The organism is Comamonas testosteroni ATCC 11996 (assembly GCF_000241525.1).
GTDB lineage: Bacteria > Pseudomonadota > Gammaproteobacteria > Burkholderiales > Burkholderiaceae_C > Comamonas > Comamonas testosteroni.
This window is the reverse complement of record NZ_AHIL01000020.1, coordinates 54,198-111,154: the sequence shown is the minus strand read 5'-3', so window position 1 is coordinate 111,154 and position 56,957 is coordinate 54,198. Positions and strand designations below refer to the sequence as shown.

The following is a 56,957-nucleotide window of genomic DNA, read 5'->3' as shown; positions in this document are numbered from 1 at the left end:
GTTGAGAAAAGCAAAAGCGGGGGCTGGCTGTGCAGCCATGATGTGGGGGCTCTGCACCCAGGCCGGCGGCCTTGATAGAACTGGCCAGGATCTCGGACCTCTATTTGAGAACGGCCGCTATCTTTCCGTAGAGACCTATACGGTTCGGCCCCGGATCCAGGGCCTGGATGCCCTGGGCAAGTCCACCGGACAGGTGGCTGACGATTACACCCAATGGGGCTTTGCATACAAGCAGGATGTGAATCCACGCACCTCGTTGCTGCTGATGTTGAGCAAGCCTTTTGGCCTTGACATCGCTTACAGCCCGCTGCAATCGCCTCTTTTTGGCGGCACGCAGACCCGCGTGAGCAGCCATGAGCTCATGGGAGCGCTACGTTACCGCTGGGATGAGCACTGGGCCGTGCATGGCGGTCTGCGCCTGCAACGCACCGAAGGACATGTCGCCCTGGGGGGCATGGTATTTGGAGCGCTCAATGGGTACCAGGTGGATTTCAGACCCAGTACCGAGCCAGGCTACTTGCTGGGCATGAGCTATGAGCGCCCGGATATGGCTTTGCGCGTCGCTGCAACCTATTACTCGGCAATCAAGCACAAGATCGCGACCCGTGAAAACCTATGGCCGGGCGAAACGAGGACGGCATCGACTGCCCCGCAAAGCTTGAACCTGGATATCCAGACAGGTATCACGCCAGGCACCCTGCTCTTTGGACAGGTTCGCTGGACCAACTGGTCGCAATTCAGGCTGTATCCGCAGACCCTGGCGGCGGTACTACCTGGCCGCAGCCTGGCGGACATGGAGGACACCACCACCTACACGCTGGGTCTTGGGCAGAAGCTGGCGGCGAACTGGTCCGGCTTCGTCGCCGTGGCTTATGACAAGCGCAGCGACAAGGCTGCATTGTCGCCATTGCGCCCCACCGATGGCCGTCTCGGCTACACGGTGGGGGTGAGCTATCAGCAAGGACAGTTCAAGCTCACGCCCTGGCTGAGCTACCAGCGTCTGGGTTCGGTAAATATCTCCAGCGGCGGCACGACCCTGGCGGCATTTGATGCCGAGTCCGCCACGGCTTTCGGGATCAGGCTCGGCTATCAGTTCTGAGAACAATCGCAGCTATTACGCTGCTGCAATCTGGCTGCCGGTGCCAGAAGCACTCAGCCCAGCGCCGCAATCACGTCGGCCGGAGCCTGCACCAGCTCGATCAGCACGCCCTCGCCGGCAATCGGAAACTCGTCATTGCTCTTGGGGTGCAGAAAAGTGATGTCATAGCCTGCCGCTCCCTTGCGGATACCGCCGGGAGCAAATCGCACGCCATTGGCGGTCAGCCATTCCACGGCCTTGGGCAAGTCGTCGATCCACAGGCCGATGTGGTTCAGCGGCGTGGCGTGCACGGCGGGCTTTTTCTCGATGTCCATGGGCTGCATGATGTCCACTTCCACCTTCATCGCGCCCCGCCCCATGGCCAGGATGTCCTCATCCACGTTTTCGCGCTCGCTCTGGAAGGTGCCGGTCTGCTCCAGACCCAGCATGTCCACCCACAGCTTTTTCATGCGCTGTTTGTCGGTGCCACCGATGGCGACTTGCTGAATGCCCAGAACCTTGAAAGGACGATTGCTCATGAATGACTCCTTGATTGATAGCTTAAGGCGCAATACTGGTAAGCGCCAGAGCCGGTTTTTATTGAAATATCAGACCTCGCCCAGCAACCAGCTGCTGGCCATGGCAAAGTATTCGCGCAGCCAGGAATTGAAACGCGTGGTCAAAGGGGTCGGAGCAGCCACGGGATAGACCTGAGGCAGATCCTGCCGCTTTGCAATGTTCATGGCACGCATCAGGTGAAAGTCGCTGCTGACCATGGCCATGGGTGCATCTGCGGCCACGCCGCGCTCGGCCAGCAAGGGCCGGCTGAGTTTGAGGTTCAGCTCGGTACTGGTACTGAGCTTTTCCAGCACCAGCCGCTGTGCAGCAATACCGTGACGCTGCTGCAGATAGCGAGCCATGACCTCGGCCTCAGACTCTTTTTCACCCCAATCGACACCGCCGCAGACAGCGACCAAGGCCTGGGGCTGCAGCTTGGCCAGTTCTGCTGCCGTATCCAGTCGCGCAGCCAGAACCGGCCTGGGGTGACCATCGAGCGTGCCGCTGCCCAGCACCACAATGGATTGCACGGGCGGCACTTGCTGCGGCGCAAGGCCCAGACCGAAAAGGTGGCTCCAGAACCAGAAAAGGCTGATCAGCCACAGCGCCAGGCCGGCCCAGGCAAGTGACCAGAGCCTTGCATGCAGGGCCCTGGCTGCACGCCAGTGCTGCACGGCCTGCCATTTCCAGCTCAGCCCCAAGGCCGCAGCGCCCAAGCCGGCGGGCAACACCACGCCGACATTGAAATGCCCCATGCCCATCAGTACCAGAGCATCGACAAGCAGCAGCGTCCCCAACAGAGCCAGCAGCGTACGCGTCAATCTGCCAGGGCGGGAAATCGTTGTATCTGCTTTCAATGTCATAGCTACTAGCTGAATCTGGATAAAGGATAGAGCCGATCTTATTGAAAATTGGAAAGCCCGCAGAGCCAAAGCCGTGCGGGCTTTTGCTTCGGGGCCTCATGCTCAGACCATATCGGCTCTGACCAGAGGCCCCGAAAAGCTCTCATCACTCGAATTCCAGAATGATGTCGTCCACCGCCAGCGAGTCGCCCTTGGCGGCGCTGATCTTGCTGACCACACCATCCTGCGCTGCGAACAAGATGTTCTCCATCTTCATGGCTTCGATGACGGCCAGCTTCTCCCCGGCCTGCACCTTCTGGCCGGGCTGCACTGCCACGTCGACCAACAGGCCGGGCATGGGCGAGAGCAGGAATTTGGACAGGTCGGGCGGGGCCTTGTAAGGCATGAGCTTGTGCATCTCTGCGCCCTTGGGAGAGAGCACCAGCACATCGGCTTGCGTGCCGTTGTGGATGACGCGCAGTGCCAGCGGGTTCTTGCCGTTGCCGCGTTCGATCTGGCAGGTGAAAGCGTTGCCGTTGCACACGCCACGCACCACCAGGTCGCGAATATCGGCATTGCTGCGGAACTCGTAGGCCTTCTCGCCGATCACGACCTTGCAGACGCGCGCCTGGGCGTCGAAGTCGGTCACCTCGCCAGTCACATACTGGTTCTGGCCTTCAGCACCCAGAACCACGGCAGTGTACTTCTCGCCCACCTGCACCTGGTGGCCCTGCATCTGGCCGGTGATGGTCGATGCACGTGCACGGTAGCGGCGATTGCGGAACAGGGCCAAAGCCACCAGGAAATCGGGATCATCGTGGGGCACGTCCTCGGCATGGAAGCCATCGGCATAGTGCTGGGCGATGAAGCCGGTGTTGAACTTGCCCGAGACAAAGTCCGGGTGTGCCAGCAGAGCTGCCTGGAATGGAATGTTGGAGCTGATGCCGCGGATGGCAAAGCCGTTGAGCGCTTCGCGGGCCTTGGCGATGGCGTCGTTGCGATCCTTGCCGTGCACGATGAGCTTGGCGATCATCGAGTCGTAGTACATGGGGATCTCGCCGCCGTCGTAGACGCCGGTATCCACACGCACGCCGTTCAGGTGCTCGGTATCGGACTGCCACATGGTCTGCTCGGGAGGTGCAAAGCGAACCAGGCGGCCGGTCGACGGCAGGAAGTTGCGGAACGGGTCTTCGGCGTTGATACGGCACTCGATGGCCCAACCGTCGCGTTTCACATCGGCCTGTGCAAAGGACAGTTTTTCGCCGGCGGCCACACGAATCATCTGCTCGACCAGATCGAGTCCGGTGATGCATTCGGTCACCGGGTGCTCGACCTGCAGACGGGTGTTCATCTCGAGGAAGTAGAAGTCCTGGTCCTTGCCGACCACAAACTCCACGGTACCAGCGCTCTGGTACTTGACGGCCTTGGCCAGGGCCACGGCCTGCTCGCCCATGGCCTTGCGGGTGGCATCGCTGATGAAGGGCGAAGGCGCTTCCTCGATCACCTTCTGGTGACGGCGCTGTATCGAGCACTCGCGCTCGTTCAGGTAAACCACATTGCCGTGGCTGTCGCCCAGAATCTGGATTTCGATGTGGCGGGGCTCCTGCACGAACTTCTCGATGAAGATGCGGTCATCGCCAAAGCTGTTGCGCGCTTCGTTCTGGCACGAGGCAAAACCTTCAAAGGCTTCCTTGTCGTTGAAGGCCACGCGCAAACCCTTGCCGCCGCCACCGGCCGAGGCCTTGATCATCACCGGGTAGCCAATGCCCTTGGCGATTTCCACGGCCTGCTCGGGGCCGGCGATGGCATCGTTGTAGCCGGGGATGGTGTTGACCTGGGCTTCGCCAGCCAGCTTCTTGGACGCGATCTTGTCGCCCATGGCTGCGATGGAATGCGACTTGGGGCCGATGAAGGCAATGCCCTCTTCTTCGCAGCGCCTGGCAAAGCCCTCGTTCTCCGAGAGAAAGCCGTAGCCAGGGTGCACCGCCTGTGCGCCGGTCTGCTTGCAGGCTTCAATGATTTTCTCGCCCAGCAGATAGGACTCACGGCTGGGTGCGGGGCCCAGGCGCACGGCCTCGTCGGCCAGCTTGACATGGCGCGCGTCCTTGTCGGCGTCGGAATAGACCGCCACGGTCTGGATGCCCATCTTGCGGGCGGTGGCGATGACTCGGCAGGCGATCTCGCCGCGGTTGGCAATCAGAATCTTGGTAAACATGGATATATCTCCTGGTTCTTCTTGTTCTTACAGGGGGATGTTCCCGTGCTTGCGCCAGGGGTTGTCCAGCTGCTTGTTCTTGAGCATCTCCAGCGAGCGGCAGATGCGCTTGCGCGTTTCGTGCGGCTGGATCACATCGTCGATAAAGCCACGGGCGCCAGCCACAAAGGGGTTGGCAAAGCGTTCCTTGTACTCCGCTTCGCGTGCAGCCAGCTTGACGGGATCGTTCTTGTCCTCACGGAAGATGATCTCCACCGCGCCCTTGGCGCCCATCACGGCAATTTCGGCGTGGGGCCAGGCCAGGTTCACGTCACCACGCAAATGCTTGGAGGCCATCACGTCGTACGCACCGCCATAGGCCTTGCGCGTGATGACGGTGATCTTCGGCACCGTGGCTTCGGCATATGCATACAGCAGCTTGGCCCCGTGCTTGATGATGCCGCCGTACTCCTGGGAAGTGCCGGGCATGAAACCGGGTACGTCCACGAAGGTGACCACAGGGATGTTGAAGGCATCGCAAAAGCGCACGAAGCGCGCCGCCTTGATGGAGGACTTGATGTCCAGGCAGCCGGCCAGCACCAGGGGCTGATTGGCCACGACGCCCACGGTCTGACCGGCCATGCGGGCAAAACCGATGATGATGTTCTTGGCATACTCGGGCTGCAGCTCGAAGAAATCGCCATCGTCCACGGTCTTGAGAATCAGCTCCTTCATGTCGTAGGGCTTGTTGGCGTTTTCAGGCACCAGCGTATCCAGCGACATGTCGGCGCGGCCCACGGGGTCTGTGGTTTCGCGCACGGGAGCCTTTTCCTTGTTGTTCAAGGGCAGGTAGTTATAGAGGCGACGCAGCATCATCAGTGCTTCCACGTCGTTGTCGAAAGCCATGTCCGCCACGCCGCTCTTGGTGGTGTGGGTGATGGCCCCGCCCAGTTCTTCGGCCGTGACTTCCTCGTGGGTCACGGTCTTCACGACTTCGGGCCCGGTCACGAACATATAGGAGCTGTCCTTGACCATGAAGATGAAGTCGGTCATGGCCGGCGAGTACACGGCGCCGCCGGCACTGGGGCCCATGATCATGGAGATCTGGGGCACCACGCCCGAGGCCAGCACATTCTTCTGGAACACATCGGCATAGCCGCCCAGAGAGGCAACGCCTTCCTGGATACGAGCACCACCCGAATCGTTGAGGCCAATGACGGGAGCGCCGACCTTCATGGCCTGGTCCATCACCTTGCAGATCTTCTCGGCATGGGTTTCGGACAGTGCGCCGCCGAACACCGTGAAGTCCTGGCTGAACACAAAGACCAGACGGCCGTTGATCATGCCGTAGCCGGTGACCACGCCGTCGCCGGGGATCTTGGTGTTTTCCATGCCGAAGTCCGTGCAGCGGTGCTCCACGAACATGTCCCATTCTTCAAAAGTGCCGTCGTCCAGCAGCAGCTCGATACGCTCGCGTGCGGTCAGCTTGCCTTTCTTGTGCTGCGCATCAATGCGCTTTTGTCCCCCACCCAACCGAGCGAGTTCTCGCTTGGCTTCCAGCTGCTTCAGGATATCGTCTTGCATGCTTGTCCTCTAACGTGATTTGGGTTGCTTGTCTCGCAATGGTGATGCTGCGATGCTATGGTAATAAGAGCTGCTAGCGCCTACTGCATTTGGGCTAGAAGCAGATTTCTTGCTGCCGTACTGGCGGCGATGCGACCCGAGGCCACATCGTCCTGAAGGATGGGGAGCAGGGCCTTGACCTGCGGGTGCTGGCGAAACGCCTGCTTGAGGCCGAAGTCGATGCGCTCCCACATCCAGGCCAGGGCCTGCTTCTCGCGGCGCAGGGCCAGGCGGCCGTTGGCGGTCTGCAGCTCCCTGAAGTTGCTGACTGCAGCCCAGAAGCCCTCCACCCCCTGCCCCAGCAAGGCACTGATCTGCAGCACACGCGGCTGCCACAGCGCGCCGGTGTTGGCGTGATCGGGGTTGCCGTGCATGCCAAGCAGGCGCAGGCTCGATGTGATCTGGGCCTGTGCACGCGTGGCGGCATGAGGGTCGATGTCGGCCTTGTTGATGACCACGAGGTCGGCCAGCTCCATCACGCCCTTTTTGATAGCCTGCAGGTCGTCGCCAGCATTGGGCAGCTGGAGCACGCAGAACATGTCCGTCATGCCGTGCACGGCGATCTCGCTCTGGCCAACGCCCACGGTTTCGACGATGACCACGTCATAACCGGCGGCTTCGCAGACCAGCATGGCCTCGCGCGTCTTTTCGGCCACGCCGCCCAGCGTGCCGCTACTGGGGCTGGGGCGGATATAGGCCTCCAGCCGCATGGACAGTTGCTCCATGCGGGTCTTGTCGCCGAGGATGGAGCCGCCCGAGACGGTGCTGGACGGATCGATCGCCAGCACGGCCACACGCAGACCCTTCTCTATTAGGTACAGGCCCAGGGCTTCGATGAAGGTGGATTTGCCAACGCCCGGCACGCCGCTGATGCCAAGGCGAAACGCCTTGCCCGTGTGCGGCAGCAGAGCGGTGAGCAGGCCGTCGGCCTGTTCACGATGGTCGGCCCGGGAGGATTCAAGCAAGGTAATGGCCTTGGCCATGGCCCGGCGCTGCACGGCAGGGTTGCCGCGCAGGATGCCGTCTTGCATTTGCTCAGGTGTCACGTCGCGATCGCCTTTGCTATCGATGCTTGCCGGCCGATCAGAGACCGTTGGCCTTCTTGATCTGCTCCAGCACATCCTTGGCGCTGGCAGGAATGGGGGTGCCGGGGCCGTATACGCCCTTGACGCCCGCGTTGTAGAGGAAATCATAGTCCTGAGCGGGGATCACTCCGCCTACGAAGACGATGATGTCGTCCGCGCCCTGCTTCTTGAGCTCCTCAATGATGGCCGGCACCAGGGTCTTGTGACCGGCTGCCAGAGTGGAGACCCCCACAGCGTGCACATCGTTCTCGATGGCCTGGCGAGCGCATTCTTCGGGTGTCTGGAACAGCGGCCCCATGTCCACATCGAAACCCAGGTCCGCAAAGGCGGTTGCGACCACCTTGGCGCCGCGGTCGTGGCCGTCCTGACCCAGCTTGGCGATCATCACGCGGGGGCGGCGGCCCATGGCCTGCGAAGCGGTGTTGATCTCTTCCTTGAGCTTGTCCCAGCCTTCGGCCGAGTCATAAGCGGCAGCGTACACACCAGTCACCTTCTGGGTATCGGCGCGATGGCGCCCAAACGCCTTTTCCATCGCGTCGGAAACTTCACCTACCGTGGCACGCAGGCGCACGGCCTTGATGGACAGGTCCAGCAGGTTGCCCTCGCCAGATTCTGCAGCAGCAGTGATGGCAGCCAGCGCTGCTTCGACCTGGGCTGCATCGCGCTTCGCCTTGATATTCTTGAGGCGCGCGATCTGGCTGTCACGCACCTTGACATTGTCCACTTCCAGAATGTCGACCGGGTCTTCCTTGGCCAGCTTGTACTTGTTGACGCCGACGATGACTTCCTTGCCCGAGTCGATACGCGCCTGCTTCTCGGCGGCGGCGGCTTCGATCTTGAGCTTGGCCCAGCCGCTGTCCACGGCCGCAGTCATGCCGCCCATGGCATCGACTTCCTCGATGATGGCCCAGGCCTTGTCGGCCATTTCCTGGGTCAGCTTTTCCATCATGTAGGAACCAGCCCAGGGGTCGATCACGTTGGTGATATGGGTCTCTTCCTGAATGATCAGCTGTGTGTTGCGGGCAATGCGGGCCGAGAATTCCGTGGGCAGTGCAATGGCCTCGTCCAGTGCATTGGTGTGCAGGGACTGGGTGCCGCCAAACACGGCTGCCATGGCTTCGATGGTGGTGCGAACCACGTTGTTGTAGGGGTCCTGCTCGGTCAGCGACCAGCCTGACGTCTGGCTGTGCGTGCGCAGCATCAGGCTCTTGGGGTTCTTTGCGTCAAATCCCTTCATGATGCGGCACCACAGCAGGCGCGCGGCACGCATCTTGGCCACTTCCAGGTAGAAATTCATGCCCACGGCCCAGAAGAAGGACAGACGGCCCGCGAAAGCATCCACGTCCATGCCCTTGGCAATGGCTGTCTTCACATATTCCTTGCCGTCGGCCAGCGTGAAAGCCATTTCCAGCGCCTGGTTGGCGCCGGCTTCCTGCATGTGGTAGCCCGAGATCGAGATCGAGTTGAACTTTGGCATGTTCTGGCTCGTGTACTCGATGATGTCGCCAATGATCTTCATCGACGGCTTGGGCGGATAGATATAGGTGTTGCGCACCATGAACTCTTTCAGAATGTCGTTCTGAATCGTTCCGGCGAGCTGGTCCTGCGAGACGCCCTGCTCTTCTGCGGCTACCACATAGCCAGCCAACACGGGCAGCACGGCGCCGTTCATGGTCATGGAAACGGACACCTTGTCCAGGGGTATCTCGTTGAAGAGGATCTTCATGTCCTCGACGGAATCAATCGCCACACCGGCCTTGCCCACATCTCCCGTCACACGCGGATGGTCGGAATCGTAGCCACGGTGCGTAGCGAGGTCAAAAGCAACAGAAACGCCTTGACCGCCGGCAGCCAGCGCCTTGCGATAGAAGGCGTTGGACTCTTCGGCGGTGGAGAAACCTGCGTACTGGCGAATGGTCCATGGCCGGCCTGCATACATGGTGGCCTGGGGGCCGCGGATATAAGGGGCGAATCCAGGCAGCGTGTTGGTGAATGGCAGATCTTGCGTGTCTTCGGCCGTATACAGTGGCTTGACCGTGATGCCGTCCGGCGTGACCCAGTTCAGGTTGTTGATGTCACCACCGGGGGCCGCCTTGTTGGCGGCCTTGTTCCAGGCTTGCAGATCAGCGGGTGCAAATTCTTGTGGGTCCTGTGCCGGATTCTCTTGGCTCATGTTGTCTCTCGTATGCGGTGCGCGCAGTGAAGTTTGGAATTGCGGTGAACTACCTAGATGCGACTAGTGTACATGATTCATAATTATGAATTCAAAATACTTGCAGCATATAATCTCGCGTAATGACAAGCAAAACACTTACTCCTCTTGCGCTATATGAGCAGGTCGCCGAGCAGTTGCGTCAACGCATCTTCCGGCGAGAGCTTGAGCCCGGAGCCTGGATCGACGAACTCAAGATTGCCGAGGAATACGGCATCAGCCGCACGCCCCTGCGCGAGGCACTGAAGGTGCTGGCCGCCGAAGGCCTGGTGACCATGAAGCTGCGCCGGGGCGCCTACGTGACAGAGGTCTCACGCAAGGACATCTCCGACGTCTATCGCTTGCTGAGTCTGCTGGAGGCAGATGCTGCGGCCGAGGTTGCCGGCAAAGCCACGGACGAGCAACTGCAGCGTCTGCAGCAGACCCACGAGGAGCTGAAGCGGCACACAGCCGACGCCGAGCGTTTTTTTGCGCTCAACGAGAGCTTTCACATGCAGATCCTCGATATTGCCGATAACCGCTGGCGTAACCAGTTAGTGGCCGATTTGCGCAAGGTCATGAAGCTCAACCGTCACAAATCGCTGTTCAAGCAAGGCCGTATTGAAGACTCCCTGGCAGAGCACGAAGCCATCATGCAAGCACTGCTGAAGCGAGATCCGAAAATTGCCATGAGCGCAGTGCAGCAGCATTTCGCAAATGGACTCGAAGCTGCGATCTAAAAGATCGACGTTCGATCCGTTCCAGTGTTTATCCTACATATTTGAAATATTGGCCTACCCACTTCATGAGAAGCTTGCCAGGTAACTGAATGTGCTTTCAGTGTTACAGGATCATGATTCATGCTGGCGCAATTTTTCTGGAGCCCGTCTGCCGACGCTCACGTGCTCAAGGGTGAATATGACCCCTTCCTCGTGACCTTATCGCTGGCAGTTTGCTGGATTGCCTCTGGCCAAGCTTTGCGCCATGCAGCTTTTGCCAGATTGGCCACATCAAGGCAGTTGCGCAACTGGTCCATTGTGAGCGGCTCGCTGTCACTGGGCATAGGCATCTGGGCCATGCATTTCATCGGCATGCTCGCCTATTCGATGCATGCTGCAGTTCAGTATGATTTGCCAGTTACCGTCTTCTCCATCATCCCAGGCATCGCAGCATCAGCAGTGGCCCTTGCCTTGCTGGCTCACAATGAACTCAACATCAGGCAATTGGCTTTAGGTGGCTTGGCGGTTGGTATCGGCATTGCTGCCATGCATTACAGCGGCATGGCAGCAATGCGCATGCCTGCCACGCACCAGTATTCACCACTCTGGTTTGCCATTTCTCTCATTGTTGGCGTAGCGCTGGCCACCTTGGCCCTCTGGATTCGTTTTGGGCTGGCACGCTTCAACCTCAAACAAGATCATTGGCGCAAAACACTGGCGGCCATCATCATGGGCGCCGCGATATCGGGCATGCATTACACAGCCATGCTGGCGCTGCGAGTCACGGCCGAGCATGAAACGCATGATGCGGCATCATCGAACGATCGTTTGATTCTGGCGCTGACCATTGCCGTGATTACTCTGCTATTTGGCGGACTGATTGCACAGGCCAATGCCTTGATTCAGTACCGCAGTCGCTGGCTGAAAGTGGATATGAATGAAGCCCGACTGCAAGCTTTGGTGAATATGGCAGCAGATGGAATTATCTGCATCGATAATCGGGGATGCGTCACCGATTACAACCCGGCAGCTGAGGTCATATTCGGCTGGAGCCCAGATGAAGTACTGGGCCAGAACGTGAAAATGCTCATGCCCGCTGCACTGTTCAACCAGCATGATCACTATCTGGAACAGCATGAAGCCGGCCAGCGAAACAACGCGCCACCTCTGAAGAACAAGATTTCAGAGGTGCTTGGTCAGCACAAGGACGGTACGCTGATTCCCATGCGCCTGGCCTTGAGCCAGGCCGAGGCACGGGGTCAGCGCATGTATGTAGGCCTTCTGACCGATCTCTCGGACCGCAAGCGCACCGAGCGGCAACTGCATATAGCTGCCACGGTATTCAATCATTCCTTCGAAGGCATGGTGGTACTTGATGCGAACCGAAAAATTGTAGACATCAACCCGGCCTTTGCACGTATCAGCGGCTTGAACCGCCAAGCGGCGAAGAACAAGGAGTTTTCCAGTCTCTTCATCCATGGCGATGACAATACGGCTGTTCAATGGTCGCAGATCTGGACGGAAATCGGTAAAAAAGGACACTGGCAAGGCCTGCGCGTCATGCACCATGACGGGAACCGCCATCAGATTTCCCTGACGGCAGTGCGCGACGAGCAACAGCGCCTGCACCATTACATCGCCGTCTGCTATCAAAGCATCGATATCCCGCTCGGAGCCACAATCTGAGTCCTATACCGGCCTGAATGTCTCTGGCGCTATCATTCACGTAGCGGGAAATTGCCCGCTTCCTGAAGGCAAGCGCATGAATCAAGCAAGTGAAACCGATGTACTGGATCTCCAAGCAGAGAAACAGCATTTGACTATCGAGCAAGTGCAAACCTTGCCAGAGCTTTTGGCCATGCGCGTTCGCTGCACGCCATCGGCCGAGGCTTACCGGGAGTTCGATGAAGGCACAAATGCTTGGAAAAGCCTGAGTTGGGCCGAAACAGCCGAACGTGTCGCTCTGTGGAGCCGCGCCTTGTGCGCCTCGAATCTTCCTGTCGGTGCAAGGGTTGCAATCTTGCTGCCCAATGGCTTTGATGCAATGACCATCGACCAGGCCTGTCTGCGCTGTGGTTACGTGCCAGTTCCTCTGCATGCCATCGACAATGCCGGAAGCATTGCTTACATCCTGGCCGATTCGGGGGCTTCCTTGCTGGTCGTGGCTGACACAAAGGCCTGGCAGAAAATTTGTGCAACAGGTCAGGACCTGCCTGAACTCCAGGCCGTCATTCACGCACAGCAAGGCCGTCCGAACGATTCATCGAACGCTTATGTCGTGCCTATCGAACAAGCAGAGCAGGACTCAGTCAAGGCCTTGCAGCGTAAACCGGTCATTGTTTTGTCTGCCTGGCTTCAGGCTGGTCAGCGGCATACCTCTGCCCTCCCCCTGCCACCAAAGAAAACGGAGCTGGCAGGCATTGTCTACACCTCCGGAACGACGGGAAAGCCCAAGGGCGTCATGCTCACCCACGACAACGTAGTCAGTGATTTACACGCGGTGATGCAGCGTGTGAAGGCCTTCCCCGAGGACGTCTTTCTCTCGTTTCTGCCGCTATCACACACTTTCGAGCGAACTGCGGGCTACTACCTGGCCGTTGCTACCGGTTCCTGCGTCGCCTACGCGCGCTCTGTTGCACAACTTGCGCAGGATATGAAGCAGGTCAGGCCGACCGTACTGATCTCGGTGCCTCGCATCTATGAACGTGTTTATGCCAAGGTTCAAGAGTCACTTGCTTCCAGCCCTCTCAAGCACAAGCTGTTCGACGAGGCAGTCAACAAAGGCTGGAAGAGCTTCTGCGCTCATCAAGGCATGCACCTAGGCGAGCAGCTGGACGCAAAAGCCAGCTGGGCTTCCGTCTTGCCCGGCTGGCTTTTGCGCAAACTTGTCGCCCAGCCCCTACTTGCACAGTTTGGAGGTCGGCTTCGTGTGGCTGTGAGTGGCGGCGCCCCACTGTCTCCGACAATTGCGCGCACTTTCCTGGGCCTGGGCCTGCCAATGGTGCAAGGCTATGGCATGACCGAAACCGCTCCTGTGGTCAGCGCCAATGGACTCGACGATAACTGGCCCGATACCGTTGGCCGCGTACTTCCGGGAATTGAGGTTCGAATTGGCGAGGACCAGGAGTTGCAGGTGTCTGGCCCGGTAGTGATGCGCGGTTATTGGAATCGTCCGGAAGACACTGCCAAAGCCTTTACTGCCGATGGATGGCTGAGAACCGGTGATCAGGCTTCAATCGAAGATGGCCGCATCCGAATCAAAGGTCGCATCAAGGAAATCATTGTGACATCGACGGGCGAGAAAGTGCCTCCCAATGATGTGGAACAGGCCATCCTCGTCGATCCCCTGTTTGAGCAAGTGTTTGTGGTTGGCGAGGATCGTCCCTTCATTGCCTGTATTGCGGTTGTTAGTCAGATGGAATGGGAAATGCTCGCCAGGAGTGTTGGCCTGAACCCAAAAGACGGATCCAGTCTGCACCATGCAGCAGCAGAGAGAGAAGCACTTACCCGAATCGAAAAGCAGACACACAGCTTCGCGCGTTATGCAGTGCCCAGAGCCATCCACTTGGTCAGGGATAGCTGGAACATTGACAACGGCCTGATGACCCCTACTCTCAAGCTCAAGCGAAAGAACTTGATGGCCCACTACAAAGACGCTATCGAGCAGATGTACGGCAAGCCCATTGACAGCTGGAAGACCAAGGATCGGTAATTGATCCATACAGGGTTTAAGGAACCCTTCAAAATTTCATGTAAGTTACATTAAAATAATTTAAAGTTCTCAAACCGATGGTTGAACCTGCTCTAGTCAAACGTCTTTTCCTTCTTTCGCCCCTGCACAGTCTCCTCGACACTAGCCCCCTGCCTTCACCTTCACCTTCACCACCGACCATCACCTGGCAGTCATCAAGCAAAAGATGGGCGACCGCGCATTCCTGATCGAGCTGCCGGCAGACCCCCACGCCTAGCCCACCGAAAATGACGGAGCACTGGGTCATCCGCGTTCACTACACAAAACTGCTGGCAGTAGAAGCACAGGAGACACTAGCATGATCCCCGCCCTCAACATTCGTCAGCCCTGGGCCTAGCTGATCGTCAACGGCCACAAGGACATAGAAAACCGCGACTGGCCTACCACCAACTTTCACGGCCACCTGCTCATCCACGAGGGCCTGACCATGACCCGCAACTACTACGACCAGGTCGTGCAGGAGCTGGACAACATGGGCCTGCTACCGGCAGACCTGCCCGCCTACGACGAGCTGCAGCGCGGCGGCTTTGTGGGCTGGACGCATGTGACCGACTGCGTGCAGGAGCACCACTCGAAGTGGAAGCAGTAAGGCAGCTGGGGCTTTGTGCTGCGCAACAGCAGCGCCATCAAGTTCAAGCCCTGGGAGGGCAAGCTCAACTTCTTCAACGTCCCCAAGGAGCTGCTCTCAGCCCCAGAGCGTCCGACTGCTCATGAGAATAAAGAGAGGGCCGCACCATGAACACCCACTTCGCACTGCTCGCCATCTACGGCGACGTGAACATCCCTCTGGAAAAGTGCTGCATGGAATTCTTCGGCCTGAGCCCCAAACGCGCCGCTGAAGCCGCGAACAAGCAGGCATTGTCCGTGCCTGCTTATCGCCTGGGGTCCAACAAGAGCCAGTGGTTTATGGATGCAAGCAAGCTGGCTGCCTACATCGACCAGAAGAAGGTTCAGGCCGAGCAGGAGTGGAGAACTGTGAGGTGCTGACTCAGAAGTCTCGCATTCTTGACCGGTTGCAGACATCGCGGGTTGATCCATGCAATCAGGCAAGCGGCTATGACGCCGTACAGCGACTTGCCAACGTTGCCCGCCGCCGACGGGAAATGAACCTGTCAACAGAGTCTGCACTTTTTACACAGGTACTAACCCCAGCAAATTCTCACATAACAGTAAAATAAACAAATAGATTAGCGCGTATCGATAGTTTTTTTGTTAACGCCTGTTTTCTGGGAACTCTGTGAAATTCAACATAAGCAAGATTTTTTGCAAGATTGATCTTAGGCGTTTGATCCTATTGCTCACGGTTGCCAGCACATTTGTCTCCTTGGTTAATACATTCTACGCAGCCTATACAGTTCAACGCCAACAACTCATAGATGAAAATCTCAATGGGTATTTCGTCTACGCGACAAAACTGGCAAAGAGCACTGATGATTTCCTTAAGGCAGCCCAACAACAACTAGCTGCAAGCTCAGTCTATTTATCCAAAGACTTCAAAAACATCGAATTACTAAAATCAGAGTCAGAGAGACTCAAAACTCAGACAGAAAGCTTCAACTCTGTCCTTATAGTTGATGCTCGCTCTAGTGTGCTAGCTTCTTCACCTGAAAATCTGAAACTCACGGGAAGAACTCTCACAACACCAGGCATTGTAGAGTCGATAAAAACGCAGAAACCACTGATTAGTGACTCATATATTTCTACCATTGGAAATTTGCTGGTATTCATCTCTCACCCTATCCACGACCCATCTGGCAACTATTTAGGCATGGTTGGAGGAACGATCTACCTCAACCAACAGAGCATCCTCAACCATCTGCTTGGTACGCACTATTACAAAGATGGCTCATACTTGTATGTCGTCGATCAGAGCAAAAAGCTTGTCTATCATCCTGACCAAAATCGAGTAGGAACACTCGTGAGCGGCAATGAAATCATCGGGAAAATTCAAAATGGTGAATCTGGCAGCCAGATCGTCAAGAATACTCGTGGGGTTGAGATGATTTCAGGCTATGCAATTATTCCCACCACGAACTGGGGAGTCGTTGCACAGAGGCCCCTGTCAGCAACCCTTGCTCCATTGGACTCACTGATGAAGCAAGTAATTCTTAAGACGCTACCTATAGCGGCAATTTCTGTATTTCTAATCTGTTGGTGCGCAAACAGAATTGCAAAACCACTGCAATTGCTGTCTGAAGGCGCAAAAAACATAGGCCACCCGGAAACAGAGAAGAAAATACAGAAAATAAAATCGTGGTACGTGGAGTCCTATGAGTTGAAAAAAGCCATGTTAATTGGCATTTCCTTGCTCAATAGAAACATACAAAAGCTTCAGGATGATGTTAAGACTGATCCTTTGACCAAGCTTGGCAATCGTCGAAGCCTGGAAGCAGCATTGCAAAAGCTCGAAGCGTCCAGCCAGATTTTCTCAGTAGTTTCTATCGACATCGACCACTTCAAGAAGGTCAACGACACCTTTGGGCATGATGCAGGTGACATCGTCTTGCGTGACCTGGCCAAGCAGATGAAATCTGTCTCACGCGCAGATGACTTACCTTGTCGTGTTGGCGGTGAAGAATTCTTAATTGTCTTGCCTCAAACCAGCGAAACGACCGCAGTTCAAGTCGCAGAGCGCTTGCGCAAGCAAGTGGAAGCAGCAGTGTTTGAAGGCGTGGGCCACATTACCATTTCCCTGGGAGTGGCAAGCTGGCCGAACAGCTCTTCCGACATTCCAACGGTTATCAAATACGCCGACGAAATGCTCTACAAAGCCAAGCGTGAAGGCAGAAACCGCGTGGCTGTCTATCAACAATCAGAGGCTGAAGCAGTGCAGCCAGCATAAGGCGCGTGCTGGTCCTGCTTGACCAGCTTTTCACCCTGCTTCAACCCCCTGGGCAATGCCCCCAGTGTTCAAGCAGACGATGTCATTGAGCACTGTGGCCGGGCCTGCATCCTCTTCGGTACGGCGCCACCTGGCGTACTCGATGAAGTCAATGGCACGCAGATGCCTAGCATCCCGGCGCGCCAGCTTGGCCTTCTGCAACCGGGTGATGTCGGCCGTCTTGGACCGCCCCCATGCCACGATGCCTTTTGCATCGCTGACATAATCCTGCAGTATCTGCTTGAGGGTGACGAGACCTTGAATATGCAGGCCTGTCGCTTGGGCCTCCTCGATTTCTGCTTCACGTCTATGCAGCCACTCCTGCGATCTGAGCCCGAGACGATACGACGCCATCGGCTTTCCTTCTCTGGGTGATGGTCTCAATCAGTGCTCCATGAAACTCGGGGCGCATCAACGCAGCACTAACATCAAAAACCCGGTAGAACGGGCTAAAACAGGGTCAAATTTCAGTGCACCACAAGGCACTTTTCATAGTATGAGCACCGAACAAACCGTTAAAAAACAAATAGATAGCAGCATGTGGCGCATGAGCGTGGCGCCAATGATGGACTGGACAGACAAGCATTGCCGCTACTTCCACCGACTGCTAAGCCAGCACACCCTGCTCTACACCGAAATGGTGACAACCGGAGCGCTGGTGCATGGCGACGTGGCTCGCCATTTGCGGTTTGAAGTCGAAGAACACCCTGTTGCATTGCAATTGGGTGGCTCAGAGCCAGCCGATCTGGCGCATAGCGCGCGCCTGGGTGAACAATGGGGCTATGACGAGATCAATCTCAACTGCGGCTGCCCTAGCGAACGCGTGCAGCGCGGCGCTTTCGGCGCATGTCTGATGAACGAGGCCGCACTGGTGGCCGATTGCGTCAAGGCCATGGCAGATGTGGTGTCCGTGCCGGTCACCGTCAAGCACCGGATCGGCATCGACAAAATCGAAAGCTACGACTTCGTACGTGACTTCGTCGGAACCGTTGCCGACGCAGGTTGTCAGGTGTTTGTGGTTCATGCTCGCAACGCCTGGCTCAAAGGCCTCTCCCCCAAGGAAAACCGTGAAGTCCCGCCGCTGCGCTACGAGGTCGTGGCACAGCTCAAGCGCGACTTTCCGGGCCTGACAATTGCCGTCAACGGCGGCATCAAGACCGACGAAATAGTGCTGCAGCAGCTGCAGCAGGTCGACGGAGTCATGGTGGGCCGCGAGGCCTATCACAACCCCTGGTGGATGTCGTCCTGGGATGCTCTTTACTATCAGGACAAGAGCAGGGAACGCACACGAGAGCATATTGAAGAGCAGATGGTGCTGTATATGGAGCGCGAAGCGCGCGAGCATGGCACGCACTGGTATTCGATTGCCCGGCATATGCTGGGGCTACGCAATGGCCTCGCCGGTGCACGCCGCTGGCGCCAGGTCTGGAGTGATCACCGCCTCAAGACCCTGCCGCCGCACGAGGTCATGAAACTGGCCCGCACCAAGCCGAACGAGATTCAACGGGAACCCGCAGAGCAGATGCTTTGAGCACTCATGAAAAAGCTGACTTCGGTCAGCTTTTTTACTTTCAAACTCAGTCAGATCCGGCCTGCGTTGCGCAATCCCAGCAGATCCGCCATTTGAAGGGAATTCACTACTTCGCATGTCAAACTGTGCTGTTATATTGCACTGCAACATAACCCGCAAAAGTGCGTCCCATGCTCTATCAGATCTACGAAATGCAACGCGCAATGGTCGAGCCATTTGCAGACTTTGCCCAGGCCGCCTCCAAGTTCTACAACAACCCTCACTCGGTCTTCAGCCAGGTGCCTATGGCCCAGCGCATGGCTGCGGGCTTCAACCTCATGTATCGCCTGGGCAAGGACTACGAAAAGCCCGAGTTCGATCTGCATAACGTCGAAGTCAACGGCGTGGATGTCACCATTCGCGAGCGCGTGGAGATCGACAAACCGTTTTGCGAGCTGCGCCGCTTCAAGCGTTTTTCCGACGACCCAGAAACGCTGGATCTCATGCTCAGCCAGCCTGTGGTGCTTATCGTGGCCCCACTCTCCGGCCACTACGCCACCTTGCTGCGCGACACCGTGCAAAGCATGCTGGGAGACCACAAGGTCTATATCACCGACTGGAAAAATGCCCGCATCGTGCCATTGTCCGAGGGTGAATTCCACCTGGACGACTATGTGAACTATGTACAGGAGTTCATTCGCTATCTGCAAGGGCGCTATGGCCAGTGCCATGTAGTCAGCGTCTGCCAGCCCACGGTGCCGGTGCTGGCGGCGGTCTCTCTGATGGCCAGCCGTGGCGAAGTCACACCGCTGTCCATGACCATGATGGGCGGCCCCATCGATGCGCGCCGCTCGCCGACGGCCGTGAACAACCTGGCCGAAACCCGCAGCTACGAGTGGTTCGAGAACAACGTCATTTACGAAGTACCGAACAATTACCCCGGTGCCGGCCGCCGCGTCTACCCCGGCTTTTTGCAGTACTCGGGCTTTGTGGCCATGAATCCCGACCGCCACGCCAACAGCCATTACGACTATTTCAAGGACCTGATCAAGGGTGACGAAGCCAGCGCCGAGCATCACCGCAAGTTCTATGACGAGTACAACGCCGTACTGGACATGGACGCCGACTACTACCTGGAAACCATCGCCACCGTGTTCCAGGAGTACAAGCTGGTCAAGGGCACCTGGGAAGTCAGGAACGAGCAAGGCAAGGCTGAGCTGGTGCGTCCGCAGGACATCAGGAACACCGCCTTGCTGACGGTGGAGGGCGAGCTGGACGATATCTCGGGCGCCGGCCAGACCCGCGCCGCCCATGATCTATGCACCGGCATCGCTGCCGAGGCGCGCCACCATATCGAAGTGCAAGGCGCAGGCCATTACGGAATCTTCAGTGGCAGCCGCTGGCGCAAGACCGTCTACCCGCAAGTGCGCGACTTCATCCTGGCACATCAGCCCGCAAGTGCCACGGCCGCCAGCGCTGCTGGCCATCTGAGCAGCGTCAGCGACGACGGCCCCGAACTGGAAAGCAGCGAGGCACATGCAGACAAGTCTGCCAAGGCGGTAAAAACAGGTCAAAATAGCGCCCCTGCCCAGAAAGGACGCGATGCCCATCGCGCCAGGGCGTAAAGGCTCACCAGACCAGAATGAACTCATCCATGTCCGCAGCCTCTTCGCTTCAAGCACTGGCTGCGAACATTGATGCAGCCCTGCCCCAGACACAGTGCACGCGCTGCGGCTACCCCGACTGCGCGTCCTATGCCGAGGCCATTGCCAGCGAAGAAGCCGCCATCAATCAATGCCCGCCAGGCGGACAGGAAGGCGTGCGCCGTCTGGCTGCCATCACTGGCAGGCTTGAGTTGCCGCTCAACGCCGAAAACGGCATGGAAGCAGCGCGCACCCTGGCCGTGATAGACGAAGCCTGGTGCATAGGCTGCACACTATGCATCAAGGCCTGCCCTACCGATGCTATTCTGGGCGCCAACAAGCGCATGCATACCGTGATTGCCGAGCATTGCACGGGCTGCGAGCTGTGCATCCCCGTCTGCCCCGTTGATTGCATAGAGCTTGTCAACGCCAGCGCTGAAGCCACAGGCTGGTCCGCCTGGAGTACTGGGCAGGCCGAGCATGCCCGCAGCCGCTATGGCGCGCATTTGCTGCGTACAGGCCGCAAGGCCAACGCACCGGTACGCACCACGGCACAAGCCCCAGCTGAAGAAACTGGCGCTCAAGCCGACACACCGTCAACGCCCGCCACAGACAAAAAGGCCACGCTTGCCGCCATTCTGGCCAGGGCCAAAGCCCAGCGCGCAGGAGCCTGATACCCAGTCAGCCCCTGGCGCTTGAGAAAAGCGCTTTTGCTCCCGATGCAGCAAAATTCAATGGCGACAAGAGCCCATCAGGACCCCATTAGGCACTGATCAGGCTCTTGTAAACACCGCAGCCCCAGTACAAGCCTGCATGCTTGCAGACATAAGACATCTTGGTCTGCACCTGCTGGTTGCTGGGGTTGATGTAGTCGTATTCCACCCAGCCCGGACGAAGCTCGGCCTGGGCCATTATGTCGGCCATCAGGCTATCGCCGTCGATGCCGGGCACATCCTGAACGCGCAGCCCCACTTTGGCCGGATTGCCACCAAAGGCCCGGTATTCCCCCTCGGAAGACAAGGCAAACACATACATGTCGCGGTCGTGGAACGGCTGCGAAGGATCGGTGACAGTCTGCAGCAGGCTGGCAACACTGGACGAGCTTCTGGCTTGCCGCATGGTCGCATTCACCAGAGCCACAGCCTCCTCGGCTGTGCCCTGCTGCAGCCTGAAGCGCGACACCGCATCCGACAGATGCCGGGCGCGCAGCTGTAACTCCTGCGCCTGCTGAAGCGCCTGACCTACCATCTGGGCGTTGTTCTGGGTGATTTCATCGATCTGACGCACGGCATTGCTGATTTCCTGAAGGCCCGAGCTCTGGCTGCTGGCCGTGTCTGCAAGCGTCCCCATATGGGCGACCACATCGTGAATGGCCCGCGTCACTCCCTGGATCTCCTCGCCTGCACTGCGTAGCTGCTGCGTGCTCTGAGTGACCTGCTGCACGGTCTCGCCGATCAGTTGCCGAATCTCCTTGGCTGCTTCGGCGCTACACTGGGCCAGCGTCCGCACCTCACTGGCCACCACGGCAAAGCCGCGCCCCTGTTCACCGGCTCTGGCAGCCTCCACCGCTGCATTCAAGGCAAGAATATTGGTCTGAAAGGCGATGCCGTCAATCACGCCAATGATTTCTCGCATGCGCCCGGCATTGCGCTCGATCAGCTCCACCGACTGCACCGCATGCTGCATGGCTTGGGCGCCCTGATCGGCAGCGGCGCACACGCCGTCAGCGCGGGAATGTGCTGCCTTGCTCACTTCCGCATTGTGCTCAACCGCTGCGGTGAGTTGCTCGACACTGACCACCGTCTGCGCCAGATTGCTCGCCTGCATCTCGGTTCGTTCAGACAAGGCCTGATGATCCTTGACCATGCTCTGTCCTGCCTGGGCAACCAGGGCAGCGTTGCTGCGAACATCGGCCACCATGGCCGACAGCGCATGCACCATGGACTTGGTGAGGCTTGATGCGGATACCCCTTGTTGCGGCTCTGCGGCAACGCCAAGACTCAGGTCTCCATGAGCGACTTTTTCAAGCGCAAGCTGCATGTCCAGCCACTGCTGCTGCCAGCTTCTGTGAAGAGCACCGACCCATAACAGCACTCCCAGGCCCCACAGCAGCAACCAACCCAGCTGCCATGTTCCGCTCAGGCCCAGCACTGGCAAAACAGGCCCCGCCAGCAACCATGGCAGCCCCAACCACAGCACTCCGGAATTCCTCACTAGTACGCGGTTTTTTTTGTCGGGCAAGATGCGCTTTTGCATTGCCTGTCTCCATTCGTTTTTTGTTGTTGACTTCGTTTGCTGACCTCGCAGCACGCTCACGGTAGCCACTTGCTCTGTCGCCCAGCTTACGTAACAAATTGCAATTCATGGAGCCTGCAAACCCGCAAACTCAAAACTATGAGCGCTGTTTTCTCATGCGAAAATGGCATCAGCCCATAATGTGCAACTATGAACCCCCTGCTCTCTCGCTTACAGCCTTATCCGTTTGAACGTCTTCGCCAACTGTTTGCCTCGGCTCAGCCACCTGACGACCTGCGCCCTATCAGTCTGGGCATCGGAGAGCCACGCCATGCCACGCCAGCGTTCATTGAAAAAGCATTGAGCAGCGAACTGCAGGGCTTATCCGTTTACCCTGCCACCGCCGGTCTGCCGGCCTTGCGCCAGGCCTGTGCGAAATGGGCCAACCAGCGCTACGGCATCGACTTGGATGCTGCAACTCAGGTTCTGCCCGTCAATGGCTCGCGTGAGGCACTGTTTGCCTTCACCCAGGTCGTGGTGGACAACACCAAGGCCGGTGCGCGCGTCATCTGCCCCAACCCCTTCTATCAAATCTACGAAGGCGCGACTCTGCTGGCCGGGGCCACCCCCTATTACGCCGCCAGCGATGCCGCGCGCAACTTTGCCGTGAACTGGGATGCAGTGCCCGAGGAGGTATGGCAACACACACAGCTGATTTTTGTGTGTTCGCCCGGCAATCCCACGGGTGCTGTGATGCCGCTCGGCGAATGGGAGAAGCTGTTTGCCCTGTCCGACAAGCATGGCTTCGTGATTGCCAGCGACGAGTGCTACAGCGAGATCTACTTCCAGGAAGAAGCCCCGCTGGGCGGTCTGGAAGCCGCCCAAAAGCTGGGCCGCCATGACTTCAAGAATCTGGTGATGTTCACCAGCCTGTCCAAGCGCAGCAATGTTCCCGGACTGCGCAGTGGCTTTGTAGCGGGTGATGCGGCTCTGCTCAAGTCTTTCTTGCTCTATCGCACCTATCACGGCGGCGCCATGAGCCCCGTGGCGCAGACGGCATCGATTGCCGCCTGGGGCGACGAAGCCCATGTGCAGGAAAACCGCCGCCTTTATCGCGAGAAGTTTGCGCAGGTCACACCCGTGCTGTCCAAAGTCATGGATGTGAAGCTGCCTGATGCCAGCTTCTATCTCTGGGCCGGAATTCCACCGGAGTTGGGTATGGATGATGCACAATTTGCCAAAGAGCTGTATATTCATACAGGTGTGACGGTTTTGCCGGGAAGCTACCTTGCGCGTGAGGCTCAGGGGTTCAACCCCGGCGCCAACCGCATTCGCATGGCTCTGGTAGCAGAAACGGCGGAATGCCTCGAAGCCGCTCAGCGTATTGCACAATTCATCGAAACCCGTACCCGCTGATCCACATACAAGGTCTGCCAAGTGCAGGCCTTTCATGACTCAACGATTCACCTCAACTTTCGATCCTTGACCGAAAACATCATGACGCAACAACTGCAATCCATCATCGACAACGCTTGGGACAACCGTGCCAATATCTCGCCTTCCGCCGCCCCCAAGGAAGTGGTGGATGCCGTGGAGCACGTGATTGCCGAGCTCAACGACGGCAAGCTGCGCGTGGCCACCCGCGAAGGTGTGGGCCAGTGGACCGTGCATCAGTGGATCAAGAAAGCGGTGCTGCTGTCCTTCCGCCTCAAGGACAATGCCCTGATCAACGGCGGTGCACTGAACTTCTTCGACAAGGTCCCCACCAAGTTCGAAGGCATGAGCGAGGCCGAAATCGCCGCCACCGGCGTGCGCGTGGTGCCTCCTGCCGTGGCCCGTCGCGGCTCCTTCATCGCCAGGGGCGCCATCCTGATGCCCTCCTATGTGAACATCGGCGCCTATGTGGACGAAGGCACAATGGTCGACACCTGGGCCACCGTAGGCTCCTGCGCTCAAGTGGGCAAGAACGTACACCTGTCCGGTGGCGTGGGCCTGGGCGGCGTGCTTGAGCCCCTGCAAGCCAACCCCACCATCATCGAAGACAACTGCTTCATCGGCGCTCGCTCTGAAGTCGTCGAAGGCGTGATCGTGGAAGAGAACTCGGTTCTGGGCATGGGCGTCTACATCGGCCAGTCCACCCCTCTGTTCAACCGCGAAACCGGCGAAATCACCTACGGCCGCGTGCCCAGCGGCTCGGTGGTGGTCAGCGGCAACATTCCCAAGCAGACCAAGGATGGCAAGGACTACTCCATGTATGCCGCTATCATCGTCAAGCGCGTGGATGCACAGACCCGCTCCAAGACCAGCATCAACGACCTGCTGCGTGACTGATAGGGCCCTGGCCATGCTTGCGCTGCCTTGATTCAGGCACTGCCATGGCCGCCCCTGCTCACAAGCCTGCCCGCTCCCGAGCGTGCAGGCTTTTTTCATGCCCGAGATCAGCTTTGCGCATCAAGCGCGACCTGCACCGAGTTGACACACGCTAACATGCGCGCATATAGAGGCTGAGCGAAAAAGGATGAAGAAAAAATGAGCACCATGGAAAGAATTCTGCGTCTGATGTCCGAAAAAAAGGCCTCGGACGTCTATCTCTCCGCCCGCGCCCCTGCGCTGATCAAGATCAACGGCATCTGCATCCCCATCAACAATCAGGAGCTGCCGGTCGAAGCTCCGCTGGCCTTGCTTTCCGAGGTCGTCAAGCCTGAAGCCATAGAAGAGCTCAAACAGACGGGCGAGCTGAACATGGCCATTCCCATGAGCGGCGTAGGACGTTTTCGTATCAGCGCCATGCGCCAGCGTGGCTCCTATGCGGTGGTCGTGCGCTTCATCTCGTATCAGATTCCGTCGCGCAATGAACTGAATCTGCCCGCTATCGTCAGCGAACTGGTCATGGAAAAGCGCGGCCTGGTGCTGGTCGTTGGTGCAACGGGCTCGGGCAAGAGCACGACGCTGGCAACCATGATCGAAGAACGCAACGAAAGGCTCACCGGCCACATCCTCACGGTGGAAGACCCCATCGAGTACCAGTTTCGCAACAAGAAATCCATAGTCAACCAGCGTGAGGTTGGCACCGACACCAGTACCCTCGCGACCGCACTCAAGAATGCGCTGCGCCAGGCACCCGATGTCATCTTGATCGGCGAAATCCGCGACCGCGAAACCATGTCGGCCGCGCTGGCCTATGCCCAGTCCGGCCACCTGTGCCTGGCCACTCTGCACGCCAACAACAGCTATCACACGCTCAATCGCATCCTGTCCTTCTTCCCCGAGGAGGTTCGCCCCAGCATGTTGGGCGAGCTGGCCGCCTCGCTCAAGGCCGTGATCTCTCAGCGCCTGGTCCGTACTGTCAACGGCACGCGCGTGCCGGCCGTGGAAGTCATGCTCAACACCAAGCTCATCAGCGACATGATCGTCAAGGGCGACTTCGGCGGCGTCAAGGAGGCCATGGAAAAATCCATGGCCGAAGGCTCGCAGACCTTCGAGGACGCGCTGGCAGCCCTGGTGCGCAGTGGCACAATTGAGCGCAGTGAAGCGCTGGCCTATGCCGACTCGCCCACCAATCTGATGTGGCGCATGGATAATGACGTCAGCCACGCGGCCACTGCGGCCAACGCCCCGGCCGTCACCGATGTGATTCTGCCCGGCGATGACGATATGCCGTCCTTTACGGAAATCACCCTGGATGTCAGAACCGCCTGAAGCCGCCAGCCTAGGCGGCCTAGGCATTGTTTTAGTTTGAAGCCCCTCCATGTCCCGGACACTGCAACTGACCGAGCAGCTCATCAGCCTGCCCTCCGTCACCCCCGAAGATGCTGGCTGCCTTGAGCTGCTCGCCGATGCCCTGACGCCCATGGGGTTTACCTGCGAACGCCTCGATAGCGGCCCCGCAGACTTTCGCGTAAAAAACCTGTGGGCAAAACGCTCTCCAACGCAGAATCAATCTACACAAGACGCCATCGGTTCAGATAGGCCTGTGCTGGTCTTTGCCGGCCATACCGATGTGGTGCCGCCCGGCCCGCTCAAGGAATGGACCAGCCCGCCTTTCGTGCCCATGCACCGCGACGGCAAGCTCTACGGCCGTGGTGCTAGTGATATGAAGACCTCCATCGCGGCCTTTGTCGTGGCGCTGGAAGAGTTTCTGCAGGCCACGCCCGAGCCCGCCTTCGACATTGCACTGCTGCTGACCAGCGACGAGGAAGGCCCCTCGGTCGACGGCACCAAGGTCGTGGTCGAGCAGCTACGCCAACGCGGCGAACGCCTGGACTGGTGCATTGTGGGCGAGCCCACCTCGGTCAAGCAGACTGGCGACATGATCAAGAACGGCCGCCGCGGCACCATGAGCGGCAAGCTCACCGTCAACGGCGTGCAAGGCCATATCGCCTATCCGCAACTGGCACGCAACCCCATTCACGAGGCCCTGCCAGCACTTGCCGAGCTCGCCGCTACGGTCTGGGACCACGGCAATGCCTTCTTTCCCCCCACCAGCTGGCAGATCAGCAATATCCATGGCGGCACAGGCGCCAGCAACGTCATCCCAGGCCATGTGGTGATCGACTTCAATTTCCGCTTCTGCACCGAGTCCAGTTCCGACTCCCTGCAAAAGCGCGTGCATGAAATCCTGGACCGTCACGGCGTCGAATACTCGCTGATCTGGACCGTGGGCGGCCAGCCATTTCTGACCACGCCCGGCACGCTGGTGCAGGCCGTGCAGGCCGCCATCAAGGATGAAACCGGACTGGATACCGAGCTATCCACCACCGGCGGCACCAGCGATGGCCGCTTCATCGCCCAGATCTGCCCCCAGGTCATCGAGATGGGCCCGCCCAATGCCAGCATCCACAAGATCGACGAACACATTGCCGTGGCCGATATCGAACCGCTGAAAAACATCTACCGCAAGACGCTGGAGCAACTCCAGCGCCAGCAGACCGCACCCCAGACCGCATGAGCAACACCAGCATCCCCCTGATCTCAGGCAACACCATTGCCGAACTGATTGCCAGCGGCGCTCAGGCTCTCACAGCAGCCGGCGTGGCTTTTGGCCATGGCACGGCAACGGCTGAGGACGAAGCTGCCTGGCTGGTGCTCTGGAAGCTGGGCCAGCCCCTGGACAGCGAGCTCACTCCTGGCGCTCCGGAATCTGTCGCAAATCGGCCTGTTTCCCTTGATATACAAGCGCAGACAGCTGCTCTTTTTGAAGAACGTATCCGCAGCCGCAAGCCCGCCGCCTATCTGACGAACGAGGCCTGGCTGGTAGGTGTGCCCTTCTACATCGACGAGCGCTCCATCGTGCCGCGCAGCTTCATCGCCGAACTGCTGGCCGACGGCAGCATCGACGGCTGGCTGTCCGACAAGACCGTGCAGGTGCTGGATCTGTGCACCGGCAACGGCTCTCTGGCCTGCCTGGCCGCCATGGCGTATCCCGAAGTCCGGGTGACCGGTGCCGATATCTCGACCGATGCCCTGGCCGTCGCCCGTATCAATGTGGACAAGCACGGGCTGCACGATCGCGTGACACTGCTGGAAAGCAACGGCATGAGCCAGGTGCCCGGCCCCTGGGATCTGGTACTGTGCAACCCGCCCTACGTGAACTCCGACAGCATGGGCAAGCTGCCTGCCGAGTACCAGGCCGAGCCCGAGCTGGCCCTGGCCGGCGGCGCCGACGGCATGGACTTCATCCGCCAGCTGCTTCAGGACTTGCCTGCACGCCTGAACAAGGACGCCGTGGTGGTGCTGGAGATCGGCAATGAAAAGCCGTACTTCGAGGCAGCCTTCCCCGATCTGCCCGTGTTCTGGCTCGACACCAGCTCAGGCGACGAGCAGGTGCTGCTGATTACCGAGGAGGCGCTGCGCCACTGGTCCGAGGGCAATACCGCAGCCTTGCAACTGTAAGCTCTTTGTCCCGCATGCAAGGCACAGGCTGCTCAAGGCCCTGTGCCTTTTTCTTTATGCAGGTCTTTGAACAAGCGCTCAAGCCCGCTTGACTGCACTCAGATAGCGAAAGCCACCGCCCGCAATCTGCAGACCATCGCGCCGGCCTGCAAAGAAGCGGGCATTGAGCAGCGATGGTCCCAGATCCTCCTCCACCTCGAAGCCCGCTGCGCCCAGCAGCCCTGTCATGCGCTGCGGCGTGCTGGATGCATGCCAGGGTTCGCCACCTGCGGCCATCATCTGCGCCGTAAACTGCATCATCAGCTGTTCCATGGGATTGAGCTGCTGCTCATCCACTCTGTAGTCCAGCATGATGGTCGACCCTGTTGCCAGACGGCTCAGTGCAGATATTTCGCGCTCGACGGCCTCATCGCTCAGATACACCAGCAGCCCCAGCATCGACAGGCTGACTGGTGAATCGAGATCCATGCCGGCAGCCTTCAAACCCTGCACAGTCCCTGTTTCACGCAGATCAATACCAAGCTGACACAGGCTTGAGGGCAATCCCCAGCCATTGCTCTCATACAGCCGGTTCTTCCAGGTCAGCATTGCCGGCTGGTCCAGCTCAAAGATACGGACAGCAGGCAGCTGAGCCGCCATGCGCAAGGCCCAGGTATCCAGGCCTGCACCCACGATGGCGTACTGAATGCATCCCGCAGCCACGGCCTCCAGCAGACGGTCTTCGGCCCATCGGGCCCGGGCCACGATGCCGGCACGCAGCGACCGCGAAGCCACATCGTTATGCACCAGAGGCTGACGCAGCAGCTTTGCGGCCTCCGCGCTGCCGAGGGTGGCTACGGCAAAACGGTCAGCGAAAACCGGCTCGTCCTCCAAAATTTGATGAACGGCGCGTGCCATGGCAACACGCAGGGCCGAGGGGCTAGGGCAAACAATCGCAGTCATCGCAAAACTCCTTGCTTTTTCAACAAAGAGCACAGCTTCAGGCCTGACGTAGCGTGAGGGTCAAGCCTCGATGGTGTTCAGATAGTCCCTCAGCTTCGGCGATACAAAATGTCCGAGTGCCAGCACAGGCTCGGTGGCATAGGCCTGGGCCAGTTTGGCCGCCAGCAAGGGATTGTTTCCGGCAGTCCGCAGTGACAGCTCCCGATATCGCACGCGCAGCTGGCGTGCGACGGCGGTCTGGGCTGCAACGCCCCGCGCCAGCAGCTTTTCGCCGCTGGCAGCGAATACCTCCCAATCCGGCCCGGTAGAGCCGTCAAGCTCCTGCAGTTCCGCAGTCGTCAGATGACGCTGCAAGGCCGCCATCCTGAGGCCGATTGCCTGCTCCAGATAGGTCAGCAGTTCAGGCTCAAGCCCTGCATGTCGAGCCGTATGGGGCTCGTGTTCATGCATGCGGGCCCAGTTCTGGATCAGGCCCAAGCGTCCGCGAAAAACCGTCATCGCCACATTCATCCAGCGCTGTGCCAGCAGTTGCACCTGGGCGGTACCGACCTCCAGCCCCTCGGCACGGCACCTTAGCAGGGCATCGGCCACAGGCTGCCAGCGTGGCCTGGCCCTGCGCCAGCGTCCCAGCATCTGTCGTATGCCAGCAGCGGGCAGATACAGCCGATAGGTGTCCAGCAGCCGAATGCCGGCCAGCAAATCATCGAACGAGCCCTGCTGGCCAGAGACCGCATCCTCCAGAAATTGCAGCTTGTCCTTCAGCGCCCTGGCCTCGGTCAACATGCGCTGAGCCTCCTGTACCTGACGTTGCAACAAGTCCTTAGGCTCAATGCCCTGTCCCGCCAGCGCGGCAGCGATGACCTCCAGACTCAAACCCAGAGATTTGAGCGATTGCACGGCATGCAGGCGTGCGATGTCTTGCGCACCATAGAGGCGATAGCCTGCTTCGCTTCGCGCGTCTGGGCGCAGCAGACCAATGCTGTCGTAGTGATGCAAGGTCCGTACGCTCACGCCTGCACGCTGCGCCACTTCTCCGGTCGTGAGATAGGTGCCTGTCATGGAAATCGAATGCCCGGACAACTGAAGCTGGCCGGGCTTGTTTGCAACTGCAAGACTCAGTACGACATCATTCGTGTCGCCAGCTTCGAGATTGGTGTTCGCACCATGCCCTCCACGCGTGCCGGCAACAGCATGGGCTTGAGCAGCATGCGCACGGCCAGATCGGCAGGCAGGCGACGGCTGACCAGCTCGTAAATGCGCTGGGCCATGTCTTCGAAACGAGTGCTGCTATCGGCGAAATAAGGGCCCTTGTGCGCCCAGACATGACGCAGCGCGATATCCGAATCGCTCTCACGCAACTCCTTGAGGCGGCCGTACAGTGCCTTGGCAATGCGCGTGCGGCCCACAGGCGACTGCTGCTGCAGCTCCTTGAAGTACTTGAGGAAATGCTTGAAGTGGTTGACCTCGTCGTTGCGGATATTGCCCAGCAGCTCGCTAAGAACCGGCTCGTCGCTGAGTTCGCGCAAGGTGTGGTAGTAGGCCGTGGTGCCGGTCTCCACCACGCAGCGCGCCACCATTTCCAGGCGCGGGTCCGGGTAAAGCTCCTCCATGGTGCACAACTGCGAATATTCGGCGAAAAAACTGTCGTAGGCTTTTTGCCAGGGAAACTCCGGCCACACGGCTTCGACATAGGCCCGTAGCGCGCGTCCGTGCTGCAGTTCTTCGCACTCCCATTGATCTTTGAGCCAGATCGCGATCTCGGGCCAGGCCGCGTAATGCTCGGCCAGGTTGGCCGCGTAGGTATCCGAACCGGTCTCGATGAACGAGGCGCTCATCAGCAAGAAGAACAGGTCCTGGTTGTGCCCTATGGCGCTGCGATCAATGGCAGAGAAGTCAATGTCTTCAATGCGCCAGTGGGCTGAGCCGTTTCTGCTCGGGGTGGTTGAATGTGAAGAGAGGGACACGTTTTGCTGCATCAGTTGTAGGACCGACATACTGAATCTGTCGGGCTTCAGACTTAGAGATATGCCATCTTGTCGACATTTGGCCCTTACGCCATGTCAGATTACACCGACATTACAGGAGGCTAACAATTCTTCAAATAGCCTTCTACAGGCTTTCATACCGGCTTTCAAGCTGATTTTTCGAGTTGCAATTATGGATCTGCGTGCGCTTCGCTACTTCATCACCGTGCTGGAGGCCGGCTCGATCTCGCGGGCCGCCCATTCGCTCTATGTGGCCCAGCCGGCACTGACGGCGCAGATCAAGAAGCTGGAGTCAGAGCTCGGCGTCCAGCTGCTGGAGCGTACCCATGCGGGAGTCACGGCCACGCCCGCAGGTACCCGGCTGTATGAGGATGCCCGCCGCCTGCTCTCCGATGCCGACGCCATGTGCGAACGCCTGCAACGCCTGCCCATGGGGCCCGAAGGCTCGGTCAGCATTGCCATGCCGTTCCTGCTGACCGGCCTGCTCATGGGGCCGGTGATTGCCGGCTTGCGCCAGAGTCACCCGCGCATAAGGGTGTTTGTGCTCGATGACTCCAGCCTGATGGTGCAAAAAGCCATGCTGGAGCGTCGCGCCGATCTGGGCGTTCTGGTCGACACAGCCACTCTGCAAGGCCTGCAGGTGCAGCCTATGGCCACCGAGCCCATCTATTTCTGCGGCCATGACGAACAGGGCAAGGTCGCGCCCCTGCTCTATAGACACAGCACGGCGGAAAACACTCCCTGCCTGGACTTTACCCATGCCGCAGCACAGCCACTGGTGCTGCAGTCACGGCGCTTTTCCATACGCCAGACAGTGGAGCAAGCCGCCAGCGATCTGCAGCTCGGTCTGAACATCGTGCACGAACATGACTCGGCCCGTGTCATTCGCTCGCTCTATCAATGCGGCGGGGGCTTTACCTTCAGCCCCGCCTGCTCGGTGGCCGAGAACCCGCAGCCCCAGCACGCCGGCAGCGCCTGGATCGTGGCCAGAGTCTGCAACCCCGATCTGCAACGACGCTACTACCTGGCGCGCCAGCCCGGCCGCACCCATGATGCCGCGGTACAGGTGGTTCAGGACGCCCTTCTGATGCAGGTACAGGCCATGATCGGCGAGGGCCGCTGGCCAGCCCGCTGGGACTACGCTGCTGCATAAGGCACAGCCAAACACGGGACAAACCCTCAGCGCAGCACCCTGCAACTAGGCATGTGATGGCACAAGTCGTTGATTTTTCATGTCATCAAAAATATTGATGGACACGAATAAGCAAACGGTATTTCCTTGATCTCCTTCGTTTTGGGACAGTCCAAGCAGATGCCGCACATCGGTGCGGCGCAGCTTCAACAAGGATTTGCCCATGACCACTGCTTTGCCAGCGGCTAATATGCCCGGCGCCCCTATGCCGGGCGCCCCTATGCCGGGCGCCCCCATATCCAATGTCGGTGCACTCGTTGCGCGCTGCTGCCATCTGTACGCCGACCACCTTGCGGTAACCAGCGCCAGCAAAAGTCTCAGCTATGCCGCGCTGGAGCAGCGCAGCAACCGCCTTGCCAATGCCTTGCTGGCTCAGGGTCTGCAGCGTGGCGACCGCGTGGGCATCTACCTGCCCAACTGCACCGAAATCGTCGAAATCGAGCTGGCCTGCTACAAGGCCGGTCTGGTCAAGGCACCGTTCAACGCCCGCCTGTCGCCCCGTGAGGTGATCGAGATAGCCGACAACAGCGATGCAGCCCTCATCGTCACCACGGCGGAACGTGCCGAGAGCTTTCGCGCACAGCTACGCAACCCGCAGGTTCGGTTGATGCTGCTCGGCGACAATGAAAACAATAGCTACGAGCGATTACTGGAAAAGGCTTCAGACCAATTCTCGGCAGTATCCGTGCATGAGCACGAAGTGGCCGTGCTGCATTACACCTCTGGCTCTTCGGGCACGCTCAAGGCCGCCATGCAGACCTTCGGCAACCGCCTGGCCCAGTTGCGCAAGTTCCTGATGCGCGGCGAAGGGATGCAGCCTGGCCATACGCTGGGTCTGGTTGGTCCTGTCACTCATGCCTCGGGCATGCAGCTCATGCCAGCCCTGTGCACAGGCGCCACCATCCATCTGTTCAGCGGCTTCGAGCCTGCACGCTTTCTGCAGGACATGCGCCGCCTGCGCGTGACCCACACCTTCATGGTGCCGACCATGATCAATATGCTGCTGGCAGAAACCGCTGGCCGCTACCGCCCACTGCCAGATCTGTTGCGCCTGGGCTATGGTGCCGCCCCCATGGCACCGGCCCGCATTCTGCAGGCCATGGATGTGTTCGGCCCCGTGCTCAGCCAGGGCTACGGCGCGGGCGAAACCACTTCGGGCGTCTGCGCGCTCACCGTGCAGGACCATCTTTATGCCCGCGCTGCCAGGCCCGAGCTGCTGTCCTCCTGCGGGCGGCCTTTTCTCGAGTCCTGCGTGGAAGTGGTGGATGATGAAGGCCGGCCCCTACCTCTGGGTGAGGTGGGCGAGATCGTGGTCAGCGGCGCCGACGTGTTTGCCGGTTACTGGCGGGCCCCCGAGCTGACGGCCGAGGTGCTCAAGCACGGCCGCTATCACACCGGCGACCTGGCGCGTGTGGACGAGCAAGGCTTTGTCTCCATCGTGGACCGCAAGAAAGACATGGTGATTTCAGGCGGCTTCAACGTCTATCCGTCCGAAGTGGAGGCCGTGCTCCATGAGCATGCGGCGGTGCAAGACGCCTGTGTGTTTGCCATACCCGACGACAAATGGGGCGAAGCCGTGGCTGCCCACATCGTGCTCAAGCAGGGGCAGACACCCGGTGACGCGAGCATCAACGAGGCCATCGACCGCTTCTGCGCCGAGCGTCTGGGTGGTTTCAAGCGCCCGCGCCATATCGAGTTTGTGCAGCAGTTGCCCAAGAACCCGAATGGCAAGGTCATGCGCAAGACCGTGCAAGCGCCCTACTGGGCCAATCACAGCCGAAAGGTGAACTGAGATGAATGCCAAAGACACCATGCAAACCGCATCCCCGAGCTCAGCCTTGCTTGCCATGCCATTTGAGGGCTCGCCGCGCGCGGCCGAGCTGATTGCAGCCTTGCAGAATTTCCTGCAGGGTGAGCTGGCAGAGCTGGCCCAAAAGCACGGCATCAGCCATGACAACAGCGCCAGCAAGGAGTTGCTGCGACAGGTCTGGAAGCGTTCGCGCGAGCTGGGCTTCTACGGCATGACGCTGCCCCGCGCCATGGGCGGGGAAGAGCTCTCGGTGCTGGACCAGGTGCTGATCAAGGAAGCCATCTATGCCAGCGGCTCGCCGTTCGCCCCGCATGTGCTGGGCGAGCTCAGCGGCCCGCCGCGTATCGGCTCTCTGGTGCGCAAGGCCACTCCTTTTCAGATGGAGCAATTCATCGTGCCCGTGGCGCGCGCCGAAAAATCCATCTGCTTTGCACTGACCGAATCCCAAGCGGGATCCGATGCAGGCGCTGTGCAAACCAGGGCCGTGCGCGACGGCGAGCACTATGTGCTGACCGGCAGCAAGCGCTTTATCTCTGGATCGCCGTTTGCCGACTTTGCCGTGCTCATGGCTTCCACCGCCCCCGAGGGCAGCGCCGAACGGGAGATCAGCGCCTTCTTCGTAGACCTGGCCGCACCCGGCGTGGAAGTGGTCAGCGGCTACAAGACCATGGCCGGGCAGTCGCACACCGGCGATATTCATCTGAACGTCGTACGCCTGCCCGTGGCGCAGCTGATTGGCGAACCAGGCCGCGGCCTGAGCCTTGCGCTGGGGCGCATTACCGTCAACCGACTGCTGCACTGCCCCGCCATGCTGGGTCTGGCACAGTGCGCGCTGCGCGATGCGCGCGACTATGCGCTGAGCCGTCAGCAGTTTGGCCGCAGCATTGCCCAGTTCCAGTCCATACAGCACATGCTGGCCGATATGGCCACGGACTGGACGGCCGCCCGCGCGCTGATGATCCAGACCGCCCGCGCGCTGGATGCAGGCATTGATGCACGCGCCCAGGCATCGATGAGCAAGCTGTTTTGCTCGGAAAAAGCCTTTGCCATCGCCGATCGTGCTGTGCAGATCCACGGCGGTGAAGGCGTTGTCCAGGGCCGCCGCGTCGAGTTTCTGTTCCGCATGCTGCGCATGTACCGTGTGCTCACCGGCACCAGCGAGATCCAGCGCAACACCATTGCCAAGGAACTGCTCATGCCCTGACGGGACATAACCAGGCAGCTATAAAACCAGGAGACAAAATGAGCAAGCAATCCTTGAACCCCTCTGTCAGCAACAGCGAGCGTCGCCAGTGGCTTCGCATGGCTGGCGCCAGTCTGGGCGCCGCAGGCCTGAGTGCTGTAGGACTGCCCGCCCAGGCCCAGAGCTGGCCCAGCCGCCCCATCAAATGGGTGGTGCCCTATATGGCGGGTACCGGTCCGGACAATGCCGCGCGCATCGTCTCCGATGCGTTGAGCCAGCAGCTGGGCCAGCCTGTGGTGATCGAAAACCGGCCCGGCGCAGGCGGCAACATCGGTGCGCGCCAGGTCGCCCGCGCTGCCGCTGATGGCTACACCCTGCTGTATTCAGGCTCGCCCATGGCAGCCGCCATGCGCATGTACAAAAACCCGGGCTTTGAGGTGTTCAAGGATTTCCGGCATGTGATGGGCATGTCCCGCTCGGACATTCTGCTCGTGGTTCATCCCGGCTCCGGGCTGCGCAGTCTGGCCGACCTGATCGCCGCCAGCAAATCCCGCGATATCGACTACGCCTCCGGCGGTGTGGGCACACCGTCGCACCTGGGGGTGGAGTTGCTGCTCTCGGCGCTGCAGATCCAGGCCACGCACGTGCCATACAAGGGGGCGTCCGATCTGGTCAACGCAGTGCTGGGCCAGCAGGTGGTGTTTGCAGCTCCTATCTTTTCCGTCGCCTACCCCCATGTGCAGGCCGGCAGGCTGATCCCGCTGGCAGTCGCCGGCGAGCAACGCAATGACAAGCTGCCCCAGGTCCCGACGCTGGAGGAAACCGGCGTGAAGAACGTGCATCTGAGTTCCTGGGGGGGCCTGTCCGTGCCCAGAAACACTCCGGAAGCCGTCACCACCAGGCTGCGCAATGCCATGGATGCGGTGCTGAGCCAGCCCAAGGTGCGCCAGATGCTGGAGATGGATGGCGGCAAGGTGCAGATTCTGGACTCCGCTGCCTACACCCAGGCGTTCGAGTACGAGCTGAAGTTCACCGAAACCATGATGAAGCGCATAGGCCTCCAAGCGGTGTGAGGACTCCGGCAGAGCCGCAATGACCGGTGCGCCGCTGCCGCCTGCTCAATCCCGCAAGCTCCTGGGTCTGCGGGCATTCGCGGATAATCGGCCCCAGTCATGATCAGTCTCAAGAACATCACGCTGCGCCGCGGCACCAAAGTCCTGCTCGACCAAGTCAGCACCACCATCAATCCGGGAGAGTCCGTCGGCCTTGTCGGCCGCAACGGCGCTGGCAAGTCCAGCCTGTTCGCCCTGCTCAACGGCAGCATCAGCGAAGACGGCGGTGATTTTTTCATCCCTCCTCAGTGGCGCATGGCACAGGTAGCCCAGCACATGCCGGAAACCGACGAATCTGCCACCCAGTTCGTACTGGATGGCGACACGCGCCTGGCCGAGCTGAACGCCCAGCTGGCAGCCGCCGAAGCCTCTGGCGATGGCATGGAGATCGCTCAGGCCTATGTGGATCTGGCCGATGCAGGTGCGCATGATGCGGAATCGCGCGCACAAGCCCTGATTCTGGGCCTGGGCTTCAAGGTCTCCGAGCTCGATCACCCCGTCAACAGTTTCTCGGGCGGCTGGCGCATGCGTCTGCAGCTGGCCCGCGCACTGATGGCCCCCAGCGATCTGCTGCTGCTGGACGAACCCACCAACCACTTGGACCTGGATGCCCTGGTCTGGCTGGAGGCCTGGCTCAAGCGCTACAGCGGCACGATGATTGTCATCAGCCATGACCGCGAATTTCTGGACGCCATCACCAACGTCACACTGCAGATCCAGGGCGGGCAGATCAACCGCTACGGCGGCAATTACTCGCGCTTTGAAGAGCTGCGCGCCCAGCAGTTGGAGCTGCAAGCGGCCAGCTTTGCCAAACAGCAGGAGAAAATGGCTCACCTGCAGAAGTTCATTGACCGCTTCAAGGCCAAGGCCAGCAAGGCCAAGCAGGCACAAAGCCGGGTCAAGCAGCTCGAGCGCATGGAAAAGATCGGACCGGTGCTGGCCGAAGCCGAGTTCACCTTCGAATTCAAGGAACCCGCCAATCTGCCCAACCCGATGCTGGCGATTACCGATGCCAGCTTCGGCTATGAAGACGAAGACGGCAAGCAGACCACCATCTTGCGGGGCGTCAACCGCTCCGTGCTGGCAGGCCAGCGCATCGGCATTCTGGGGGCCAACGGCCAGGGTAAGTCGACCCTGGTCAAGACCATCGCCCGCGAAATGAAGGCACTGGCCGGTACCGTCACCGAAGGCAAGGGCCTCAATATCGGCTACTTTGCCCAGCAGGAACTGGACGTGCTGCGCCCCGGCGAAAACCCGCTGGAGCATATGATCCGGCTAGCCAAGGAACTCGGCGCTGCCGCGCCTGCCGCCAGCCGCGAACAGGACTTGCGCAACTGGCTGGGCACTTTCAACTTCAGCGGCGACATGGTCAAGCAGTCTGTGGGCAGCATGAGCGGCGGAGAAAAAGCCCGCCTGGTGCTGGCCATGATCGTCTGGCAACGCCCCAATCTGCTGCTGTTGGACGAACCTACCAACCACCTGGACCTGGCCACCCGCGAAGCGCTGGCCATGGCACTCAACGACTTCGACGGCACCGTCATGCTGGTCTCCCACGATCGCCACCTGCTGCGCGCCGTATGTGAAGACTTCTGGATGGTGGGCCGCGGCGTTGTCGGCCCCTTCGATGGCGACCTGGACGATTACCAGCGCTATCTGCTGGAAGAGTCCAAGCGCCTGCGTGAAGAAGCACGCAATGCCGAACAGCAGGCTGCGAGCACGCCAAAGGTGCAAACTCTGGAAGAAATCAAGCCAAGTCTGCCTGAAGCCTCTGCGCAAAAAGCGCCAGATGTTCCTAAAGCGGAAGCATTTAGCGACAGCGTGGCCGACCCCAAGGAGGCCCGTCGCCTCGCCGCTGCAGCTCGTCAGCAACTGGCCGAAAAGACCAAGCCTTTCAAGAAGGAGCTGGAGCAGATCGACAAGACGCTGCCCAAGCTCAATGCCCAGCGTAGCGCGCTGGAAGAAAAGCTGGCCACGCCCGGTCTGTCCGGTGGCGATATCGTGGAAGCCGGCAAGCAGTTGAGTGCCGTCAATGCTGAAATCGATCAACTGGAAGAGCGCTGGCTGGAGCTTTCGGAGCAGATCGAAGCCGTGTCCATCGAAACCTGCTGAGGCCGTAAAGCAAGCCCTGTCATTGCCCAGCATTGGCAGGGCGCTATTCATTTTGAACAATTGCCGCAGCTGCTGACAACATCAGTAAACGTGAGTTGCATTTTCTTGCGCTGTTGATTCAGCTTCTTGTCAACCTGCAGTTCAGGCCAGGCGTTGAACACGCAACAAAGGAGTGAACTGCAATGACCACTGTTACCGACACCGCCAAAGCCCAGCCCGCACAGGCCGCAGCAGCTATGTCTCTGATGGCTTGGCCCTGGGACGAACGCGATCGCAAGCGTGTCCCCGCATTTGCAGCCTGATTATCACTGGATAAAAGAACAGGTAAAAAATTTCCAAAAAGCTGTCAACGAGCTGAATCCGTCAGACGTTAAACAGACATACAGGAGAGATTCCCATGCAAACCACGAACATCATGTCCATCTGGCCCGAAGACGAACGCGATCGCAAGCGCTAAGCGCTCGCCGCGCAACACTGTGCAGACCAAAGCGCAGTGTGTTGCAGCCAGGTGCCCGGGCAGTTGGCACTGATAGGCCAAAGAACCTACAAGCCTTACTGCCCCGCGCTCGACCAGCCGCTTTGCGAAGTGGCACAGAAACTCAAGACCCGCATGAATGATCTCTGCGGGTTTTGTCATTTGGGCATCATCCCGCTCTTTGCCCACAGGTTTGCAGAGAAAAGCAGCATCGACATGAAAAAAGGAGCCGAAGCTCCTTTTTTCCGAATGCCTGAAAAGGCTTAGTGCATATGCAGGCCGCCGTTGACCGCAAAGTCTGCGCCGGTGGAGTAGCTGCCCTCTTCGGAAGCCAGCCAGGAGATGATGGAGGCGATCTCCGCAGGCTCACCCAGACGCTTGACGGGCACGCCCGACACAATCTTCTCGAGCACATCAGGACGAATGGCCTTGACCATATCGGTGCCGATGTAACCAGGGCTGACTGTATTCACTGTCACGCCCTTGGCGGCCAGTTCCTGAGCCAGTGCCATGGTGAAGCCATGCATACCCGCCTTGGCAGCCGAGTAGTTGGTCTGGCCGGCCTGGCCCTTGGCGCCGTTGACCGAGCTGATGTTGATGATTCGGCCCCAGCCCTTTTCCACCATGTCTGCCACCACCTGCTTGGTGACGTTGAACATGGAGTTGAGGTTGGTTTCGATAACCGACTTCCAGTCGTCGGGCGTCATCTTGACGAACATGCGGTCGCGGGTGATACCCGCGTTGTTGACCAGCACATCGATGTTGCCGTGCTCTGCCTTGGTCTGGTTGAAGGCTTCGACGGTGGATTCCCAATCCCCCACATTGCCGACCGAGGCATAAAACGTGTAACCCAATTGCGCCTGCTCGTCCAGCCACTTGCGGTAGTCGCGCGATGGGCCGCAGCCCGCGATCACCTTGAAGCCATCCTTATGCAAACGCTGGCAGATTGCGGTACCGATACCGCCCATGCCCCCCGTGACGTACGCTACTTTCTGACCCATTCATCTCTCCTGTCAATCAATGGTTATTTCACGATCACACTATCAACGATAAGAATTCTTAGGAATTGCGTATCGTTTTGAACGCCACACACCCTGCACGCTGGCCATGCCAGTATGCAATCGAGCAGGTCCGAATAAGCCCGCTTTCGCCGTGGTTTGCCTCGTGATCTTCCCTAGGGTCGATGAGAAGCTGGCATCAGCGGGCTTCCCAGACTGCTGCGGCCTTCAGGAGCACCGCAGCAGTCTGCAATCCTGAAGCCTCAGCAGGCTTCCACAGCCATAGCAACACCCATGCCACCGCCGATGCACAGGCCGGCCAGGCCCTTCTTGGCACCGCTGCGCTGCATTTCATGCAGCAGTGTCACCAGAATGCGGCAGCCCGATGCACCGATGGGGTGACCGATGGCAATGGCGCCGCCATTGACGTTGACCTTGGCGGTGTCAATGCCCAGATCCTGGTTCACCGCGCAGGCCTGTGCGGCAAAGGCTTCGTTGAGCTCGAACAGGTCCACGTCGGCTGCCTTCCAGCCGGCACGATCCAGCGCCTTGCGCGTGGCGTAGACCGGACCCAGGCCCATGACCTCTGGAGCCAGGCCGCTGGTGGCGTAAGAGACGATCTTGGCCAGAGGCTTGAGGCCCAGAGCCTTGGCCTTGGCAGCCGTCATCACCACCACGGCGGCAGCGCCGTCGTTCAGACCCGAGGCATTGCCGGCTGTCACCGAACCCGCCTTGTCGAAAGCGGGCTTGAGGGTGGCGAGCACATCGGCATTGGTCTTGCGGTTGACGTATTCGTCACTGTCGAACACGATAGGGTCGCCCTTGCGCTGGGGAATGCTCACAGGAACGATTTCGTCCTTGAACTTGCCCGCATCCTGCGCGGCCGCAGCCTTTTGCTGGCTGGCCAGCGCCAGCGCATCCTGCTGCGCGCGGCTGACGTTCTTTTCCTTGGCCACGTTCTCGGCAGTGATGCCCATGTGGTACTGGTTGTAGACATCCCACAGACCGTCCACGATCATGGTGTCCACCATCTTCCAATCACCCATGCGCTGACCGTCGCGTGAATTGGGCACGGCATGGGGCGACAGGCTCATGTTTTCCTGGCCGCCGGCGACCACGATTTCGCTGTCTCCGGTTGCCACGGCCTGAGCCGCCAGCATCACGGCCTTCAGGCCTGAGCCGCAGACGGCATTGATCGTCAGCGCAGGTGTCTCCTTGGCAATGCCGGCCGCCATCATGGCCTGACGCGCAGGATTTTGCCCGGCCGCCGCCGTCAGCACCTGGCCCATGATGACTTCACCGACCTGATCCTTGCCCACCTTGGCACGGGCCAGAGCCTCGGAAATCACGGTCGCACCCAGCTGGGTTGCAGGGATCTTGGCCAAAGAGCCGCCGAACTTGCCGACCGCCGTACGCACGGCCGAAACGATAACGATGTCTTCCATTGCTGACGAACCTTTCTAGGTTTCTTACAAGTGATGCATGCGTGCGGGTTGCATCCTGTTCATCGTGCCACCCGCCGCTTCCTATCACAGTGCAGGCCTTGTTTGCTGCACCGCAATATGGAACTGATTGTGCCTCAGGCCTCGCTCAGGCTTTTGACAGAACGTAGCGACCCGGAGCATCTTCGATGGCTTCATAGGCACGTGCACGGCCATAGCTCTTGGGAGCCGCAAGCTGCTTGCCTGCATGGCTGACCAGCCAGGCACTCCAGTCCGTCCACCAGCTGCCCGGATACTCCGTGGCATCGGCCAGCCAGTCGTTGAATGCACCCGGAAATTCGCCATCCTCACGCAGCCAATGGCTACGCTTGTTCTTTGCTGGCGGGTTGATGACGCCGGCGATATGGCCGGAGGCACCCATCACGAAACGACGCTCGCCACCCAGTACCTGCGACGAGGCATAGGCCGCCGCGACAGGAACGATGTGGTCCTCGCGCGAGCCGTAGATATAGACCGGCATCTTGAGCTGGCTCATGTCGATCTTCTCGCCGCACACGGTCAGCACACCGGGCTTGATCAGATTGTTCTCGAGGTAGAGATTGCGCAGATACCAGGCGTAGAACGGGCCGGGCAGATTGGTGGAGTCGCTGTTCCAGTAAAGCAGATCGAACGGCGGCGGCGTCTCGCCCTTGAGGTAGTTGCCCACCACGTAGTTCCAGACCAGATCGTTCGGGCGCAGAAAGCTGAAGGTGGATGCCATGTCCTGGCCCTTCATCAGCCCGCCCTTGCCCATTTGCATCTCGCGCAGGCGCACCATGTTTTCATCGATGAAGATGTCCAGAATGCCTGTGTCGCGAAAGTCGATCAATGTGGTCAGCAGCGTCATGCTGGCGACGGGAAAAACATGGGCCTGCGCCTTGGCCGCAGCAGTTTTGCTGCTTGTCTTTGCAGCCGCAGCGCGGCTGCGGGGCTTGGCCGCTTGCGGCTGTCCATGCTCGCGGGTATGGCGTGCTGCCAGCACTGCCATGGCGGTGGAGAGCATGGTGCCGCCCACACAGAAACCGAGCACATTGATCTGCGGCGCCTCGCAGATATCCTGAACCGTGCTCACTGCCTTGAGTACGCCATCTTCGATGTAGTCATCCCAGCTCTTGTGAGCCTGGCTTTCGTCGGGATTGCGCCAACTGACCACAAAGGTGCGATGCCCCTGGCTGACGGCATAGCGAATGACGGAGTTGTCCGGCTGCAAGTCCAGAATGTAGAACTTGTTGATGCAGGGCGGCACCATCAGAAAAGGCTTTTCGAATACTTTGGCAGTCAGCGGCTTGTATTCGATGAGCTGGAACAGCTCGTTCTCGAAAACCACAGCGCCTTCGGTGGTCGCCACGTTCTTGCCCACGGTGAACAGGCTTTCGTCGGTCATGGAGACATGACCCTGGCGCATGTCGGCCAGCAGATTGGCAATGCCCTGAGCTAGGCTCTCGCCCTTGGTTTCAACCACCTTGTTGAGCGCATCGGCGTTCAGTGCCAGAAAATTGCTGGGCGCCATGGCCGCCACCCATTGCTCGACTGCAAAACGCACCCGGTTGCGTGTTTTCTCATCGCCCTGAACCGCTTCGGCCATGCCGGTCAGCATGCGACTGCCCAGCAGGTAGTTGGCCGCGGCCATCGATGCAACGGGATTGGCGCTCCACTCGGGCTTGGCAAAGCGCTTGTCCCTGGACAGCAGGGCCTGAATCTGCTTGCCATCCGCGAGCGATTGCACTGACTGCAGGTATTCCTGTTGCAACCCCTGCAGTTTGGCCGCATCGAACTGAACCGCTTGAGCCGGACCCGTTGCCATCTGGGGCATGGCCGATTGCATGGCATCCATGACTCCGGACCAAGGGTTGGGGGCTGCACCCAGACCCGGCATGGCGCTGAGCCCCATGGGAGCACCGGACTGCATCTGCTGAAGCGTCTGGAGGCTCTTGCTCCACTGCTCCTGCCAGAATTGTTGAATGGATTGGCCAGCCTGGCCCCAGCTCGGGTCAAAATTCATGCTTACATCCTAGTCAAGGCAAGCGACCGGCGATCTCAGGGTCTGGGGACGCTTGCGGAATCTGCAATACGGCTCACACGGCGGCATTGTCACCTATGTGCCAGGCAGTTCCGACAAGAAGTAGCTTCATTTAGCCGTTATGAAGCTGTTTTGACACAAAACAACCCGGAGCCAGCATGCTTTCTGGCTCATTACAGAAGCACCATGTACCTCATTGCCATCGCCTGGATGTACGTTGTCGTGATGATGACGATCGCCGAGGCTGCCAGCCCCGGCGGCACCCTGCTGGGTGCATTTTTCACCTTTGTGCTCTATGGTCTGCTGCCGCTTTCCATCGTGCTCTACATACTGGGCACGCCGGCCAGAAAGCGCCGCCTCAAAGCCCGGCAGGAACAGGAAGCACTAGCTGCAGGACACGCGCGCCCCAGCCCCGGCTCAGGCGTCTCGCCAGATGCTGGCTGCCAGCCGCCCGCTGCCGCCCAGACGGACGGCGTCGCGTCGGTGCGAGAAGAATCGTGATGCATTGCTGACCGTGCACCAGGGCAGGCTGCCATCGTTGCCAAAGATTGCAGCAATGCCCAATGCAGCAAGCCGCTGACGTGCCAGCTGCGCCAGATCGGCCAGATATTTGGTGCAGTTGCCCTCCACAGGCACAAAGTGTCGTGCCGCCTCGGCGTCATGCGCCACGAAGATATCCCGCACCTCGGCCCCTACTTCGAAGGACTTGGAACCTATGCACGGGCCCAGCCAGGCCTGAGTGCGAGCGGCAATGCTGGACGGCTTCATGTCGGCCTCTGAAAGCGATTGCTGCGCCTGCACTTTCCGTGAAAAGGACTCGAAAAGCATCTCCAGCACACCGCCGGGCAACGGCCCCTCGGACTGCTGCCTGCCAGGCGGCATGCCGGCCAGACCGCGCCAGCCCGCATGGGCCGCGCCCACGACCAGCCCCGAATCATGGGCCAGCAACACGGGCAGACAGTCCGCCACCATGATGGTGCAGACCACGCCGGCGTCGCCAGTCACACAGGCATCGAAGGCTGCACCATTGGACTCGAGCACATTGCCTGCATCCAGCGTCAGCACGTCCACGCCATGCACCTGCTGCAAGAAGGCCGTGCAGGCACCAGGGGTGCGGGCCTGCAGCGCCGCGTTGAACAGTTCACGGTTGCGGCGCACGTGAGCGGGGTTGTCGCTCACGTGGTCGCCCAGGTTCATGCTGCCCCAGGGTGCCTGACTGACGCCCCCCTCGCGCGAGGTGCAGATGGCATGCACGCCGGGCAGAGCCGGCCAGTCCGGGACCAGCCAGGAGTCGGGCCAGAGGTCCTGTGGACCCGGCCGATAGGACTCGCTCATGGCGCCCTCTTCACTCTGCATCCGGACAGGCCGAGGGATGGGCCTGCTGGAAAGCCGGCAAGGCGTTGCAGCGCTCTGCCACGCCCATCAGGCGCGGCAGCGCATCGAGATTCACGTTGAAGCGCTGGGCGTTGTAGATCTGCGGCACCAGGCAGCACTCGGCCAGCGTGGGCGTGTCGCCCCAGCAAAACGTCGAAGGCGGCAGGCCTGAGGCCTTGCGTTCGGCATCCAGCAGCGCCAGCTGACGCTCGAAGGCTTCGAGGCCCGTGCGCACCCAGTGCGCATACCAGCCATTCTTGGCTTCGTCGCTGACGCCCATTTGGTGCACCAGGTACTTGAGCACGCGCAGGTTGTTGAGCGGATGGATTTCACAGGCCACCATCTGTGCCAATGCGCGCACATGGGCACGGCCCAGTGCATCTGCGGGCAGCAATGGTGTTTGAGCATGGGTCTCATCGAGATATTCGATGATGGCCATGGACTGTGTGAGCCAGTGCCCCTCGTCCGTCACCAGTGCAGGCACCAGCGTGTCGCCCACATGGGAGGCATAGGCCGCAGCCTTTTGTTCGCCGCGCACCAGATGTACGGGCACGGAGTCATAGGACAGCCCCTTGAGTTGCAGCGCAATGCGCACACGGTAAGAGGCGGAAGAGCGGAAATAGGTATGCAGCTTCATGATGCCGCCAGCATAGCGCGAGCCGCGCAGACTGGCATTTTCCCTAGGGCCGGAATACGTAAAAGCCGTCGTGCGCCGTGCCGTCGGCGCTGCCGCATCGTGGCACACTGCTTGCCACATCAACCATTGCTGATTTCAGCGCCTGTTCCTGCCGAGGACTTCATGAGTTACGTGTTCAATCCCCCTGCCGTTGCCAGCCTGCCTGTTGTGGGCCGCGGCGAGCGCTTTCCCATTCACCGCATCTACTGCGTGGGCCGCAACTATGAGGATCACGCCAAGGAAATGGGCTTTACCGGCCGCGAGCCGCCGTTCTTCTTCATGAAGCCTGCGGACGCGACCGTGGCAGTGGAAGCCGGCAGCACCACCACCGTGGCCTATCCCACGCTGACCCAGAATCTGCACCATGAGATCGAGCTGGTCGTCGCCATCGGCAAGGCCGGCAAGAACATCAAGGCAGCCGATGCGCTGCAGTACATCTACGGCTATGCCGTGGGTCTGGACATGACGCGCCGCGACCTGCAAAACGACATGAAGAAGCAAGGCCGCCCCTGGTGTATCGGCAAGGCTTTCGAACAATCGGCCCCCATAGGCCCCATCACTCCGGCCGATCAGGCGGCAGACATCGTCAACGCCGAGATTTCGCTGCAGGTCAATGGCGACTATCGCCAGCGCAGCCACATCCACAAGCTGATCTGGAATATCGCCGAAACCATTGAGCATCTCTCCAGCGCCTGGGAGCTGCAGCCCGGCGATCTGATCATGACCGGCACCCCCGAGGGCGTGGCCGCCGTGGTCAAGGGCGATGTGCTGGAGGGCGCAGTCAGCGGACTTGAATCCATCAAGATACAGATCGCCTGAAAATCCTTGGCGCACAGGCAGTCAGCGCCGACCGGGTACTCGGGGAGTCACAGCGCAATCAAGGTGTGACTCCCTTTTTCATAGCTGTTTGCACATGTTGTACCTGCGCTAGCGGCCTGATTTGCTTATAGTTGCGGAATGATTTTTCGCAGCCCCATCAAGTTCTGCCGCAATTGCGGCACCGCAGTCACCTACCGCGTTCCTGACGATGGGGATACTCGCGAACGTGCCGTTTGCCCGGCCTGCCACACCATCCACTACGAGAACCCGCTCAATGTGGTCGGCACCCTGCCTGTAACGGACGACGGACGCGTGCTGCTTTGCAAACGCAATATCGAGCCGCGCCGCGGCAAATGGACGCTGCCCGCAGGCTTCATGGAGCTGGCCGAAACCACCAGCCGCGGGGCCCAACGCGAAACCGACGAGGAAGCCGGAGCCGACATCGAGTTGGGCAGGCTGTTCAGTCTCATCAACGTGCCCCAGGTGGGACAGGTCCATCTCTTCTATCTGGCCCGCCTCAGAAGCACGCAGTTCTACCCCGGCCCCGAAACCATGGAGGCCCAGTTGTTTGCCGAGGCAGACATCCCCTGGGAAGAAATAGCGTTTCGCACCGTCAAGCTCACCCTGGAGCGCTTCTTTGCCGACCGCAGGGCCGGCGTGCTGGAGCAGCCGCAGGTGCACTGCATAGACCTGCTCTGAGCTGCCAGACTGGTTACCCACTTTCTCACATGAATCACCGCTCTGTCTTGGGGGGACAGAGGAAGTTGTCCGACGCCAGGCTCACCTCTACAGGCCAAAAATTACCAATAAATACAAATTGCGTGTGATCTGACATACCTCCTACGCAATGCTGTGAAAGGTCGAGCATGAGAGCGGGCATCGCGACGGACTTCTGATCGCCAGCAGGACGGCGTCTGCTGGCTGTTTCGTACCCGTACGTCTTGTGAATGCCCTCACTTATGCGTCTAAAGTCTATCTACTGGATGAGGCGTCATGAAGGCATCTTTGAGCCCCGCACTGAAGTCTCAACAATTGCTGCAGCGCGTCTGGGCTTTTGCGCTGCTGGCACTGATTCTGATGCTCAGTGCCAGCTGCAGCCTGTACCTGCTCTCGGCCGTGCGCGCTTTCGTCAACGGAGAAAGCCTCTGGTCCAAGGCCCAGAAGGATGCGATCTACTCGCTGTCCCGTTATGCCGACGAAGGCAATCCAGTGGACTTCGCCCACTACCAGCGGGCCTTGCAGGTGCCGCGTGGCGATGCCGAGGCACGTATTGCCCTCTACGACAAGCCCCTGCGCCTGGACCTGGCGCGCAAAGGCATAGAGCAAGGCCAGAACCACCCCGACGATGTCAGCTCCCTTATCTGGTTGCTGCGCACATTCCGCTATTTCAGCTGGGTGCAGGAGCCCGTCGCGTACTGGAAGATGGGTGACGAATACCTGAACCAGCTCGATACATTGGCCCAGGAAATCCGCCATGGATACGAAGTCGGCAACATCAGCCGCGAAAACATTGCCACCTGGAAGCGCGAGATCGACCTGATCAACCAGGGCGTGACGGCATTAACCAAGGCATTCAGCGACTCCCTGGGCAAAAGCTCACGCAACATCGTCTGGCTGCTGCTCGCCCTCAACGGCGCCCTGGCCATTGGCCTGGTGGGCCTGTGGGTATGGAATACCTGGCGCCTGATCCAGCTGCGAGAGCAGGTTCAAGATGGCCTCAACAGCGAAAAAGAGCGCGCGGAAACCACGCTGGCAGCGCTCAGCGATGCGGTCATCACCACCAATGCCAAGGGCATGGTCAACTATGTCAACCCCGCTGCCATAGGCCTGCTGGGTCTGCAAAAGCAAAGCTATCTGGACAAGCCCATCAAGCAGGTGCTGCAGTTCTACACCATGGACGCCTCCATCACCAGCGAAGGCCTGCTCGCCCAGCTGGTCAGCGAAACCAAGGAAAGCACTGTCGTGCGTGATGAACAAACGCACTGGGTGCGCCGCACCGACCACAGCATCGTGCCGGTCAAGGTACTGGGCTCCGCCATGCAGCGTGAGGGTCAGACATCGGGCGCCGTCTTCGTGCTGCGCGATGTATCGCGTGAGCAGCAGTACATGGACCAGATCTCCTGGAATGCACGCCATGACACGCTGACGGGGCTGGAAAATCGCGGTGAATTCGAGCGGCGGCTGCAAAAGATGCTGACCCAGGGTCTGCACCAGGTCAAGCCCTATGCCCTGCTCTACATCGATCTGGACCAGTTCAAGCTCATCAACGAAACCAGTGGCCATGCCGCCGGTGATGAAGTGCTGTGTGAAGTCTCTCGGATGTTGCAGGCCAATCTGCGCGAAACCGATTGTCTGGCACGCATGGGCGGTGACGAGTTTGCCGTGCTGCTGGAGAACTGCCCTCCTTCCAACGTTGCGAGCATTGCCGAGAAGCTGCGCCTGGCAGCCCAGCAACTGCAAACCACCTGGGGAGAAAAGATATTGCGCACCGGTTTTTCGATCGGTGCCGTGCATGTTCCCGGCGATGCGGTCAATGCCTCCGATCTGTTGCGCATGGTCGATATGGCCTGCTACCAGGCCAAGGAGCGCGGGCGCAACAAGGTCTTTTTCTACAAGGCCGAGGACGGAATCTACAGCCGCTATGTCAGCGAGATGGAATGGGCTACACGCATTCGTACCGCACTGGACGAAGACCGCTTTTGCCTCTATGCCCAGAGCATTGCACCGCTGCAGGCCCGCAAAAACAGCCGCCACAGCGGCATGCACTTCGAAGTCCTGCTGCGCCTGCGCGATGAAAACGGCCAGATCCTAGCCCCCGGACATTTCATACCCGCCGCCGAGCGCTACGGCCTGATGCCATCGCTTGACCGCTGGGTGATCTCCCGGGCCCTGCAGACACTGGCGCAGCAGCCTGGACACGCCAAGCTGGTGGAAACCTGCGCCATCAATCTCTCCGGCCCCAGCCTGGACGACGACGGCCTGCTGGAATTTGTGAAGGAGCAGTTGCAGCAGCACGCAATTGCACCGCAAAAGCTATGTTTCGAAATCACCGAAACCAGCGCCATTGGCAACCTCAGCAATGCCACACGGCTGATTCAGTCACTGCGCGCCCTGGGTTGCCGTTTTGCCCTGGACGACTTCGGAGTCGGCATGTCGTCGCTGACCTATCTGAAGCAGTTGCCCGTCGACTACCTCAAGATCGACGGCGGCTTTGTGCGCGACATGCTCAAGGACAAGGGAGACCACGCCATGGTGGAGATGATCAATCGCATCGGCCAGACCCTGGGCAAAAAGACCATCGCCGAGTTCGTCGAGAGCCGCGAGATCGCCGAGGAACTCATGACCATGGGCGTGGACTATGTGCAGGGCTACGCCATCGCCCGCCCCAAGCCCATGACGACCGAATACTTTGCCCCCACGCAGGAAAACCAGTTGCCGCAGTGGTGCGCCGCGCTGGCCATGAGCTGACAAGCTCGCATATCCACACAAAAAACGACGCATCAAGCGTCGTTTTTTTTGACTGCAATCAGACCGACGCCATCAACGGGACTTGCGCGAACCCTGGCTCGCCGGTTTGGCGGGCCTCGCCGCAGTTTTGAAACCTGGCTTGGCCTTGCCAGTCACACCCCCGCGCGGCGGCAGGCCGGTATGCTGGGTCAGCAGCTTGCCCGGTTGCGGCTGGCTGCTGCGGAAGCGCACATCGCCCTTGGGCTCCAGGCTCGCCTCTTCGCTGCGGCGTCGCACGGCCACGGCCTTGCCATCCTTGTTGGTGGTGTAGCCGATGCCGCCACCCGCCTTGGTCGAGGTACTGTTCTTCTTTCGGGCACTCTGATAGCTGCCGTCCACCAGTGGCTGGAAGGTCGGGATCAGGTGCTGCTTGCCGTTGCCGATCAGATCGGCGCGCCCCATGGTCTTGAGCGCCTCGCGCAGCAGCGGCCAGTTGTTGGGGTCGTGATAGCGCAGGAAAGCCTTGTGCAGACGGCGGCGCTTTTCACCGCGCACGATGTCCACGCGCTCCTCGGCCTCGTCGCGCATCTGCCGGCGCACCTTGGTCAGCGTGTTGCGACCACTGTGGTACATGGCAGTGGCCGTGGCCATGGGGCTCGGGTAGAAGGTCTGCACCTGATCAGCACGGAAGCCGTTCTTCTTGAGCCAGATGGCCAGATTCATCATGTCTTCATCGCTGGTGCCAGGGTGGGCGGCAATGAAGTAGGGAATGAGAAACTGCTTCTTGCCGGCTTCCTCGCTGAACTTATCGAACAGCTGCTTGAACTTGTCATAGCTGCCGATGCCCGGCTTCATCATCTTGGTCAGCGGGCCTTGCTCAGTATGCTCAGGGGCGATCTTGAGATAGCCGCCCACATGGTGCTGGACCAGTTCCTTGACGTACTCGGGCGACTTGACGGCCAGGTCGTAGCGCAGGCCGGAGCCGATCAGGATCTTCTTGATGCCTGGCAGCTTGCGAGCGCGGCGGTAGATCTTGATCAGCGGCCCGTGGTCGGTGTGCAGGTTCTGGCAGATGCCAGGGAAGACACAACTGGGCTTGCGGCAGGCCGCTTCGATCTGCGGGCTCTTGCAGCCCAGGCGGTACATATTGGCCGTGGGCCCGCCCAGGTCGGAGATGGTGCCGGTAAAGCCCTTGACCTTGTCGCGGATCTCTTCGAGCTCCTGGATGATGGAATCTTCCGAGCGGCTCTGGATGATGCGGCCCTCGTGCTCGGTGATGGAGCAGAAGGTGCAGCCGCCGAAGCAGCCGCGCATGATGTTCACCGAAGTGCGAATCATCTCCCAGGCAGGGATCTTGGTGGCGCCCTCGTGGCTGCCGCTTTCGTCGGCATAGACGGGGTGTGGGCTACGGGCGTAGGGCAGACCGAAAACCCAGTCCATCTCGGCTGTTGTGAGAGGAATGGGCGGCGGGTTCATCCACACATCGCGCGCCGTGGCTCCCTCGCCATGGGCCTGGACCAGCGCACGGGCGTTGCCGGGGTTGGTCTCCAGATGCAGAACACGATTGGCGTGGGCGTACAGAATCGGATCGCTCTTGACCTCTTCATAGCTGGGCAGACGCAGCACGGTGCGCTCGCGCGGGGGCAGCTTGGACTTGCTGCGCAGCGAAAGATTGGGCACAAACTGGATGGGCTGGACCTTGGCTACCGATGCGCCGTCATTGGGGCCGTCCGCTTCCGATTTCGCGGCATCTTCCTTGGAGCAGGTCTGGCCCTGGGCCTCGGCCTGCTCGCTGGTCGTCATATAGGGGTTGATATGGGGCTCGACTTCGCCGGGCTCGTCCACTGTGGTGGAGTCGACTTCGAACCAGCCGTCCTCCGAAGCACGGCGAAAGAACGAAGTGCCGCGCACATCCGTGATCTGCTCCACCGGCTCGCGCGCCGCAATGCGGTGCGCCACTTCGACCAGGGCACGCTCGGCATTGCCGTAGAGCAGGATGTCGCACTTGCTGTCCACCACGATGGAGCGACGCACCTTGTCGCTCCAGTAGTCGTAGTGGGCAATGCGACGCAGCGAACCCTCGATGCCGCCCAGCACGATGGGCACGTCCTTGTAGGCTTCGCGGCAGCGCTGGCTGTAGACGATGGCTGCGCGATCGGGGCGCTTGCCGGCCACATCGCCGGGGGTGTAGGCATCGTCGCTGCGAATCTTGCGATCAGCCGTGTAGCGGTTGATCATCGAGTCCATGTTGCCGGCCGTCACGCCCCAGAACAGATTGGGCTTGCCCAGGGCCTTGAAGGCCTCGGCGCTGGTCCAGTCGGGCTGGGCGATGATGCCCACGCGAAAGCCTTGCGCCTCCAGCACCCGGCCGATGACCGCCATGCCGAAGCTAGGGTGATCCACATAGGCGTCGCCCGTGACCAGAATGATGTCGCAGCTGTCCCAGCCGAGCTGATCCATCTCCGCACGGCTCATGGGCAGGAACGGCGCCGGGCCGAAGCGCTTGGCCCAGTACGGCTTGTAGCTGGTCAGCGGTTTGGCATCGCGATGGAAAAAGGAAACATCAACCGGGGCGTTCATGTGGATGGGCTTTATATGGCCTCATGGCCTATGCGGAGAAAGAACCGGCCAGTGTACTTTTCTGCCCTCAGCCTTGCACGTGCAAGGTCTTGCACAAACATGGCTGAAACTCTGAAACTCATAGCATCCAGCACCCTCCATGACAGGGATTCAACATCAAACATGTCTAAAACCCATTATGGGAAAGCGCCAGATACTCATTTCTTCATAGCAATCCGCCCCTCAAGGCTTGCCCTAATCCTTTTCCTGGCCCGTCACTGCACCGCTGACAGGATCCAGCCTGAGCTTCATGACCGTCTGATCGGCGCGCAGCATCTTGACCTTGTAGCTGGTCTTGCCCCAGTCCGAATCCAGCTGGGCCTCCAGCGGCTTGCCGGGCAAGGCGGCAATAGCTGCATCGACGGCCTGCACCAGCGTGATCCGGGCATCGGCCAGACGCTTGACATGCTTGGCCTCGGCCTGTCCCTTGTTCTTCTCCACGGCGGCATCGCCCGTGCTGGCATTCACGCGCAGCTTGATTTCCTCATTCACTGGGGAGATCAGGGTGACCGAATAATAAGGCGCAGCGCCTTTCTTGCCCTCTTCCAGCTCGACATCGATCGCTTTTCCGGGAGCCACGGCCTGGGCTTTTTCGACGGCCTGGCTCAAGCCGATCTGCACGGCACCTGTCAAGGCCAGCCATTCGGCAGCCGACTTGGCCAGGGCCGGAGCCGCGCTCAATCCACTCAGGCTCAGGACTCCAGATAGCAGCAAGGTACTGGGACGCAATTTCATGGACCAATCCTCCTACGGTGGCAATGGCTCCAGTCTGCCTCGACTCCGTGGCGCGGCCTTGTCGGATATCAAGCCATATCGACTTGCAGAAAATCCATCTCAAACTATTGATAGATAAAGATTATCCGCTATGAAATCCGTGAGTCAGCACGCACAGAACCCGCCAGAACCCGGCCCGGGCGGGCCGGGATGACTGCCACGTACAGGCCTTTTGCTTACAGATCTTGCTGGGCCGCCGCAATCATTTCGCCAAACTGGCGGGCATCACCGAGCTGATTGGCGGCCAGCAGCGCCAGCTTGACCAGCAGCAGCTCGGACTTTTCCGCGCCCACGGCATCGATGGCGCCAGCAAGCTGGTCGTACACGGTCTCCAGACCTGCGATATCAAGAGTGGTTTGCGTCATTTGAATCTCTCCTCAGGCAGGCAAGGCTGCCTTGAATGCGGCTTGCAGACGATTGGCGTCCAGCGCCATCCAGCGCGCACAGACATGCTGATCGGGGCGCAGCAGATAGGCGGCGCCATCGGCCATCACGCCATAGCGGGCGCGGCAGCGGCCTTCGCTGTCATCAAGTACCAGATCGGCACCGTCGATAGCGCTCGCAGCGTGGCTGCTGACGGCAACCAGGCGCACTGCAACGCCGCGAGCTCTGACCCCGGCCACGACCGCCTGCAGTTCGGCGGCAATCGCCTTGCCGCTCGTGAAATACAGCAAATCGAAGCCGCCCCCCAGATGGTCGAGCAGATAGCTGTCCGGCGCAAAGCGCACGTTCAGAGGCGGCGCGCCATGGGCAGGGCCGGCCTTGAACAGCAGATTGTCGTCGCCCATGCTGTTGAGCGGCGAGTTGCCGTACTCATGCGGGCGTGAGGTGCGCCAGTGGTAGAGCGGGCCGACAAAGGGCTGGCTCAGCGATAGGGACAGCACGGCATCGCGCAGCAGCCTGAAGCCTCTGCTCGGCGGTGCCATGAAACGCGTGCTCTTGCCGGCCTCCTCCACGATCTCGCGGGCGGCGCCCACGCGCTCGCTGCTGTAGCTTTGCAGCAGCGCAGCGCTGGCCACGCCCTTGGCAACGAGTGCCAGACGCCAGCCCAGGCCCTGGGCATCCTGAAAACCGGTGTTGGCACCGCGCACGCCGAAGATGGGCAGCATATGGGCGGCGTCGCCCGCAAAGATCACGCGGCCATGCACATAGTCGGGCAGGGTCAGCGCGCGGGCCGAGTAGACGGAGCTCCAGTCCATCTCCCAGGGCGTGCCGCCAAAGCCGATCATCTCCAACTGCGCATCGATGCGCGCCTTCAGCGACTCGGGCCTGAGCGCATCCTCGGGATCTTCGCCAGCAGGCAGCTGGTAGTCCACACGCCAGATGCCATGCGGCTCGCGGTGCATGAGGATGGTGTTGCCCGGGTTCCATGAGGGATCGAAGAATGCGAGGCGCTCGGTGGGCAGGGGCAGGTCGATGCGAATGTCGGCAATCACGAAGCGGCCCTCGTAGGAGGCGCCTTCCATCAGCAGACTCATGGCCGTGCGAATCCCCGAACGCGCGCCGTCGCAGGCCACCAGCCAGTCCGCCCGAAGCTCGTAGCTGCCTTCAGGGGTGTCCACCTCCACCAAAACCTGCTCGCCCTTTTGCTCGACCTTGTTCACGCGATTGCCCCAGCGCAGCTCGATCAGCGGGTTGGCCTGCACTGCATCGACCAGGTATTCCTCCAGGTACTGCTGCTGCAGATTGATCATGGGAAAGAAGCGGTCGTCGTCGGCACGCGCGTTTTCCATGCGAAACACACGCTGGCCGCGGTAGATGCTGTTGCCGTAGCACCAGGGCAGTCCGGTCTCCGTCACACGCTGGGCCACGCCCACCTGCTGCAGGATTTCCATGGAGCGGCGCGTGAACACGATGGCCCGGCTGCCTTCGGACACCTGCAGCTCGGACTCGAGCACCACACAGCGCTGGCCGTGGCGGGCAATCTCCAGCGCCGTGGTCAGGCCCACGGGGCCGGTGCCGACGATGACGACGGGGTGGTTTTGCTCGCCCGGATGCCGGGAGGCAAGCCAGGGCTTGTGCACCTGGTACTGGTAGTAGATGGAGCGGCGTGGCTCGGCAAATGGCTGGTGCATGTTCTTGTCTCCTGGGGGCGCTGTCGTGATCAAACCGTTGCGCTTTCGTCCCCTTTGCGGTCTGGCTTGCAATGCAGTGTAGAAAAGCAGCCCACCGCCGATGTCACCAGATGGATACAACATCTATCCCAAGTCAAATTTCAATGAAATCAGCCTCCATCCCTTTCACATCAATCGATGGAAGCTATCAAAGTTGACCATCGACAGCTTCAGCGGGTTCCATCAGCAGCGCAAACAGCTCGCGCTGCCCCTGCACGCCCAGCTTGGCGCAGACGCGTTTGACATAGGTGCGTGCACTGCTGACGGTAATGCCCAGGCGCTGCGCCAGCGCATCGGCATCCAGGCCCTGGGCCAGTGCCCGCACCACATCGAGATCGCGCGGCGTCAGCTGCTCGAAGCGCCGGGCCAGACGCGCCAGCACCAGCCCGACCAGGTCGTCCTGCAGCGTCTGCCCCGCGTAATGCAGACGCATGGCCTGCATGACCAGGGGAGCGAAGGCCTCGATCCGGGCAATGGCCGCAGCGTCGAAGCTGCCATGCTCCTCGCCGCGGTACAGGTTCACGGAAAGCCAGCGCGCGTTTTCCTGCAGCATCAGCAGCGACAGCCGCTCGGCAATGCGCGGCAGCTCATAGCAGACATGGCGGTACTCGGGGTGCTGCACATCGCGCGGCCCCTGGCGATGAAGCCAGACGCGCGGCTTGGCATGCGGGTCCCTGGCAAGGCGTGCCAGCTCGGCCTGCATCACGCGCTGCGAACCATCGAGCGGATAGAAGCGCTCGCTGTAATCCTGGGAGATCATGGGCAGCGCCCCCGTGCGCGCCCTGTCTCCCATGCCCACCACACGCGGCCTGGCCATGCCCTGGAAGGAGAAGATCGTGCATTGGGCCAGCGGCACATGGCGCCCCAGCAGCTGCAGGATCTGCTCGGCCACGGCGTCGCTGCTGCTGCGCCCCACTCTTTCCATCATGGCCGTCACATCGGCCAGGGCCACGGGCAGCTGCGCAGCCTGCGCGGCAGCCGGCAGCAGCATCCAGTGCGAAGAATCGGGAAACGGCGCAGAGCTAGCAGTCATGGGCTGCGATTTTCGCCGCTGCAGCGCGGCCGCGGACAGGAAAAACTGGCTCTCCCTTTCAGGAGCAGCCGGTCTGGCCGGTTTGGCTTGAAGCAGAAAATGCGGTCTGGCCCTGGGCCCTACCACTCGCCCACATTGCGTATGCGCTGCAGCAGCTCCCATTCGTCTTCGGGTGCCGCAGCCTGCAGGGCCTGGGGCTCTGCCAGCTCCTGCGCAAGTGGAGGCGGCGTGAAATGCTCGCGGCCAAAAGTATGTTCGCTCAGGGACTGTGGTTGCGGATTGTTCATGACGGCCTCCTTTGGGCAAAGCTTAAGGCTCGAGGCTTTCCGAACATGTAGGAATTGGCTTAAGGACACTGTCGACCAATCCCCACATGCCGCGTCGTCATGTCATGGATATGTCACAACTGCCGCTACCCGGCCCATGTACCGCAACGCTGCTAGGCCCCGGCTTTGCGGTTATGCTGCCGCCGCTATGCCTCAGACCCTTCGCGCTCCCGTCTCCAGTGAACTCATCATCAAGAAAAGCCGTTTCATCGGCTGCGTGCAGCCGATGACGGACCGCTCCAGCGCGCAGGCCGTGGTGGATGCAC

General features: G+C 60.0%; 49 protein-coding genes (1 of these 49 only partly in view). 26 read left to right on the top strand and 23 right to left on the bottom strand.

Annotated features, from left to right (window positions below; genetic code table 11):
• Positions 1 to 37 precede the first annotated feature (37 nt).
• A complete protein-coding gene (locus CTATCC11996_RS08330) occupies positions 38 to 1,099 on the top strand; it encodes an OmpP1/FadL family transporter (RefSeq protein ID WP_003075079.1) in 1,062 nt (353 codons plus the stop codon).
• Positions 1,100 to 1,152: 53 nt separating this feature from the next.
• On the opposite strand, the gene CTATCC11996_RS08325 is transcribed toward CTATCC11996_RS08330, so the two are convergent.
• The 6 genes from CTATCC11996_RS08325 to scpA all read right to left on the bottom strand — a co-directional run bounded on the left by CTATCC11996_RS08325 (position 1,153) and on the right by scpA (position 9,553).
• The gene (locus CTATCC11996_RS08325) at positions 1,153 to 1,617 is read right to left on the bottom strand and encodes a VOC family protein (RefSeq protein ID WP_003054918.1); all 465 of its coding nucleotides are present in this window, start codon (positions 1,615 to 1,617) and stop codon (positions 1,153 to 1,155) included.
• A 69-nt stretch (positions 1,618 to 1,686) separates the two neighbouring features.
• Entirely contained in the window at positions 1,687 to 2,499 is an 813-nt protein-coding gene (locus tag CTATCC11996_RS08320; protein ID WP_034348465.1) for a YdcF family protein, read from the bottom strand.
• A 145-nt stretch (positions 2,500 to 2,644) separates the two neighbouring features.
• A complete protein-coding gene (locus tag CTATCC11996_RS08315) occupies positions 2,645 to 4,693 on the bottom strand; it encodes an acetyl-CoA carboxylase biotin carboxylase subunit (protein ID WP_003075077.1) in 2,049 nt (682 codons plus the stop codon).
• Positions 4,694 to 4,720: 27 nt separating this feature from the next.
• Complete coding sequence (locus CTATCC11996_RS08310) at positions 4,721 to 6,256, bottom strand: acyl-CoA carboxylase subunit beta (RefSeq protein ID WP_003065036.1); 1,536 nt, start codon at positions 6,254 to 6,256, stop codon at positions 4,721 to 4,723.
• Positions 6,257 to 6,336: 80 nt separating this feature from the next.
• A complete protein-coding gene (gene meaB / locus CTATCC11996_RS08305; RefSeq protein WP_003075076.1) occupies positions 6,337 to 7,341 on the bottom strand; it encodes a methylmalonyl Co-A mutase-associated GTPase MeaB in 1,005 nt (334 codons plus the stop codon).
• A 37-nt stretch (positions 7,342 to 7,378) separates the two neighbouring features.
• The gene (gene scpA / locus CTATCC11996_RS08300; protein ID WP_003075075.1) at positions 7,379 to 9,553 is read right to left on the bottom strand and encodes a methylmalonyl-CoA mutase; all 2,175 of its coding nucleotides are present in this window, start codon (positions 9,551 to 9,553) and stop codon (positions 7,379 to 7,381) included.
• A 122-nt stretch (positions 9,554 to 9,675) separates the two neighbouring features.
• On the opposite strand from scpA, the gene CTATCC11996_RS08295 reads away from it, so the two are divergent.
• The 6 genes from CTATCC11996_RS08295 to CTATCC11996_RS08275 all read left to right on the top strand — a co-directional run bounded on the left by CTATCC11996_RS08295 (position 9,676) and on the right by CTATCC11996_RS08275 (position 16,883).
• Positions 9,676 to 10,311 carry a GntR family transcriptional regulator gene (locus CTATCC11996_RS08295; RefSeq protein WP_003075074.1) on the top strand — a complete coding sequence of 212 codons (636 nt, stop codon included), beginning with the start codon at positions 9,676 to 9,678 and terminating at the stop codon, positions 10,309 to 10,311.
• Between the two features lie 120 nt (positions 10,312 to 10,431).
• Positions 10,432 to 11,976 (top strand): MHYT domain-containing protein, encoded by a 1,545-nt coding sequence (locus CTATCC11996_RS08290; RefSeq protein WP_003075073.1) that lies wholly within the window; start codon positions 10,432 to 10,434, stop codon positions 11,974 to 11,976.
• Positions 11,977 to 12,052: 76 nt separating this feature from the next.
• Positions 12,053 to 14,002, top strand: coding sequence for an AMP-dependent synthetase/ligase (locus CTATCC11996_RS08285; protein ID WP_003075072.1), 1,950 nt, complete (start codon positions 12,053 to 12,055; stop codon positions 14,000 to 14,002).
• Between the two features lie 466 nt (positions 14,003 to 14,468).
• Positions 14,469 to 14,630 (top strand): hypothetical protein, encoded by a 162-nt coding sequence (locus CTATCC11996_RS25700; RefSeq protein ID WP_003075071.1) that lies wholly within the window; start codon positions 14,469 to 14,471, stop codon positions 14,628 to 14,630.
• 146 nt (positions 14,631 to 14,776) lie between these two features.
• Positions 14,777 to 15,028 (top strand): pyocin activator PrtN family protein, encoded by a 252-nt coding sequence (locus CTATCC11996_RS08280; RefSeq protein ID WP_003075069.1) that lies wholly within the window; start codon positions 14,777 to 14,779, stop codon positions 15,026 to 15,028.
• 250 nt (positions 15,029 to 15,278) lie between these two features.
• Positions 15,279 to 16,883 carry a sensor domain-containing diguanylate cyclase gene (locus CTATCC11996_RS08275; protein WP_003075068.1) on the top strand — a complete coding sequence of 535 codons (1,605 nt, stop codon included), beginning with the start codon at positions 15,279 to 15,281 and terminating at the stop codon, positions 16,881 to 16,883.
• A gap of 30 nt (positions 16,884 to 16,913) precedes the next feature.
• On the opposite strand, the gene CTATCC11996_RS08270 is transcribed toward CTATCC11996_RS08275, so the two are convergent.
• Positions 16,914 to 17,276, bottom strand: coding sequence for a hypothetical protein (locus CTATCC11996_RS08270; RefSeq protein WP_003075067.1), 363 nt, complete (start codon positions 17,274 to 17,276; stop codon positions 16,914 to 16,916).
• Positions 17,277 to 17,418: 142 nt separating this feature from the next.
• Here CTATCC11996_RS08270 and dusA point away from each other — a divergent pair, with 142 nt between their 5' ends.
• The 3 genes from dusA (at position 17,419) to CTATCC11996_RS08255 (ending at position 20,749) form a co-directional block, all read left to right on the top strand.
• On the top strand, positions 17,419 to 18,453 hold the full coding sequence (dusA, locus tag CTATCC11996_RS08265) for a tRNA dihydrouridine(20/20a) synthase DusA (RefSeq protein ID WP_080569843.1): 1,035 nt from the start codon (positions 17,419 to 17,421) through the stop codon (positions 18,451 to 18,453).
• Positions 18,454 to 18,623: 170 nt separating this feature from the next.
• A complete protein-coding gene (locus CTATCC11996_RS08260; RefSeq protein ID WP_003075065.1) occupies positions 18,624 to 20,057 on the top strand; it encodes a polyhydroxyalkanoate depolymerase in 1,434 nt (477 codons plus the stop codon).
• Between the two features lie 29 nt (positions 20,058 to 20,086).
• Positions 20,087 to 20,749, top strand: a complete 663-nt coding sequence (locus CTATCC11996_RS08255) for an RnfABCDGE type electron transport complex subunit B (protein WP_003075063.1) — start codon at positions 20,087 to 20,089, stop codon at positions 20,747 to 20,749.
• Positions 20,750 to 20,837: 88 nt separating this feature from the next.
• On the opposite strand, the gene CTATCC11996_RS08250 is transcribed toward CTATCC11996_RS08255, so the two are convergent.
• Positions 20,838 to 22,331: a methyl-accepting chemotaxis protein gene (locus CTATCC11996_RS08250; RefSeq protein ID WP_003075062.1), complete on the bottom strand. Its 1,494-nt coding sequence runs from the start codon at positions 22,329 to 22,331 to the stop codon at positions 20,838 to 20,840.
• A gap of 189 nt (positions 22,332 to 22,520) precedes the next feature.
• Between CTATCC11996_RS08250 and dapC the strand changes: the two genes are divergently transcribed.
• From dapC to prmB, 5 genes are all read left to right on the top strand, one after another.
• Positions 22,521 to 23,726: a succinyldiaminopimelate transaminase gene (dapC, locus tag CTATCC11996_RS08245; protein ID WP_003075061.1), complete on the top strand. Its 1,206-nt coding sequence runs from the start codon at positions 22,521 to 22,523 to the stop codon at positions 23,724 to 23,726.
• Positions 23,727 to 23,807: 81 nt separating this feature from the next.
• Entirely contained in the window at positions 23,808 to 24,641 is an 834-nt protein-coding gene (dapD, locus tag CTATCC11996_RS08240; RefSeq protein ID WP_003075060.1) for a 2,3,4,5-tetrahydropyridine-2,6-dicarboxylate N-succinyltransferase, read from the top strand.
• Positions 24,642 to 24,839: 198 nt separating this feature from the next.
• Positions 24,840 to 26,009, top strand: coding sequence for a PilT/PilU family type 4a pilus ATPase (locus CTATCC11996_RS08235; protein ID WP_003075058.1), 1,170 nt, complete (start codon positions 24,840 to 24,842; stop codon positions 26,007 to 26,009).
• A 49-nt stretch (positions 26,010 to 26,058) separates the two neighbouring features.
• Positions 26,059 to 27,258 carry a succinyl-diaminopimelate desuccinylase gene (gene dapE / locus CTATCC11996_RS08230; RefSeq protein WP_003075056.1) on the top strand — a complete coding sequence of 400 codons (1,200 nt, stop codon included), beginning with the start codon at positions 26,059 to 26,061 and terminating at the stop codon, positions 27,256 to 27,258.
• Positions 27,255 to 28,202, top strand: a complete 948-nt coding sequence (gene prmB / locus CTATCC11996_RS08225) for a 50S ribosomal protein L3 N(5)-glutamine methyltransferase (protein WP_003075054.1) — start codon at positions 27,255 to 27,257, stop codon at positions 28,200 to 28,202. The genes dapE and prmB overlap by 4 nt, the downstream gene beginning before the upstream one ends.
• 78 nt (positions 28,203 to 28,280) lie before the next feature.
• Here the strand turns inward: prmB and CTATCC11996_RS08220 are convergent, their stop codons facing one another.
• From CTATCC11996_RS08220 to CTATCC11996_RS08210, 3 genes are read right to left on the bottom strand one after another with little or no spacing between them, the layout of a single operon-like run.
• Positions 28,281 to 29,144, bottom strand: a complete 864-nt coding sequence (locus tag CTATCC11996_RS08220; protein WP_003075052.1) for a class I SAM-dependent methyltransferase — start codon at positions 29,142 to 29,144, stop codon at positions 28,281 to 28,283.
• A gap of 60 nt (positions 29,145 to 29,204) precedes the next feature.
• Positions 29,205 to 30,203 (bottom strand): MerR family transcriptional regulator, encoded by a 999-nt coding sequence (locus CTATCC11996_RS08215; RefSeq protein WP_003075050.1) that lies wholly within the window; start codon positions 30,201 to 30,203, stop codon positions 29,205 to 29,207.
• A 56-nt stretch (positions 30,204 to 30,259) separates the two neighbouring features.
• The gene (locus CTATCC11996_RS08210) at positions 30,260 to 31,120 is read right to left on the bottom strand and encodes a ferritin-like domain-containing protein (RefSeq protein ID WP_003075048.1); all 861 of its coding nucleotides are present in this window, start codon (positions 31,118 to 31,120) and stop codon (positions 30,260 to 30,262) included.
• A gap of 181 nt (positions 31,121 to 31,301) precedes the next feature.
• On the opposite strand from CTATCC11996_RS08210, the gene CTATCC11996_RS08205 reads away from it, so the two are divergent.
• Complete coding sequence (locus tag CTATCC11996_RS08205) at positions 31,302 to 32,282, top strand: LysR family transcriptional regulator (protein WP_003075046.1); 981 nt, start codon at positions 31,302 to 31,304, stop codon at positions 32,280 to 32,282.
• 45 nt (positions 32,283 to 32,327) lie between these two features.
• On the opposite strand, the gene CTATCC11996_RS25695 is transcribed toward CTATCC11996_RS08205, so the two are convergent.
• A complete protein-coding gene (locus CTATCC11996_RS25695) occupies positions 32,328 to 32,486 on the bottom strand; it encodes a hypothetical protein (protein ID WP_155278088.1) in 159 nt (52 codons plus the stop codon).
• Between the two features lie 25 nt (positions 32,487 to 32,511).
• Between CTATCC11996_RS25695 and CTATCC11996_RS08200 the strand changes: the two genes are divergently transcribed.
• From CTATCC11996_RS08200 to CTATCC11996_RS26190, 5 genes are all read left to right on the top strand, one after another.
• Positions 32,512 to 34,113 carry a class I adenylate-forming enzyme family protein gene (locus tag CTATCC11996_RS08200; RefSeq protein ID WP_042438292.1) on the top strand — a complete coding sequence of 534 codons (1,602 nt, stop codon included), beginning with the start codon at positions 32,512 to 32,514 and terminating at the stop codon, positions 34,111 to 34,113.
• Between the two features lies 1 nt (position 34,114).
• Positions 34,115 to 35,335: an acyl-CoA dehydrogenase family protein gene (locus CTATCC11996_RS08195; protein ID WP_003075040.1), complete on the top strand. Its 1,221-nt coding sequence runs from the start codon at positions 34,115 to 34,117 to the stop codon at positions 35,333 to 35,335.
• 38 nt (positions 35,336 to 35,373) lie between these two features.
• A complete protein-coding gene (locus CTATCC11996_RS08190; protein WP_003075039.1) occupies positions 35,374 to 36,387 on the top strand; it encodes a Bug family tripartite tricarboxylate transporter substrate binding protein in 1,014 nt (337 codons plus the stop codon).
• A 99-nt stretch (positions 36,388 to 36,486) separates the two neighbouring features.
• The gene (locus CTATCC11996_RS08185; RefSeq protein ID WP_003075037.1) at positions 36,487 to 38,535 is read left to right on the top strand and encodes an ABC-F family ATP-binding cassette domain-containing protein; all 2,049 of its coding nucleotides are present in this window, start codon (positions 36,487 to 36,489) and stop codon (positions 38,533 to 38,535) included.
• 520 nt (positions 38,536 to 39,055) lie between these two features.
• Positions 39,056 to 39,277, top strand: a complete 222-nt coding sequence (locus CTATCC11996_RS26190; protein WP_034348456.1) for a hypothetical protein — start codon at positions 39,056 to 39,058, stop codon at positions 39,275 to 39,277.
• On the opposite strand, the gene phbB is transcribed toward CTATCC11996_RS26190, so the two are convergent.
• The 3 genes from phbB to CTATCC11996_RS08165 form a co-directional block, all read right to left on the bottom strand.
• Positions 39,274 to 40,011 (bottom strand): acetoacetyl-CoA reductase, encoded by a 738-nt coding sequence (phbB, locus tag CTATCC11996_RS08175; RefSeq protein WP_003075030.1) that lies wholly within the window; start codon positions 40,009 to 40,011, stop codon positions 39,274 to 39,276. The genes CTATCC11996_RS26190 and phbB overlap by 4 nt on opposite strands.
• Positions 40,012 to 40,271: 260 nt before the next feature.
• Positions 40,272 to 41,453: an acetyl-CoA C-acetyltransferase gene (locus CTATCC11996_RS08170; RefSeq protein ID WP_003064978.1), complete on the bottom strand. Its 1,182-nt coding sequence runs from the start codon at positions 41,451 to 41,453 to the stop codon at positions 40,272 to 40,274.
• 145 nt (positions 41,454 to 41,598) lie between these two features.
• Positions 41,599 to 43,491, bottom strand: coding sequence for a PHA/PHB synthase family protein (locus CTATCC11996_RS08165; RefSeq protein WP_003075028.1), 1,893 nt, complete (start codon positions 43,489 to 43,491; stop codon positions 41,599 to 41,601).
• A gap of 204 nt (positions 43,492 to 43,695) precedes the next feature.
• Between CTATCC11996_RS08165 and CTATCC11996_RS08160 the strand changes: the two genes are divergently transcribed.
• On the top strand, positions 43,696 to 44,010 hold the full coding sequence (locus CTATCC11996_RS08160) for a hypothetical protein (RefSeq protein WP_003075026.1): 315 nt from the start codon (positions 43,696 to 43,698) through the stop codon (positions 44,008 to 44,010).
• Here CTATCC11996_RS08160 and CTATCC11996_RS08155 read toward each other — a convergent pair.
• Positions 43,927 to 44,844, bottom strand: a complete 918-nt coding sequence (locus CTATCC11996_RS08155) for a purine nucleoside phosphorylase YfiH/LACC1 family protein (protein ID WP_003075024.1) — start codon at positions 44,842 to 44,844, stop codon at positions 43,927 to 43,929. The two genes, CTATCC11996_RS08160 and CTATCC11996_RS08155, sit on opposite strands and share 84 nt — an antisense overlap.
• Positions 44,845 to 44,854: 10 nt before the next feature.
• Positions 44,855 to 45,520, bottom strand: coding sequence for a maleylacetoacetate isomerase (gene maiA / locus CTATCC11996_RS08150; RefSeq protein ID WP_003075022.1), 666 nt, complete (start codon positions 45,518 to 45,520; stop codon positions 44,855 to 44,857).
• Positions 45,521 to 45,682: 162 nt separating this feature from the next.
• Between maiA and CTATCC11996_RS08145 the strand changes: the two genes are divergently transcribed.
• From CTATCC11996_RS08145 to CTATCC11996_RS08135, 3 genes are all read left to right on the top strand, one after another.
• Positions 45,683 to 46,378, top strand: a complete 696-nt coding sequence (locus tag CTATCC11996_RS08145; protein ID WP_003075020.1) for a fumarylacetoacetate hydrolase family protein — start codon at positions 45,683 to 45,685, stop codon at positions 46,376 to 46,378.
• A gap of 138 nt (positions 46,379 to 46,516) precedes the next feature.
• A complete protein-coding gene (locus CTATCC11996_RS08140) occupies positions 46,517 to 47,077 on the top strand; it encodes an NUDIX hydrolase (protein ID WP_003075018.1) in 561 nt (186 codons plus the stop codon).
• A 294-nt stretch (positions 47,078 to 47,371) separates the two neighbouring features.
• Positions 47,372 to 49,846, top strand: coding sequence for a putative bifunctional diguanylate cyclase/phosphodiesterase (locus CTATCC11996_RS08135; RefSeq protein ID WP_003075016.1), 2,475 nt, complete (start codon positions 47,372 to 47,374; stop codon positions 49,844 to 49,846).
• Positions 49,847 to 49,918: 72 nt separating this feature from the next.
• Here the strand turns inward: CTATCC11996_RS08135 and CTATCC11996_RS08130 are convergent, their stop codons facing one another.
• From CTATCC11996_RS08130 to CTATCC11996_RS25870, 6 genes are all read right to left on the bottom strand, one after another.
• Complete coding sequence (locus CTATCC11996_RS08130) at positions 49,919 to 52,405, bottom strand: YgiQ family radical SAM protein (RefSeq protein ID WP_003075014.1); 2,487 nt, start codon at positions 52,403 to 52,405, stop codon at positions 49,919 to 49,921.
• Between the two features lie 234 nt (positions 52,406 to 52,639).
• Positions 52,640 to 53,179, bottom strand: a complete 540-nt coding sequence (locus CTATCC11996_RS08125) for a PepSY domain-containing protein (protein WP_034348453.1) — start codon at positions 53,177 to 53,179, stop codon at positions 52,640 to 52,642.
• 215 nt (positions 53,180 to 53,394) lie between these two features.
• A complete protein-coding gene (locus CTATCC11996_RS08120; RefSeq protein WP_003075010.1) occupies positions 53,395 to 53,583 on the bottom strand; it encodes a DUF2783 domain-containing protein in 189 nt (62 codons plus the stop codon).
• 12 nt (positions 53,584 to 53,595) lie between these two features.
• Positions 53,596 to 55,293 carry an FAD-dependent monooxygenase gene (locus CTATCC11996_RS08115; protein WP_003075008.1) on the bottom strand — a complete coding sequence of 566 codons (1,698 nt, stop codon included), beginning with the start codon at positions 55,291 to 55,293 and terminating at the stop codon, positions 53,596 to 53,598.
• A 187-nt stretch (positions 55,294 to 55,480) separates the two neighbouring features.
• Positions 55,481 to 56,365, bottom strand: a complete 885-nt coding sequence (locus CTATCC11996_RS08110; protein ID WP_003075006.1) for a helix-turn-helix transcriptional regulator — start codon at positions 56,363 to 56,365, stop codon at positions 55,481 to 55,483.
• A gap of 119 nt (positions 56,366 to 56,484) precedes the next feature.
• A complete protein-coding gene (locus CTATCC11996_RS25870) occupies positions 56,485 to 56,652 on the bottom strand; it encodes a hypothetical protein (RefSeq protein ID WP_003075004.1) in 168 nt (55 codons plus the stop codon).
• Positions 56,653 to 56,839: 187 nt separating this feature from the next.
• On the opposite strand from CTATCC11996_RS25870, the gene CTATCC11996_RS08105 reads away from it, so the two are divergent.
• On the top strand, positions 56,840 to 56,957 hold the beginning of the coding sequence (locus tag CTATCC11996_RS08105) for an IMPACT family protein (protein WP_003074998.1). The gene runs 479 nt beyond the window's last position; only the first 118 of its 597 coding nucleotides appear in the window; it begins with the start codon at positions 56,840 to 56,842; the stop codon falls past the right edge of the window.

Bases quoted from the DNA above. Each gene is read 5' to 3' on its own strand.
- dapE (WP_003075056.1), top strand. From the start codon at position 26,059: ATGTCCCGGACACTGCAACTGACCGAGCAGCTCATCAGCCTGCCCTCC.
- dapD (WP_003075060.1), top strand. From the start codon at position 23,808: ATGACGCAACAACTGCAATCCATCATCGACAACGCTTGGGACAACCGT.
- CTATCC11996_RS08115 (WP_003075008.1), bottom strand. From the start codon at position 55,293: ATGCACCAGCCATTTGCCGAGCCACGCCGCTCCATCTACTACCAGTAC.
- CTATCC11996_RS08260 (WP_003075065.1), top strand. From the start codon at position 18,624: ATGCTCTATCAGATCTACGAAATGCAACGCGCAATGGTCGAGCCATTT.
- CTATCC11996_RS08195 (WP_003075040.1), top strand. From the start codon at position 34,115: ATGAATGCCAAAGACACCATGCAAACCGCATCCCCGAGCTCAGCCTTG.
- CTATCC11996_RS08310 (WP_003065036.1), bottom strand. From the start codon at position 6,256: ATGCAAGACGATATCCTGAAGCAGCTGGAAGCCAAGCGAGAACTCGCT.
- dapC (WP_003075061.1), top strand. From the start codon at position 22,521: ATGAACCCCCTGCTCTCTCGCTTACAGCCTTATCCGTTTGAACGTCTT.
- CTATCC11996_RS08235 (WP_003075058.1), top strand. From the start codon at position 24,840: ATGAGCACCATGGAAAGAATTCTGCGTCTGATGTCCGAAAAAAAGGCC.
- CTATCC11996_RS08135 (WP_003075016.1), top strand. From the start codon at position 47,372: ATGAAGGCATCTTTGAGCCCCGCACTGAAGTCTCAACAATTGCTGCAG.
- CTATCC11996_RS08295 (WP_003075074.1), top strand. From the start codon at position 9,676: ATGACAAGCAAAACACTTACTCCTCTTGCGCTATATGAGCAGGTCGCC.
- CTATCC11996_RS25695 (WP_155278088.1), bottom strand. From the start codon at position 32,486: ATGGGCAAATCCTTGTTGAAGCTGCGCCGCACCGATGTGCGGCATCTG.
- phbB (WP_003075030.1), bottom strand. From the start codon at position 40,011: ATGGGTCAGAAAGTAGCGTACGTCACGGGGGGCATGGGCGGTATCGGT.
- dusA (WP_080569843.1), top strand. From the start codon at position 17,419: ATGAGCACCGAACAAACCGTTAAAAAACAAATAGATAGCAGCATGTGG.
- CTATCC11996_RS08215 (WP_003075050.1), bottom strand. From the start codon at position 30,203: ATGACAGGCACCTATCTCACGACCGGAGAAGTGGCGCAGCGTGCAGGC.
- maiA (WP_003075022.1), bottom strand. From the start codon at position 45,520: ATGAAGCTGCATACCTATTTCCGCTCTTCCGCCTCTTACCGTGTGCGC.
- CTATCC11996_RS08290 (WP_003075073.1), top strand. From the start codon at position 10,432: ATGCTGGCGCAATTTTTCTGGAGCCCGTCTGCCGACGCTCACGTGCTC.
- CTATCC11996_RS08320 (WP_034348465.1), bottom strand. From the start codon at position 2,499: ATGACATTGAAAGCAGATACAACGATTTCCCGCCCTGGCAGATTGACG.
- CTATCC11996_RS08185 (WP_003075037.1), top strand. From the start codon at position 36,487: ATGATCAGTCTCAAGAACATCACGCTGCGCCGCGGCACCAAAGTCCTG.
- CTATCC11996_RS08315 (WP_003075077.1), bottom strand. From the start codon at position 4,693: ATGTTTACCAAGATTCTGATTGCCAACCGCGGCGAGATCGCCTGCCGA.
- CTATCC11996_RS08110 (WP_003075006.1), bottom strand. From the start codon at position 56,365: ATGACTGCTAGCTCTGCGCCGTTTCCCGATTCTTCGCACTGGATGCTG.
- CTATCC11996_RS08140 (WP_003075018.1), top strand. From the start codon at position 46,517: ATGATTTTTCGCAGCCCCATCAAGTTCTGCCGCAATTGCGGCACCGCA.
- CTATCC11996_RS08155 (WP_003075024.1), bottom strand. From the start codon at position 44,844: ATGAGCGAGTCCTATCGGCCGGGTCCACAGGACCTCTGGCCCGACTCC.
- CTATCC11996_RS08250 (WP_003075062.1), bottom strand. From the start codon at position 22,331: ATGCAAAAGCGCATCTTGCCCGACAAAAAAAACCGCGTACTAGTGAGG.
- CTATCC11996_RS08330 (WP_003075079.1), top strand. From the start codon at position 38: ATGATGTGGGGGCTCTGCACCCAGGCCGGCGGCCTTGATAGAACTGGC.
- CTATCC11996_RS08190 (WP_003075039.1), top strand. From the start codon at position 35,374: ATGAGCAAGCAATCCTTGAACCCCTCTGTCAGCAACAGCGAGCGTCGC.
- CTATCC11996_RS08270 (WP_003075067.1), bottom strand. From the start codon at position 17,276: ATGGCGTCGTATCGTCTCGGGCTCAGATCGCAGGAGTGGCTGCATAGA.
- CTATCC11996_RS08325 (WP_003054918.1), bottom strand. From the start codon at position 1,617: ATGAGCAATCGTCCTTTCAAGGTTCTGGGCATTCAGCAAGTCGCCATC.
- CTATCC11996_RS08120 (WP_003075010.1), bottom strand. From the start codon at position 53,583: ATGACGCAAACCACTCTTGATATCGCAGGTCTGGAGACCGTGTACGAC.
- CTATCC11996_RS08210 (WP_003075048.1), bottom strand. From the start codon at position 31,120: ATGCAGCAAAACGTGTCCCTCTCTTCACATTCAACCACCCCGAGCAGA.
- prmB (WP_003075054.1), top strand. From the start codon at position 27,255: ATGAGCAACACCAGCATCCCCCTGATCTCAGGCAACACCATTGCCGAA.
- CTATCC11996_RS08285 (WP_003075072.1), top strand. From the start codon at position 12,053: ATGAATCAAGCAAGTGAAACCGATGTACTGGATCTCCAAGCAGAGAAA.
- CTATCC11996_RS08220 (WP_003075052.1), bottom strand. From the start codon at position 29,144: ATGACTGCGATTGTTTGCCCTAGCCCCTCGGCCCTGCGTGTTGCCATG.
- CTATCC11996_RS08125 (WP_034348453.1), bottom strand. From the start codon at position 53,179: ATGAAATTGCGTCCCAGTACCTTGCTGCTATCTGGAGTCCTGAGCCTG.
- CTATCC11996_RS08160 (WP_003075026.1), top strand. From the start codon at position 43,696: ATGTACCTCATTGCCATCGCCTGGATGTACGTTGTCGTGATGATGACG.
- CTATCC11996_RS25700 (WP_003075071.1), top strand. From the start codon at position 14,469: ATGACCCGCAACTACTACGACCAGGTCGTGCAGGAGCTGGACAACATG.
- CTATCC11996_RS08165 (WP_003075028.1), bottom strand. From the start codon at position 43,491: ATGAATTTTGACCCGAGCTGGGGCCAGGCTGGCCAATCCATTCAACAA.
- CTATCC11996_RS08130 (WP_003075014.1), bottom strand. From the start codon at position 52,405: ATGAACGCCCCGGTTGATGTTTCCTTTTTCCATCGCGATGCCAAACCG.
- scpA (WP_003075075.1), bottom strand. From the start codon at position 9,553: ATGAGCCAAGAGAATCCGGCACAGGACCCACAAGAATTTGCACCCGCT.
- CTATCC11996_RS08170 (WP_003064978.1), bottom strand. From the start codon at position 41,453: ATGGAAGACATCGTTATCGTTTCGGCCGTGCGTACGGCGGTCGGCAAG.
- CTATCC11996_RS25870 (WP_003075004.1), bottom strand. From the start codon at position 56,652: ATGAACAATCCGCAACCACAGTCCCTGAGCGAACATACTTTTGGCCGC.
- CTATCC11996_RS08200 (WP_042438292.1), top strand. From the start codon at position 32,512: ATGCCCGGCGCCCCTATGCCGGGCGCCCCTATGCCGGGCGCCCCCATA.
- CTATCC11996_RS08145 (WP_003075020.1), top strand. From the start codon at position 45,683: ATGAGTTACGTGTTCAATCCCCCTGCCGTTGCCAGCCTGCCTGTTGTG.
- CTATCC11996_RS08255 (WP_003075063.1), top strand. From the start codon at position 20,087: ATGTCCGCAGCCTCTTCGCTTCAAGCACTGGCTGCGAACATTGATGCA.
- CTATCC11996_RS08205 (WP_003075046.1), top strand. From the start codon at position 31,302: ATGGATCTGCGTGCGCTTCGCTACTTCATCACCGTGCTGGAGGCCGGC.
- CTATCC11996_RS08280 (WP_003075069.1), top strand. From the start codon at position 14,777: ATGAACACCCACTTCGCACTGCTCGCCATCTACGGCGACGTGAACATC.